At 67.4% G+C, this 55542-nt stretch carries 55 protein-coding genes and 1 tRNA gene; 34 read left to right on the top strand and 22 right to left on the bottom strand.

Annotated features, from left to right (window positions below):
- Both ACRWNM_RS21270 and ACRWNM_RS21275 read left to right on the top strand, forming a co-directional pair.
- Nucleotides 1-392 (top strand): hypothetical protein (locus ACRWNM_RS21270; RefSeq protein ID WP_431969806.1); only part of this gene is annotated, 392 nt, incomplete at its 5' end.
- The gene (locus tag ACRWNM_RS21275; RefSeq protein WP_431969807.1) at nt 389-796 is read left to right on the top strand and encodes a pilin; all 408 of its coding nucleotides are present in this window, start codon (nt 389-391) and stop codon (nt 794-796) included. The genes ACRWNM_RS21270 and ACRWNM_RS21275, both read left to right, overlap by 4 nt.
- Here the strand turns inward: ACRWNM_RS21275 and ACRWNM_RS21280 are convergent.
- Entirely contained in the window at nt 783-1157 is a 375-nt protein-coding gene (locus tag ACRWNM_RS21280; RefSeq protein ID WP_431969808.1) for a hypothetical protein, read from the bottom strand. The genes ACRWNM_RS21275 and ACRWNM_RS21280 overlap by 14 nt on opposite strands.
- A gap of 10 nt (nt 1158-1167) precedes the next feature.
- Between ACRWNM_RS21280 and ACRWNM_RS21285 the strand changes: the two genes are divergently transcribed.
- From ACRWNM_RS21285 to ACRWNM_RS21300, 4 genes are all read left to right on the top strand, one after another.
- Nucleotides 1168-2691 (top strand): hypothetical protein, encoded by a 1524-nt coding sequence (locus tag ACRWNM_RS21285; protein ID WP_431969809.1) that lies wholly within the window; start codon nt 1168-1170, stop codon nt 2689-2691.
- Entirely contained in the window at nt 2688-5609 is a 2922-nt protein-coding gene (locus tag ACRWNM_RS21290; RefSeq protein WP_431969810.1) for a PrgI family mobile element protein, read from the top strand. Before ACRWNM_RS21285 ends, ACRWNM_RS21290 begins: the two co-directional genes overlap by 4 nt.
- Before the next feature lie 598 nt (nt 5610-6207).
- Entirely contained in the window at nt 6208-6429 is a 222-nt protein-coding gene (locus ACRWNM_RS21295; RefSeq protein ID WP_431950284.1) for a helix-turn-helix domain-containing protein, read from the top strand.
- A complete protein-coding gene (locus tag ACRWNM_RS21300; protein WP_431969811.1) occupies nt 6429-7766 on the top strand; it encodes a site-specific integrase in 1338 nt (445 codons plus the stop codon). Before ACRWNM_RS21295 ends, ACRWNM_RS21300 begins: the two co-directional genes overlap by 1 nt.
- A gap of 43 nt (nt 7767-7809) precedes the next feature.
- Here the strand turns inward: ACRWNM_RS21300 and ACRWNM_RS21305 are convergent.
- Nucleotides 7810-7883 (bottom strand) — tRNA-Pro (locus ACRWNM_RS21305).
- A 65-nt stretch (nt 7884-7948) separates the two neighbouring features.
- Entirely contained in the window at nt 7949-8107 is a 159-nt protein-coding gene (locus ACRWNM_RS21310; RefSeq protein ID WP_431969812.1) for a hypothetical protein, read from the bottom strand.
- A 597-nt stretch (nt 8108-8704) separates the two neighbouring features.
- Here ACRWNM_RS21310 and ACRWNM_RS21315 point away from each other — a divergent pair.
- A complete protein-coding gene (locus ACRWNM_RS21315) occupies nt 8705-10540 on the top strand; it encodes an acyl-CoA dehydrogenase (protein WP_431969813.1) in 1836 nt (611 codons plus the stop codon).
- 120 nt (nt 10541-10660) lie between these two features.
- Here the strand turns inward: ACRWNM_RS21315 and ACRWNM_RS21320 are convergent, their stop codons facing one another.
- The 3 genes from ACRWNM_RS21320 to ACRWNM_RS21330 form a co-directional block, all read right to left on the bottom strand.
- Entirely contained in the window at nt 10661-10864 is a 204-nt protein-coding gene (locus ACRWNM_RS21320) for a cold-shock protein (RefSeq protein WP_068067736.1), read from the bottom strand.
- Nucleotides 10865-11106: 242 nt separating this feature from the next.
- Nucleotides 11107-12633: an FAD-dependent monooxygenase gene (locus tag ACRWNM_RS21325; protein ID WP_431969814.1), complete on the bottom strand. Its 1527-nt coding sequence runs from the start codon at nt 12631-12633 to the stop codon at nt 11107-11109.
- A 237-nt stretch (nt 12634-12870) separates the two neighbouring features.
- Nucleotides 12871-16086: a BTAD domain-containing putative transcriptional regulator gene (locus ACRWNM_RS21330; RefSeq protein ID WP_431969815.1), complete on the bottom strand. Its 3216-nt coding sequence runs from the start codon at nt 16084-16086 to the stop codon at nt 12871-12873.
- Nucleotides 16087-16197: 111 nt separating this feature from the next.
- Between ACRWNM_RS21330 and ACRWNM_RS21335 the strand changes: the two genes are divergently transcribed.
- The 4 genes from ACRWNM_RS21335 to ACRWNM_RS21350 all read left to right on the top strand — a co-directional run bounded on the left by ACRWNM_RS21335 (nt 16198) and on the right by ACRWNM_RS21350 (nt 18989).
- Nucleotides 16198-16833 carry a hypothetical protein gene (locus tag ACRWNM_RS21335; protein WP_431969816.1) on the top strand — a complete coding sequence of 212 codons (636 nt, stop codon included), beginning with the start codon at nt 16198-16200 and terminating at the stop codon, nt 16831-16833.
- 211 nt (nt 16834-17044) lie between these two features.
- Entirely contained in the window at nt 17045-17341 is a 297-nt protein-coding gene (locus ACRWNM_RS21340) for a hypothetical protein (RefSeq protein WP_431969817.1), read from the top strand.
- Nucleotides 17331-17726, top strand: coding sequence for a hypothetical protein (locus tag ACRWNM_RS21345; protein ID WP_431969818.1), 396 nt, complete (start codon nt 17331-17333; stop codon nt 17724-17726). The genes ACRWNM_RS21340 and ACRWNM_RS21345 overlap by 11 nt, the downstream gene beginning before the upstream one ends.
- Nucleotides 17727-18074: 348 nt before the next feature.
- The gene (locus ACRWNM_RS21350; protein WP_431970010.1) at nt 18075-18989 is read left to right on the top strand and encodes a D-alanyl-D-alanine carboxypeptidase family protein; all 915 of its coding nucleotides are present in this window, start codon (nt 18075-18077) and stop codon (nt 18987-18989) included.
- A 59-nt stretch (nt 18990-19048) separates the two neighbouring features.
- Here ACRWNM_RS21350 and ACRWNM_RS21355 read toward each other — a convergent pair whose 3' ends face one another.
- Nucleotides 19049-19630: a hypothetical protein gene (locus ACRWNM_RS21355; protein ID WP_431969819.1), complete on the bottom strand. Its 582-nt coding sequence runs from the start codon at nt 19628-19630 to the stop codon at nt 19049-19051.
- Between the two features lie 206 nt (nt 19631-19836).
- Here ACRWNM_RS21355 and ACRWNM_RS21360 point away from each other — a divergent pair, with 206 nt between their 5' ends.
- Nucleotides 19837-20214: a hypothetical protein gene (locus ACRWNM_RS21360; protein WP_431969820.1), complete on the top strand. Its 378-nt coding sequence runs from the start codon at nt 19837-19839 to the stop codon at nt 20212-20214.
- 207 nt (nt 20215-20421) lie between these two features.
- Here ACRWNM_RS21360 and ACRWNM_RS21365 read toward each other — a convergent pair whose 3' ends face one another.
- A complete protein-coding gene (locus ACRWNM_RS21365) occupies nt 20422-21213 on the bottom strand; it encodes a hypothetical protein (RefSeq protein ID WP_431969821.1) in 792 nt (263 codons plus the stop codon).
- 335 nt (nt 21214-21548) lie between these two features.
- On the opposite strand from ACRWNM_RS21365, the gene ACRWNM_RS21370 reads away from it, so the two are divergent.
- Nucleotides 21549-22436: a hypothetical protein gene (locus ACRWNM_RS21370; protein ID WP_431969822.1), complete on the top strand. Its 888-nt coding sequence runs from the start codon at nt 21549-21551 to the stop codon at nt 22434-22436.
- An 82-nt stretch (nt 22437-22518) separates the two neighbouring features.
- Nucleotides 22519-23148, top strand: a complete 630-nt coding sequence (locus tag ACRWNM_RS21375; RefSeq protein WP_431969823.1) for a TetR/AcrR family transcriptional regulator — start codon at nt 22519-22521, stop codon at nt 23146-23148.
- A 154-nt stretch (nt 23149-23302) separates the two neighbouring features.
- Here ACRWNM_RS21375 and ACRWNM_RS21380 read toward each other — a convergent pair whose 3' ends face one another.
- Complete coding sequence (locus tag ACRWNM_RS21380; RefSeq protein ID WP_431969824.1) at nt 23303-23956, bottom strand: CoA transferase subunit B; 654 nt, start codon at nt 23954-23956, stop codon at nt 23303-23305.
- Entirely contained in the window at nt 23953-24699 is a 747-nt protein-coding gene (locus tag ACRWNM_RS21385; RefSeq protein ID WP_431970011.1) for a CoA transferase subunit A, read from the bottom strand. The genes ACRWNM_RS21380 and ACRWNM_RS21385 overlap by 4 nt, the downstream gene beginning before the upstream one ends.
- A 79-nt stretch (nt 24700-24778) precedes the next feature.
- On the opposite strand from ACRWNM_RS21385, the gene ACRWNM_RS21390 reads away from it, so the two are divergent.
- On the top strand, nt 24779-25558 hold the full coding sequence (locus ACRWNM_RS21390; protein ID WP_431969825.1) for an IclR family transcriptional regulator domain-containing protein: 780 nt from the start codon (nt 24779-24781) through the stop codon (nt 25556-25558).
- A 27-nt stretch (nt 25559-25585) separates the two neighbouring features.
- Here ACRWNM_RS21390 and ACRWNM_RS21395 read toward each other — a convergent pair whose 3' ends face one another.
- Nucleotides 25586-26362 (bottom strand): helix-turn-helix domain-containing protein, encoded by a 777-nt coding sequence (locus tag ACRWNM_RS21395; protein ID WP_431969826.1) that lies wholly within the window; start codon nt 26360-26362, stop codon nt 25586-25588.
- A 396-nt stretch (nt 26363-26758) separates the two neighbouring features.
- Here ACRWNM_RS21395 and ACRWNM_RS21400 point away from each other — a divergent pair, with 396 nt between their 5' ends.
- The 6 genes from ACRWNM_RS21400 to ACRWNM_RS21425 all read left to right on the top strand — a co-directional run bounded on the left by ACRWNM_RS21400 (nt 26759) and on the right by ACRWNM_RS21425 (nt 32666).
- Nucleotides 26759-27649, top strand: coding sequence for an NAD(P)-dependent oxidoreductase (locus ACRWNM_RS21400; protein ID WP_431969827.1), 891 nt, complete (start codon nt 26759-26761; stop codon nt 27647-27649).
- A complete protein-coding gene (locus ACRWNM_RS21405; protein WP_431969828.1) occupies nt 27646-28053 on the top strand; it encodes a nuclear transport factor 2 family protein in 408 nt (135 codons plus the stop codon). The genes ACRWNM_RS21400 and ACRWNM_RS21405 overlap by 4 nt, the downstream gene beginning before the upstream one ends.
- Nucleotides 28050-29120, top strand: coding sequence for a maleylacetate reductase (locus tag ACRWNM_RS21410; protein ID WP_431969829.1), 1071 nt, complete (start codon nt 28050-28052; stop codon nt 29118-29120). Before ACRWNM_RS21405 ends, ACRWNM_RS21410 begins: the two co-directional genes overlap by 4 nt.
- Entirely contained in the window at nt 29117-30001 is an 885-nt protein-coding gene (locus tag ACRWNM_RS21415) for a dioxygenase (protein ID WP_431969830.1), read from the top strand. Before ACRWNM_RS21410 ends, ACRWNM_RS21415 begins: the two co-directional genes overlap by 4 nt.
- Nucleotides 30002-30293: 292 nt before the next feature.
- Nucleotides 30294-31526 carry an MFS transporter gene (locus tag ACRWNM_RS21420; protein ID WP_431969831.1) on the top strand — a complete coding sequence of 411 codons (1233 nt, stop codon included), beginning with the start codon at nt 30294-30296 and terminating at the stop codon, nt 31524-31526.
- Between the two features lie 87 nt (nt 31527-31613).
- Complete coding sequence (locus tag ACRWNM_RS21425) at nt 31614-32666, top strand: zinc-dependent alcohol dehydrogenase (protein ID WP_431970012.1); 1053 nt, start codon at nt 31614-31616, stop codon at nt 32664-32666.
- Nucleotides 32667-32804: 138 nt separating this feature from the next.
- Here ACRWNM_RS21425 and ACRWNM_RS21430 read toward each other — a convergent pair whose 3' ends face one another.
- Together ACRWNM_RS21430 and ACRWNM_RS21435 are read right to left on the bottom strand one after the other, a co-directional pair.
- On the bottom strand, nt 32805-33428 hold the full coding sequence (locus ACRWNM_RS21430) for a hypothetical protein (RefSeq protein ID WP_431969832.1): 624 nt from the start codon (nt 33426-33428) through the stop codon (nt 32805-32807).
- Nucleotides 33425-33988, bottom strand: a complete 564-nt coding sequence (locus ACRWNM_RS21435; RefSeq protein WP_431969833.1) for a hypothetical protein — start codon at nt 33986-33988, stop codon at nt 33425-33427. The genes ACRWNM_RS21430 and ACRWNM_RS21435 overlap by 4 nt, the downstream gene beginning before the upstream one ends.
- A gap of 382 nt (nt 33989-34370) precedes the next feature.
- Between ACRWNM_RS21435 and ACRWNM_RS21440 the strand changes: the two genes are divergently transcribed.
- Together ACRWNM_RS21440 and ACRWNM_RS21445 are read left to right on the top strand one after the other, a co-directional pair.
- Nucleotides 34371-35015, top strand: a complete 645-nt coding sequence (locus tag ACRWNM_RS21440) for a TetR/AcrR family transcriptional regulator (RefSeq protein WP_431969834.1) — start codon at nt 34371-34373, stop codon at nt 35013-35015.
- Between the two features lie 755 nt (nt 35016-35770).
- The gene (locus ACRWNM_RS21445; RefSeq protein WP_431969835.1) at nt 35771-36532 is read left to right on the top strand and encodes a hypothetical protein; all 762 of its coding nucleotides are present in this window, start codon (nt 35771-35773) and stop codon (nt 36530-36532) included.
- A gap of 134 nt (nt 36533-36666) precedes the next feature.
- On the opposite strand, the gene ACRWNM_RS21450 is transcribed toward ACRWNM_RS21445, so the two are convergent.
- The 7 genes from ACRWNM_RS21450 to ACRWNM_RS21480 form a co-directional block, all read right to left on the bottom strand.
- Entirely contained in the window at nt 36667-37131 is a 465-nt protein-coding gene (locus ACRWNM_RS21450) for a nitroreductase/quinone reductase family protein (protein WP_431969836.1), read from the bottom strand.
- A gap of 29 nt (nt 37132-37160) precedes the next feature.
- Entirely contained in the window at nt 37161-37574 is a 414-nt protein-coding gene (locus ACRWNM_RS21455; protein ID WP_431969837.1) for a PPOX class F420-dependent oxidoreductase, read from the bottom strand.
- 166 nt (nt 37575-37740) lie between these two features.
- A complete protein-coding gene (locus ACRWNM_RS21460) occupies nt 37741-39306 on the bottom strand; it encodes an alpha/beta hydrolase (protein ID WP_431969838.1) in 1566 nt (521 codons plus the stop codon).
- A 133-nt stretch (nt 39307-39439) separates the two neighbouring features.
- Nucleotides 39440-40000: a hypothetical protein gene (locus ACRWNM_RS21465; RefSeq protein ID WP_431969839.1), complete on the bottom strand. Its 561-nt coding sequence runs from the start codon at nt 39998-40000 to the stop codon at nt 39440-39442.
- Between the two features lie 43 nt (nt 40001-40043).
- A complete protein-coding gene (locus ACRWNM_RS21470; protein ID WP_431969840.1) occupies nt 40044-41627 on the bottom strand; it encodes a succinic semialdehyde dehydrogenase in 1584 nt (527 codons plus the stop codon).
- A 47-nt stretch (nt 41628-41674) separates the two neighbouring features.
- Nucleotides 41675-42592 carry an acetoacetate decarboxylase family protein gene (locus tag ACRWNM_RS21475; RefSeq protein WP_431969841.1) on the bottom strand — a complete coding sequence of 306 codons (918 nt, stop codon included), beginning with the start codon at nt 42590-42592 and terminating at the stop codon, nt 41675-41677.
- Nucleotides 42593-42877: 285 nt separating this feature from the next.
- The gene (locus ACRWNM_RS21480) at nt 42878-44164 is read right to left on the bottom strand and encodes an NADH:flavin oxidoreductase/NADH oxidase family protein (RefSeq protein ID WP_431969842.1); all 1287 of its coding nucleotides are present in this window, start codon (nt 44162-44164) and stop codon (nt 42878-42880) included.
- Nucleotides 44165-44269: 105 nt separating this feature from the next.
- Here ACRWNM_RS21480 and ACRWNM_RS21485 point away from each other — a divergent pair, with 105 nt between their 5' ends.
- The 4 genes from ACRWNM_RS21485 (at nt 44270) to ACRWNM_RS21500 (ending at nt 47026) form a co-directional block, all read left to right on the top strand.
- Entirely contained in the window at nt 44270-44860 is a 591-nt protein-coding gene (locus ACRWNM_RS21485) for a TetR/AcrR family transcriptional regulator (protein ID WP_431969843.1), read from the top strand.
- Complete coding sequence (locus ACRWNM_RS21490; protein WP_431969844.1) at nt 44857-45366, top strand: winged helix-turn-helix transcriptional regulator; 510 nt, start codon at nt 44857-44859, stop codon at nt 45364-45366. The genes ACRWNM_RS21485 and ACRWNM_RS21490 overlap by 4 nt, the downstream gene beginning before the upstream one ends.
- A gap of 80 nt (nt 45367-45446) precedes the next feature.
- A complete protein-coding gene (locus ACRWNM_RS21495) occupies nt 45447-45953 on the top strand; it encodes an SRPBCC family protein (RefSeq protein WP_431969845.1) in 507 nt (168 codons plus the stop codon).
- On the top strand, nt 45953-47026 hold the full coding sequence (locus ACRWNM_RS21500) for an LLM class flavin-dependent oxidoreductase (RefSeq protein WP_431970013.1): 1074 nt from the start codon (nt 45953-45955) through the stop codon (nt 47024-47026). The genes ACRWNM_RS21495 and ACRWNM_RS21500 overlap by 1 nt, the downstream gene beginning before the upstream one ends.
- Nucleotides 47027-47059: 33 nt before the next feature.
- Here the strand turns inward: ACRWNM_RS21500 and ACRWNM_RS21505 are convergent, their stop codons facing one another.
- Together ACRWNM_RS21505 and ACRWNM_RS21510 are read right to left on the bottom strand one after the other, a co-directional pair.
- Nucleotides 47060-48034 (bottom strand): RNA polymerase sigma factor, encoded by a 975-nt coding sequence (locus tag ACRWNM_RS21505; RefSeq protein ID WP_431969846.1) that lies wholly within the window; start codon nt 48032-48034, stop codon nt 47060-47062.
- A 48-nt stretch (nt 48035-48082) separates the two neighbouring features.
- Nucleotides 48083-49039, bottom strand: coding sequence for a GlxA family transcriptional regulator (locus ACRWNM_RS21510; RefSeq protein ID WP_431969847.1), 957 nt, complete (start codon nt 49037-49039; stop codon nt 48083-48085).
- 60 nt (nt 49040-49099) lie between these two features.
- Here ACRWNM_RS21510 and ACRWNM_RS21515 point away from each other — a divergent pair, with 60 nt between their 5' ends.
- The 7 genes from ACRWNM_RS21515 to ACRWNM_RS21545 all read left to right on the top strand — a co-directional run bounded on the left by ACRWNM_RS21515 (nt 49100) and on the right by ACRWNM_RS21545 (nt 55387).
- Entirely contained in the window at nt 49100-49414 is a 315-nt protein-coding gene (locus ACRWNM_RS21515; protein WP_431969848.1) for a putative quinol monooxygenase, read from the top strand.
- A 58-nt stretch (nt 49415-49472) separates the two neighbouring features.
- Nucleotides 49473-50564, top strand: a complete 1092-nt coding sequence (locus ACRWNM_RS21520) for a lipocalin-like domain-containing protein (RefSeq protein WP_431969849.1) — start codon at nt 49473-49475, stop codon at nt 50562-50564.
- 190 nt (nt 50565-50754) lie between these two features.
- Complete coding sequence (locus ACRWNM_RS21525) at nt 50755-51792, top strand: zinc-binding dehydrogenase (RefSeq protein ID WP_431969850.1); 1038 nt, start codon at nt 50755-50757, stop codon at nt 51790-51792.
- A 114-nt stretch (nt 51793-51906) separates the two neighbouring features.
- Nucleotides 51907-52692, top strand: coding sequence for a crotonase/enoyl-CoA hydratase family protein (locus ACRWNM_RS21530; protein ID WP_431970014.1), 786 nt, complete (start codon nt 51907-51909; stop codon nt 52690-52692).
- 490 nt (nt 52693-53182) lie between these two features.
- Entirely contained in the window at nt 53183-53785 is a 603-nt protein-coding gene (locus ACRWNM_RS21535; RefSeq protein ID WP_431969851.1) for a putative immunity protein, read from the top strand.
- Between the two features lie 172 nt (nt 53786-53957).
- Nucleotides 53958-54182, top strand: a complete 225-nt coding sequence (locus ACRWNM_RS21540) for a hypothetical protein (protein WP_431969852.1) — start codon at nt 53958-53960, stop codon at nt 54180-54182.
- Nucleotides 54183-54259: 77 nt separating this feature from the next.
- Nucleotides 54260-55387, top strand: a complete 1128-nt coding sequence (locus tag ACRWNM_RS21545) for a metallophosphoesterase (protein WP_431969853.1) — start codon at nt 54260-54262, stop codon at nt 55385-55387.
- Nucleotides 55388-55542 lie beyond the last annotated feature (155 nt).

The raw sequence follows: 55542 nt of genomic DNA on the forward strand, positions 1-55542 counted from the left end.
GGGGGAAGGGGGTGCGGGCGGTCGGGCCCGGCCCCGCCCACCCCGAGACAGTCCTGGCCCAGGCCGTGGCCGCTGGAGTGATCTCCGAAGAGGCGGCCGAACTCATCGCGGCCTCGCGATGGGAAGGGCGATCGCTGACCGCGCTGGCGGCCGAGCGCGGGGTGTCGCTGTGGAAGCTACGCAAGGCGCGCCCCCGCGCCGAGCGCGCGCTGCTGGCATGGCTGAGCGAGCGCGCCCGAGACCTCGACCCCGAGCGAACCAGCACGGTCGAAGCCGAGGCGGTCACCGCGCTCGCGCCGCCCGCCCGGTCACCGCGGCGAGGTCGCTGGCCGAACCCGCACTCTGCGGCGGCGCAGTCGAGCACCGAGGACGGGCAGGAGGCTGCGGCATGAACGCGCACCACAGGAATCTCAGCGAGGCGCCACAGGCCCCGGCCCGGCGGCCGGTGTTGCGGCGACGGTGGCCGACGATTCTCGCGGCGCTGGGCATCACCGTGGCGCTGCTGGTGCTCGTGGCCGGATCGGCGTCGGCCGCACCGCCGCACGCGGAAGTGCTGGCGATCGCCTCGTCGCTGGGTGAGGTGATCGACAACGCGCGCAACTGGATCGTGGGGATCCTCGCCGGGCTGGCGACCTTGTTCCTGACCATCGCCGGTGCCCGCTATTTGCTCGGCGGCGGCGATCCCAGCGAGATCGAGAAGGCCAAGACCGCGTTCCGCGCCGCCTGCCTCGGCTACGCGCTGGCGATGCTGGCACCGGTCATTGTCACCGTTCTCCGGTCCATCATCGGAGCCTGACCGTGAACACCTCGGCACAGGCCCCACCCGCACCCGTCCCCGTCCAGCACTCACGAACCGCGCGCACCGCTGCCGCCGCAGCAGCGGCGGTGCTCGCCGCGGTCCTGATCGCCGTCACCGGCGCTGCCGGTGCCTCCGCCCAGCCCCCGACACCGACCGTGCCGGTGACCCCGGCACCGGCCACACCCGCCCCGACGACCGCACCACCGACCACGACGACTCCGCCGAGCCGGTGGGTGACCCCGCCCTCCACCACCACCGCGACCCCGGCCTCGCCCACCCCGACCACGCCCGGCACGACGAACCCGACGCCGGGGTCGGGGTCGGGGTCGGGGTCGGCCGAGTGTGGGGTCACCAACATCAACGGCTGCGTGGAGAACGCGATCGACGGGTTCTTCCAGCGGATCGTCGAGTCCGCGCTCAACCCCTTGCTCGAGCTGCTGTCTGAAACCCTGCTCACCACTCCCGAACCAGGGCAGATACCGGAGATCGGGGTGCTGTGGAACCAGTCGTGGCAGCTCGTCACCGCCCTCTACGTCCTGGTGGTGATGGCGGCCGGGGTGCTGTTGATGACGCGCGAGACCCTGCAGACGCAATGGTCGATCCGCGAACTCGCGCCCCGCCTGGTGGTCGGGTTCGTCACCGGGGGACTGAGCATGATGATCGCCACGGCGGCAATCGGTTTCGCCAACGCCCTCGCAGGTGCGGTCGCCGGTGACGGTGTCGATTCGGGGTCGGCGGCCGATGCCCTGGCCGAGCTCGCGGTGACCCCCCACCAGAGCCGGGGCTTTTTCCTGCTGCTGCACCTGGCGTTGGTGGTGATGCTGCTCGTGCTGCTCATCAGCTACGTCATCCGTGTCTCGATCACGATCGTGCTGATCGTGGCGGCACCGCTGGCGTTGATGTGTCACGCACTGCCCGGCATCGACGGCGTTGCCCGCTGGTGGTGGCGTTCGTTCGCCGCCTGCCTGGCGATCCAGGTCGCGCAGTCACTGATCTTGGTGACCGTGCTTCGGGTGTTGCTCGCCCCGGGCGGATGGCACCTCTTCGGCCCGGACGCCAACGAGATCGCCGACCTCACCGTCGCTTTGGCGTTGATGTTCGTGTTGATCAAGACCCCGATGTGGCTGCTGTCGGTCCTCGAGATCGGCCAAGGCCGCAGCTTCGCCGGGTCGATCGCGCGGGGCTTCATCGCCTACAAAACCCTCGGCCTGCTCAAAGGGGCCACGTCGAGCAGTGCACGGACCGCCGCCACGGCGACACCGGCTCGGCGAGGTCCACAGCCCACCCGGTTACCACGAGCACCTCGCACCGCCTCCAACGCCGGGCCGCCGAACCCGTATGCGCGGGTACGGGCCACCCGCACCGGGCAACTCATGCTGCCCCTGCAAGGCGTGCACCGAGTCCCGCGACAACCCAACCCGGCCCCCGCCGCCTCCACCAGCACCACCCCCACCAGCACAACGCGAACACCACGCGGACGCCAGCTCGCGTTCAACTTCACCCCACCGAACCCCTACCAGGGAATCCGCCCGGGGAAAGGCGGCCAGTACCCGTTGCCGATCCCGGTGCGCCGGGTCCGGCCCACACCCCCGGCACCGGCCCCGCCACCACAACGCCCCAGCCCCCGGCGGCGGCCCGAACAACTCGCCTTCGATTTCACCGAACCCACCCCGGCCGATCCCTACGCGCGTCTTCGGCCGACCCGTAGCGGCCAGTACCCGCTGCCGTTCCCGGTCACCCGGGTCAAACCTGTTCCGCCGCCGCCGAACCCACCGCAGCCACCCACGCCCGCCCCGGCGCGCCCGGCGGGGCGGCAGCTGCATCTGCCCATGCCCGATCTGCCCGTGCGCCGCCGCGCGCCACGCGCACCGAGAGGAGGCACCCTGCGATGAGCACCATCGTGCGCATCCCCGCCGACGTCGACCGCTCCGACCGCATCCTGGGGCCGTTCACCGCCCGCCAGCTCGCCGTCCTCGCCACGACGGCCCTGCTGCTGTACTCGGCCTGGGCCGCGACCAGAACGGTCATCGCTCCGGCGGTGTTCGTCACCGTCGCGGCCCCGGTGTTCGTCGTGGTCGCCGTCGCGGTGCTCACCCGCCGCGACGGGCTGTCGGCCGACCTGCTGCTCGTGGCCGCGATCCGCCACCGCTTCCGCCCACGCCACCTCGCCCGATCACGCGCAAGCACCCGCGCCGAGACACCACGCTGGATCTCCATCCGCGCCAATCGAACCCGACACCTCCCACCCGTCCCCACCGAGCTGTCCGCGAATCAGATACGCCTGCCCGAGTCGGTGTCGAACAGCGGCAGCGGCGGGGTCGGGGTGATCGACCTCGGCGCCGACGGCCTCGCCGTCATCGCGGTCGCCGGAACCCTCAACCTCTCGCTGCGCACCCCGGCCGAACAGGACAACCTCGTCGGGCAACTCGCAGGCTGGCTACACACCCTGCGCCAACCGGTACAAATCCTGGTGCGCTCGGCTCGCCTGGACCTGACCGAGCACATCACCGGCCTGCACACCGCCGCCGAGCAGATGTCACCCGACCTCGCCGCTGCCGCGCTCGACCACGCCGACCACCTCGCCGAGCTGACCGCACGCGAGGACCCGACCCACCGCCAAGTGCTGCTGATCTGGCGGGAAGTCACCGAGAGCCTGGCCGCCACCGGGCTGCGTGCCAAGTTGCCCGGCAGGAGCCGGGCACGGCGGGCGTTGTCCGCTGGTGCGCGCCGTGCGGCCGAGTCCCGGCTCCTGCGCCGCATGAACGAGGCCGCCGATGTCCTGTCCCCCTTGGGTATCTCAGTCACCGCCCTCGATAGCGAGGCGGCTAACGCCGTGCTGATCAGCTGCACCAACCCGGAGGGCCTCGTCTCGGCCGCTGCCAACATCGCCGCAGCCGACGAGATCATCACCACCGATCCCGCAGCTCGGACACCGGACCCGTTCACCGGCGAGGGCCTCGACCGGTTCGCGCCGGAATCACTCACGATCGGCACCCGGCATCTCGAGATCAGTTCGGACTGGACCGCGACCCTCGCGGTCACCGGCTACCCGCGAGAAGTGACCGCTGGCTGGCTCGCGCCGTTGCTCTCGCATCCCGGCCGGGTCGAGGTCGCGGTGCACATCGAGCCTGTCGACCCGGCGACCGCCGCCACCCGGCTGCGCCGCCAACAGGCACGCCTGGAGTCCTCCCGCATGCACGACCTCAGCCGAGGCCGCCTGACCGATCCGCAGGTCGATGTCGCGGTCGAAGACGCCGCCGACCTCTCGGCCCGCGTCGCCCGCGCCGAGGCCAGGTTGTTCCGGGTCGGGGTGTACCTCACCGTGCACGCCGACTCGGAAACCGAACTGGCCGACGAGGTAGCCGCCGTCCGCGCCCTGGCGGCGAGCCTGCTCGTGGACACCTGCACACTGTCCTACCGAGCCTCTCAAGCCTGGGCCACCACCCTGCCGCTCGGGCTCGATCTGATCCGGGTGCAGCGGACCTTCGACACGAGCGCCCTCGCCGCGGCATTCCCTTTCGACTCCCCGCAGCTGCCTGCTGCCGACCCTGCCCAGGCGGCCCGCCCGCAGGGCGTTCTCTACGGACGTGACGCCGCCTCGGGGTTGCTGTTCGTGGACCGGTTCGGTCCCGAGGCTCACAACCACAACCTCGTTGTGCTGGGCCGTAGTGGAGCGGGCAAGTCGTATCTGGTCAAGACCGAGATCCTGCGGTCGCTGTATCGCGGCATCGAGCAGGTCGTCATCGACCCCGAGGACGAATACCGCCGCCTCGCCGAGGCGGTCGGCGGCATCCACATCCGGCTCGGCACTGCCGGTGGGCGGCTCAACCCGTTCGACCTGGAAATCCACACCCGCCCCGACGGTCACCGCACCGCCCCCACCGACGCCCTCACACGACGGAAACTGTTCTGCCACACCCTCATCCAAGTCCTGCTCGGCGACCAGAACCCCACGCAGCGGGCAGCATTGGACACGGCCTTGGCCGCGACCTACGCCGCTGTCGGGATCACCGAGGACCCCGCCACCTGGACCCGGCCCGCGCCGACGCTGAGCGGACTGCGTGACCAACTCGCACGCCTCGCCACACCGGCTGCCGGGGAGTTGGCCGCCGCGCTGCACCCGTTCGTCGGCGGCGGGGCCTATGCCGGGTTGTTCGACGGGCCCACCACCACCGACCCCGAGGGCGGACTGATCGTGTTCTCCCTGCGCGAGCTACCCGAGGAGTTAAAGACGATCGGGACCCTGCTCGTGCTGGACGCGACCTGGCGTCGAGTGTCGAGCCCGGCCGATCGACGGCCCCGGATGATCACCGTGGACGAGGCGTGGCTGCTCATGCGCCAACCCGCCGCAGCCGAATTCCTGTTCAAGGCCGCGAAGAGCTTCCGCAAACACTGGGCCGGACTCACCGTCGCCACCCAGGACAGCGCCGATGTCCTGTCCACCGAACTCGGGCGCGCGATCGTCTCCAACGCCGCCACCCAGATCCTGCTGCGCCAAGCCCCCCAAGCCATCGACGAAGTCGCCGCCGCGTTCCGGCTCTCCGAAGGCGAACAACAATTCCTGCTCTCCGCGGCACGCGGCAGCGGCCTGCTCGCGGTCGGGGGCACCGACCGAGCGGTGTTCGGGTCGCTGGCCTCACCCACCGAGAACGCGCTGATCACCACCGACCCCGGCGAACTCGCGACCATCGACACCGTCGACACCGACATCGAACTCGACCGGGTCCGGCCACTGGCCCCACTCACCGAACCCGACCCAGGCGACGACACCGCCACGGCAACCGCAGGTCTGGACGGGCGGGTGGCATGAGCGGGGATTTCTCCATCCCGCCGCCGGTCGTCGTCTCCGTGCGTCGCGCGGCGATGGCAACTGCCGCACGCGAACGGGGGCGGCCGGTGGTGTGGGTGGTTGATCGCGCCCCCAGGATCGGCCGCTGGCGCGATGTCGGGGGCAGCGGTGGCCCGGGGGTCAAATGGCGGCCGGGATGGCGTCAGAAGCGTTGGGCGAGAAGACAGTTGACGACTCGGCAGGTAGGGAGCGTTGATAGACCCCCGGTGCCCGGCGATCCGGCCACCGAGACACAGATATCAGCGATACCTGGTGACCGCTCCACCCGTATTGGACGTCGTGGACGTGGTGCCGGGAATGGAAGGAAAAGGGGTGTTCGTGGACAGGCAATCCCCAGCGAGACAGGTAGTCACGTCGCTACACCGCCTGGGTGAGCCGCGTGATCGGGCAAAGCGTGGAAATGATCGGAGAGGTGAGTCAGCAATGACAATTGCGAAGGTAAGCGATCAGTTCGGTATGTCGCCGGTTCGGAGGGGGAAGTATTTGGGGGCCGCAATGTGCTCTCGCAATGGATTGTCCACCACGAACCCCGGATTCGGCAGCGCAGGAGGTCGCGGTGATGGGCAGTAATGAGCAGGTTATCCAGCCGTCATGCTGGTATACGACCGAAGAGGTGGCGGCGGTCCTGAAGGTGGATGCGTCGAGCTTGCGGCGCTGGCGTACCGCCAGCCCGACCCAGGGTCCGCCGTTTGTCACGATCTCCGACCGCACCACCCGGTACAGCGGCGCTGATCTTTTGGACTACCTGAACAGTCGGCGTGTGGATCCGAGAGCCGCGTGATGGGTGATCGGATAGGCGTGATGCCGATCGGTGTGCCGATGCGCGGCGATATCGAGGTCCGGGGAAAGGCCGGGCGTTGCCGGGCTCGGATGCGGTGGACCGACCCGGTTACCAAGCGACGTGACTCGAAATCGGAATCCTTCGCTACCGAGGACGAGGCACGGGCATGGATCGAGCGAATCGAACAGGCTGCCGCGCGTGGTGTCGATCCGAGGACCGCGACATCCACTCTGGCCGAGTACGGAGACGCCAACTGGGACACGGCGCTGCGCGGAGTCGAGCCGAAGACGCTGGACCCGTACCGGGCGGGCTGGCGGCTGCGGGTGAAGAAGACACTCGGGCATCTGCCGATCACGATGGTGACAACCGGCGTTGTGGACAGGGCCGTGACGAAGTGGATCGAGTCCGGGTGCGGTGAGTCGACGATCAAGAACACCCTTGCGGTATTGAGCCGTGTGCTCGATCAGGCGGTGCGCGACGAGGTGATCGATCGAAACCGAGTGAAGGTCGTCGGCTGGCAGAACCAGCTCGTCAAGCACGAGGACGACATCGATGATCCGCGAGCGTTGGCGTTGCTGAACTGGGAAGCGTTGCAGCAGTTGGCTGCCGCGCTCGTGGAGGCGTCGGTCGGCCGTTTCCAGGGGTGGGGTGATGTGGTGCTGTTCGCGGCCTGCACCGCTGTGCGAATCGGTGAGGTGTCCGGCTGCCGCATCCGTGACATCGATACCGAGAAATGGATCTGGACGCTGCGCCGTCAGACGACTCCGGGGCCGGGTGGAATGCTCGACAAGCGCACGAAGGGCAAACGCGCTCGCTCGATTCCGCTGATCGCGGAGATCCGTCCGATGATCCTCCGCCGGATCGAGGCGGCTAAGGAGCGGGTCGCCACCGATCCGGCGCTCCGCGATGCGAACGAAGACGAGCGACGGGAAGCCCTGCTGGACGCGCGGCTGTTCGTCGGTCCGCGCGGCGGCCGGATCGCTACCGCAGTTCTCCGCAACGCCACCCACTGGGACGAGGTGGTGACCCGGCTCGGTCACCAGCATCTGCGTCGTCACGATCTGCGGCACACCGGCCTCACCTGGTTCGCTGACGCGGGCGTACCGCTGCACCGGCTTCAGCGCATCGCAGGACATACCGACCCGCGAATCACTCAGCGATACCTCCATCCCGACATTCAGGCGTTACAGAACGACGGCGAGCTGTTGTCGCGGTTCCTCGTGATGCCGAACAGCGGACCACAGATCCCGGAGCTACTGGACCGACAAGGGCAGGACTTCACGGACGATGGGCCCGACGGTCCCAAAATGGTCCCAAGGCTTCGGATGGTCGAGTGACAGAAAACCCCTTCCGACGCTGATCGGAAGGGGTTTTTCGGTGTCGGGCTGACAGGATTTGAACCTGCGACCACTTGACCCCCAGTCAAGTGCGCTACCAAACTGCGCCACAGCCCGTGGTGCGCCCGTTGGGGCGCTTGAAGAGATTACAACAGTGTGTGTCGGGAGAGCTAATCGGCTGGTCAGATGGGGTGGCGGGCGCGTTGGTCAGGGTCGGGTGGTGGGCGGTGTTGTGATGAGGATTCGGGGATCGCTTGTCCGAACCAGGGCAGCCGGGTGTGCCAGAGGTCGTGCCGCCACAGGTGCTCGTAACCCAGCTCGATCACCACCTTGTCCGCCATCGGGTGTCGAGATCGCCCACGCAGCAACCCAATACCTCACCGATGCGGGTCGCGGTGCACGGAGCGAACTCCACCACCTCACTCCAGCCCTGCCATTCGCCCGCCGACGCAGCGACCAGGGCCGCGGCGGATCTGGATGCCGAAGAAACCGTTCCACACCGGTATCGGCGCTCCCGAACTCATGCTCGCCATCATGGTGGGCGCCACACCCGACCGCGTGTCAGCTCGGCAGGGGCCGGTCGCACGAGTACCGATAAGGCGATGTCGACTGTCCCCGCCGACCCGGGCGCAATCCACGGTCCACTCGACGCGGGGATCTGCTCGAAGTCCTCGTCGACCGGATCGCGTTCTTCTCCCCTTTCGCCGAACATGCACCCAGACCACCCGCCTAGCTGTAATTTATCATTAACTTCCTCTCCCGAATATCAAGAGGTACTCCTTTAGTTCGCACATCAGACGCAACAGATACTCCTTAATGATCAGTAACTTACGACTCCCTCGCGAGCTTCCCGCCTGCCAGAATTTCGGCTGGGCGTGATCACATGCGCCCGACACGTCTCGGCAACCGGACCGAGAATCGTCGGAAGGACAGGGCCGATGGGGCACTACAAGAGCAATGTCAGGGACCTGGAGTTCAACCTGTTCGAGGTACTCGGCCTCGAGGAGATCTTGCGGACCGGCGCGTTCGGCGACCTGGACGGCGAGACTGTGCGGTCGATGCTGACCGAAGCCGCGCGGCTGGCGGAGGGGCCGGTCGCCGATTCCTTCGCCGAGACCGACCGCAATCCGCCGGTCTTCGATCCGGCGACGCATTCGGTGCGATTGCCCGACGCGTTCAAGCGATCGGTGCGCGCATGGTACGACGGCGAGTGGTGGCGCGTTGGCAAAGCCGAGGTGGTCGGCGGCGTTCCCGCACCGCGGATGCTGGATTGGGCTATCAGCGAATTCGTCCTCGGGGCGCAGCCTGCCGCGTTCATGTACACGGGCGGACCTGGCATGGCCGACATCATCAACGGCATCGGCACCGAAGAACAACGCCATTGGGCCGCGCTGGCGGTACAACGGCAATGGGGCGCGACCATGGTGCTGACAGAACCCGACGCCGGTTCCGACGTGGGCGCGGGCCGCACCAAGGCGGTCGAGCAGGAGGACGGCTCCTGGCACATCGAGGGGGTCAAGCGCTTCATCACCTCCGCCGACTCCGACGACCTGTTCGAGAACATCCTCCACCAGGTGCTGGCACGCCCCGAGGGCGCCGATCCCGGTACCAAGGGGCTGAGCCTGTTCATCGTGCCGAAGTACCTCTTCGATTCCCAGACAGGCGAACCCGGTGAACGCAACGGTGCGTTCGTCACCAACGTCGAGCACAAGATGGGCCTGAAAGCTTCTGCCACTTGCGAATTGACCTTCGGCGGTCACGGCATCCCGGCGAAGGGCTGGCTGGTCGGCGAGGTACACAACGGCATCGCGCAGATGTTCGACGTCATCGAACAAGCCCGGATGATGGTCGGCACCAAGGCCATCGCGACCCTGTCGACCGGGTACCTCAATGCGCTGGAGTACGCCAAACAGCGCGTGCAGGGCAGCGACCTCACCGAGATCGCGGCCAAATCCGCCCCGCGGGTGACTATCACCCACCATCCCGATGTGCGTCGCTCACTGATGATGCAGAAGGCCTACGCCGAGGGCCTGCGCTCGATCTACCTGTACACCGCTGCCCACCAGGATCCCGTTGTCGCCCACCATGTCTCCGGCGTAGATGCCGAACTCGCCGCGCGGGTCAACGATCTGCTGCTGCCGATCGTCAAGGGTGTCGGTTCCGAGCGGGCCTACCAGTACCTGACCGAGTCGCTGCAGACCTTCGGTGGTTCGGGCTTCCTGCAGGACTACCCGGTCGAGCAGTACATCCGCGACGCGAAGATCGACTCGCTCTACGAGGGCACCACCGCCATCCAGGCGCAGGACTTCTTCTTCCGCAAGATCGCCCGCGACCGCGGCGTGGCACTGGCCCATGTTGCGGGCAAGGTCAGGGAAACAGCCGAATCCACCGCCGACAACGACCGGCTGAAGGCCGAGAAGATCCTGCTCGCCACCGCCCTGGAGGACGTGCAGGATATGGCGGGCCGGCTCACCCAGCACCTGCTCGACGCGCAGGAGAACCCCACCGAGCTGTACAAGATCGGCCTGGAGTCGGTGCGTTTCCTCCTCGCTGTCGGCGACCTGCTGGTCGGATGGCGTCTGCTCGTCGCCGCCGAAATCGCAATCACGGTGCTGGATTCCGGCGATGGCGGCGCCGACCGCGCCTTCTACGAAGGCAAGATCGCGGTCGCGTCGTCCTTCGCCAAGACAGTGCTGCCGCGACTGAGCGCCGATTGGGCCGTCATTTCCGAGATCGACACCTCGATCATGGAGCTCGACGAAGCCGCCTTCTGAGGCGTCGTACGCCCGGGATGAGCGTGACGGCCGAGCCCGAACAAACGTGGAAGCCGCTCTTGCCGCTGGAAAGGCAGAAGCCCCGCATCCGAGGGATGCGGGGCTCATCTACTGCGTCGCTCAGATCGTGCGGACGTCCTGCGCCTGCGGGCCCTTCTGGCCCTGACCGATCTCGAACTCCACGCGCTGTCCTTCTTCCAGGGACTTGAATCCCGAGCCGGACACGGCGGAGAAATGAACGAAGACGTCGGGGCCGCCACCGTCTTGCGCGATGAAGCCGAAGCCCTTTTCGCTGTTAAACCACTTCACACTGCCTTGAGCCATTTGCTTACTTCATCTTTTCTGTAGGTGAGCCAGCGAATCACACCGATAAGCCTGATCTCACTCGTCTACCCTCCCATGGATCGGCGGTTTCCCCGCCATCGATACCGCAGCCTGTGAGCAAGCCGACAAACGACGATTCAGGCCGATCTCCGTTCGCCTGGCATCGGAGCGCGCTGACCGGCGACACCATCCTCGTGGCGCTAACGCCTCCGGTCGAGCCGCATGCGATGGGACGCGCGGGACTACGCGACGGCCGCTGAGCCGAACCAGTGCGACAGCGCTTCGCGCAGCGTGGGTGCGGCGGTATCGGCCGGTTCGCCGATCGTCACGGCCCAAGCGATGTGGCCGTCCGGGCGGATCAGCAGGGCGTCGGCCGGTTGATCATCGGTCTTGGCCGTGTGAATGTCGATGCGGTGCGCCCATTCCCGGCCGATCTCGCGGAGCTCCGGGCTGTCGGCCAGGTCGAGGAAGACAGGCCGCCCGGCGTGCATGAGTTCGGCGACGCTCGTCGTGCCCCGATCGGTGTGCAGGGTGAGATCGGCCGCGAAGACGCCGGTCAGTATGTGCTCGCCGGGCATCGGGTAGCGGATGTCGGTGCCGCCGACCAGCGCTCCGATGCGGCGCAGAGCCGGTTCGTCGCTGAGCAATTCCTGGAAGACCTCGCGCAGCGAGTCCGCGGCCTCGTCGTGTCCGCGCCGCAGCGCCACCTGCGCCCGGGTCTGCAGCCGTGCCCGCGCACCGGCGAAGTGGCGTTCGTCGTGATAGGTGTCCAGCAGTCCGGCCGGAGCCCAGCCCTGGACGTCGGCGGCCAGCTTCCAAGCCAGGTTGACCGAATCGAGCATGCCGACATTGAGCGCGGTGCCGGTGGCGGGCAGCAGGTGCGCCGCATCGCCTGCGAGCAGGACCCGCCCGTCTCGGTACCGTTCGGCCTGCCGATCCTTGAAGGTGAAGCGCGACAGGCGCTTCGGATCCGACATGGGGAGATCCACGCCGAGCACGCGGCGCACACTGTCCGCGAGCTCGGTCAGGGTCAGCGGCTCGTCATCGTCGTAGTCGGCGGTCTCGTCCTCGACGGTTTGCAGGAACAGACCCCCGGGGTTGGGCGCGAACGCGAACATACCGCGGTCGGTTCGGTTGAACCCGAAGGGAAGCCGGCCCAGCCCGGGGACATCGATGTCGCCGTTGTCGTGCACGGTGACCGAATCGCCCACGGAGACCTGAGCGACCCGGTTGACCTCCGGATAGGTGGTGCCGGGGAACCCGATACCCGCCAGGTCGCGGATACGGCTGCGGCCGCCGTCGCAGCCCACCAGGTAGCGGGCGGTCAGCCGGTACGGTCCGTCCGGCCCGCGCACCTCCGCGGTCACCGTGGCCACGTCCTGGCTCACCCCGACCACCTCGTGTCCGCGGCGGATCTCGGCGCCGAGTTCGCGGGCGCGTTCACCGAGTAGTCGTTCGATCTCCCGCTGCGGAAGCGGCACCGCCCGCATCGGCGGATCCGCCAGCTGCGTGAAGTCCAGATGCGTTCCGCCGAAAGGGAATCGGGCGGTCACGTGTGGGTCGCTGCTGGCCGCCTCGAAGCGATCCAGAATGCCGCGGTAGTGCAGCACGTCCAGAATCCGACCGGCGATACCGCTGGCCTTCGGGACGTCTCGGGGCTCCCGATGCTTCTCCAGCACCAGCGGCCGCACACCGGCCAGGCTCAATTCGGCGGCCAGCGTCAGCCCGGCCGGGCCGGCGCCCACGATGATCACGTCGATGTCGGTCACGCGTTACTCCCAAATGTCCGCAGGTTCTGGCTCAGGTCGGCAATTCTGCGGCACACCCCGGGTCTTGCCGCAAGGCCCCCGGTGGGCTATATGTTGAGAAGGGAAGGGATTCAGCAGCACCCTCCGTTTTCCCGCAAAATCCCCAAACGGCACGCGAACTCCGAGCTTCCGTTGTGCCGGTGGCCGGTCAAAGTCGGCGCCGCGCCCTTGGTGATGATCGAGGTGCCGGTGAACGGCTCAGTCGAACGGCCACCGCGTCAGGCGGTCCGCCGCACGCAACTCGTAAGGCCGCGCACCGAGTACGCGCGCCCGGTGCCGCGCGGCGACCACCTCGTCGCGCGCGCCAGCGAGTCCGAGAATTCCGCGTGCGGTGCCGCGGTAGAGCCCGGACGGCCCGAGGCACACCAGCCCCGGCCATTGCACGATCAATGTCTCGCCCCACCCCTGGGTGAACGGTTCGAGTTCGGCGGTGAGCTCGACCACCCGGTCGCGCTGCCGCGGCGCGCGCTGACCGACCGCGAGCAGCGCCTCGACCAGCAGTGGCACACGCACGACCAGGCGCGGGCCGTGCAACCTCCCCGGCAGGGCGATGATGGACTCGATCGACGACAACGCGCGCTCGTGGTCACCGATCTCCGCCGCGGCCATCGCGACCACGAGCGCGAAGTCCTCGTCGAAGTCCTGAGCCATACGGTCCACTTCGGCGAGTAGCTCGCCGAGACGCCCGCGATGCCACAGCTCGATCGAATTGCTCGTCAGCGCCGAGACCTCGGCGAGCAGTCGGGCGTGGTCGTCGACCGCGCCGAGATCGTCGGCGAAGCGTGTCATCAGCGCCTGCGACTGCTGGTAGTCGCCACGCAGCACGGCGAGCATCACCTGCCACCACAGCTGGGTGGCCGCGAGGTCGATGTCGCCGGCGGCGGCGAACCGGGCGAACTCGGCCGAAAGCCGGCGGACCAGCCGCATATCGCCGGCCTCGAGGGCGCAGACGCGGCGCAGATGGACCGCCGTCGCGCGCGCCGGGCGGTCGTGACCCGCGAGTTCCTCGAGTTCCTCGGCGATCTTGCGCCGGTCGGCGACTGTTGTCGGGCCCCAGGTGCACAGAAACTCGGCGAGCAGCACCTGGGGCCACGATCGGCTGCCGGGTGCGCTGCGCGCCCGCGCTTCGGTCAGAGCATCGAAATGCCCTGGTAGACCGTGGATTGCGCGGTCCGCAGCCTCGATCGCTTCCGCTTCGGCGACCAGCTCGGCATCGAGATCGAGGCGATGCGCCAGTGCCTGCGCCCGCAGCGCCGACGAACCCGCATGCACCACACCGTATCCGGAGAAGTAACCGGCTACGCCACGCGGCGCGGCCAGCAGTGCGGTCCGTGCCAGACCAGACCAGTCGCCGCGGTCACCGCATCGCCGACCGGCCCGGTCGAAACTCTCGGCGGCCGCGTCGTAGTGGCCGAGACGGTGATGTGCCTGTCCCGCAAGCCAATCGAACGCGATCAGCAACTCCACGTCACCGGGATCCGCGTGCCGGAGTCCGCGCGCGGCGAGTTCGGCGCATTCGGTGGGCGCGTCCCGCCGTAGTGCGTCCCGCGCCGCGACTGAACAGGCATGCGCGGCAGAGGAATCCAGCGCACCGAGTGCGGCGGCGCTGCGATGCCGTGCCTGTGCCGCGAGTGCGCCCGGTTGCAGGTCGGCCAGCGCGTCCGCGATCCGCCTGTGCAACAGTGCCGTTCGCACCTCACCGATCGTGGCGAGTACGGCATCGCGCACGAGTTCGTGTTCGAAGGCGACGGTGCCGTCTTCGAGCGAGACGACCCGTGCGGCGACGAGTTCACCGATCCGATCGTCGAACCGTGGCCCACCGTCTGCGGCGGCGACCAGTCCGATCGACGCGCACGCGCCGATCACGGCCAGCACCTCGGCGAGCGCACGCGCCGAGGCCGAAACAGCGGCCAGCTTCGCCGTCGTGATCTCGGGGGCGGACCCCCTGACGTCCAAGGGGCGCCCCGCTCGAACGAGATCGCACAGTTGCGCCGCGACGAACGGGCTGCCGGCGCTCAATTCGATGATCTGGGCGCGCACTTCGGGACCGACCGAACCGAGATCGGCGCGCATCAACTCGTCCACCGCCGCATCGGACAGCGGCGGCAGGTCCACCACGATATGGGTGCCTGAGGACTGGAGCAAGCGCACCGCGGCGTCCACCTCGGCAGAAAGCGGCTCTGGGCGAACCGTGAGAAAGAGCAGGACGGGGTGGGCACGCAGCACCCGCATGGCCGCCGCGATCATCCGAACCGAATCGGGATCGGCCCACTGCACGTCATCGATGACCGCGACCAAGTGTCCGGTCTCTCGTGCCACGTCGGCGAACAGCGCGGCGAGCGCACGCGGTGTCGGGACGTCGGGCACGGCGCGCCTGGCCAGCGCGGCCTGATCCAGCCACGGCATCACCGTCGCCAACGCCGAAGCGCTCGCCCCGCTGATCCCCGCGGTGAAGAAGGGCGCGTCGCCGTGGCGTCGTACGGCGTCCTCGACGACGGCCGTCTTGCCGATGCCGGATGCGCCGCGCACGGTCACGACGGCCAGTCCCTGCCGCGACCGGTTCCGAGCACGGTCGACGACAGCGGCGACGTCGTCACGTCCGACGAGGGCCGACCGTCCCACCGCCGGTGCCGCCGTCGGCGTCCCGGGATTGCGGATCTCGTTCTCGACCCGGACGGTGTCGGGCGCGGGATCGAGGCCGAGATCTTCCCGCAGCGATCGCCGCAATCGAACGAGAACGTCGAGCGCCTCCGAGATCCGTCCGCAGTCGCGCAGCGCCAGCGCCAACAGCCGTGCCGTGCCTTCCCGCTGCGGATGCCGCTCGCATTCGTCGGTGAGCAGTGTGACCGCGTGCCGGGCGCGGCCGAGCACGATCAATCCCTCGGCACACATTTCGACGAGTTCCGATCGCAGCTCGGCCAGACGCGCGCGTTCGGGAGCGAGTTCGGCGACGTCGTCGACATCGGAGAGCGCGTCGCCGCGCCACAGACGTAAGGCGCGTTCCAGCAGATCGACGGTCCGTCCGACGTCACCGTCGGTGTGTGCCGCGCGGGCGTCCCTGGACAGCACGTCGAGCAGGTCGAGGTCCGTGCCGGATCCGCCGCACCGCAGCACGTAGCCGTTCGGGCTGGTCTCGATCCGGAATTCGGAGAGTGGCCGCAGCGTGCGGCGCAGCCGTGACACATAGCCCTGTAGCGTCACCAGGGCGCTCTCCGGCGGGCTTCCTCGCCAGAGCAATTCGCAGAGATAGGGCGCGCTGCGGGCGGTGCGCTCCGCCGCGAGAATGACCAGGAGCTCGGCGTGTTTACGCGCCGGGATGGTGACGCGAGCGCCGTCCTGGCCGCGCACTTCCAGCGGCCCGAGTACCGAGATGGCCGGTCGGTCGTCGTCTGACCTGCCGCGCACCAGCGTCACACCAGCGCCCTCGTCGACCCTTGGCTCATGACACACACGCAAGCACTCCTACCAACCCCGACCACCGGCGACAATCGGACCATCGGCCCCTCTCGCGAGACTGTACTGCGGATGAGCGGTGCCGCACTGGCCATCGCAGGACCCCTGTGCATCGCGGGCGGCACACTGCATCCGATCGTCGCGCGCAAGAGCCATTCGGTCGAGGCGCTCACCAGCCCCGGCGCGCCGATCGCGCAGATCCTGCTCGGCATAGGAACCGTACTGCTGATCCTCGGCCTGCCCGGGATGTACGCGTGGATGCGGCCGAGACTCGGCACGGCCGGATTCATCGGCACGGTCTGCTATCTGGTCGCCAACGTCGTCACCGCAACCGGTCATCTCACCGTCGAGTTGTTCGTCGCCTACCCGTTCGCGGCCGACTCCGCCACCGCGCACCTGATCGCCGACAACGACAACATGATCGACACGACCGCGTTCGCGTTGTTCAACATCATCGGCGCTCTCCTCCTGCTCGCCGGGATGGGGCTGCTGGGTGCGAGCATGCTGCGCAACAACACGGTGCCCCGCTGGATCGCGGTGCTCACCCTGCTCGCCGGAGTCGGCTTCTTCCTTCCGATTCCCGCCACCCAAGGGCTGACCGGATTCATCTACGAGGCGCCACGCGGCATCGTCGTCGCGGCCATTGGTGTCCTGATGTTGCGTTGGCCGGACGGATTGCGGCGGTGGGTGGAGAACACGGGTAAGTAGGTGAGGCGATTACCCCGGTGTCGGCGGCGGAGTAGTGCAGTTCCTCGTCGGCCTTTGCGGTCCCCGCGTCGCTCCGTTGCCCCGGTCCGGAGCGACCTGCGGGGGTACCGATCGAGTCCAGCCGTCCTCACCGCTGCGCGCGGAACGTCACCCGCTCGGTTGAGCAGTAGTCGCGTTGTCGGTGATCGGCGCTACGGTCGACTCCGTGTCCGTGAATATTGATGTCTCCTTGACGATTCGGGAGCTGAGGGACGAGCGCGAACGTGCGGGCGTCACCGCACTGCTGACCGACGTGCTCGAGAGCGAAGGCTTGAGCCGCGAAGTGTTCATCACTCTGGGAGAGGTCGGGGAGAGTCTGTTCGTCCGGGCGGACTCCGACTATCCAGTCATCTTCAGCAGGTTCTATCTCTGGTCGGAGGACTTCGAGCAGAAGCTGACTCGCCGGGTGACCGCCCTCGTGCCGCACGCCCGGGTGGATTTCGATTGGGGGTACCCGGATGAAGACTGACGAGGAACTCGGCGCTCCCTGGCCCGACACCCTGCCGGCGGAGGCGCCGGTCGTGCATCGAAGCCTGAACGTCACAGTCGGCGCCAGAGAGTTGACGACACTCACCTACGATCACCTGAACTACTGGCTGGGTAACCTGCTCTACACCCGTGGCGGTCCCTTCATGACGGTGGCAAGAGCCAACGGGGCGGCGTTCATTCAGACCTACCGCAACAGCGACACCGACTACCTGATCGAGGTGCACTCCGGAGTCGCCGACGCCGAATACCTCGCCGCTACGACGGTGCACGACGCGCGCGAGGTCGGGCAGCTGATCTGGGACTGGCTGGAGAACGACTGGCAGCGACTCGACGCGGTCGCGTGGGAACGGCACTACCTGTCGTGAGCTGCGGCACCATGGCGGATCACCAGAAGTAGAGGGTCGGGACCCATGCATCGAGGCGGTCCGCACGGCGGTGTGCTGACCGGCGGTTCACAGCCGATATTCGGCGAAACTTTTTCGCCGCAATACCATCGGATGCGAACTCGCGATGATGCCCACATCGACCGGTTCGAGAGGGAAATTTCGGCCCTTCGGAGCCGCCCCGGAAATCCACTCATGCCGCTCACACGCAAAAACGTTGGGCTCGGAGCATCCCGGAAGCAACCGATTGCACGCTGTCGCCGGAGCCGCGCGAAAATCCGGGCGGTTAAATACCGCTGGTCGACGAGGTTCAACGGCACAATGTGGGCCATGCGCAAATTTGCCCGATTATTGCAGGCTGTCATCGCCGGGGCGCTGGTCGTGGCAGTCAGCCATGGCGTCACGGCCGCCCCCGCCTCGAGCGTCCCCCATATTCAGTTGCCCTGGCTGGTTTCTGAGCCGGGCGGGGTGCAGGCGACGGGAGCGCAGCTGGCAGAAGGATTCACTGGCACGGCGCTCTGGTCGCGACAGGCGAACACCCCGATCCCGATAGCCAGCATCACCAAGGTGATGACGGCACTGGTCGTGGTCGACGCCGGCGACCTCGACCGGACTATTGCCGTGCCGCAAGAAGCCATCGCCTACTGCATCAGGCACGACGGAAGCACCGCAGGCCTGGTCCCCGGCGAGGTGCTCACCGCGCGACAGCTTCTCTACGCGTTGATGCTGCCGTCGGGCTGCGACGCCGCCTATACCCTTGCCGAGACCTACGGGCCCGGCCAAGACGGCTTCATCGCCAGAATGAACGACACCGCGCGTGGAATGGGCCTGGCGGGAACATATTTCACCGACCCCAGCGGACTGCCCGTCCCCACCGACCACTCCACCTACTCCACACCGGCGGACCTGGTGACCCTCGGACTGCGCGCGATGCGCCTGCCGGCGTTCCGCGAGATCGTCAGCTCGCAGAGCTATCACCTGCCCGCAGGCCCGGGCAACCGCGATCACCTCTGGCAGACCACGAACCTGCTGCTGGGCGACTATCCCGGCACCATCGGCATCAAAACCGGATGGACCGACGCCGCGGGAACCTGCCTGCTGTTCGAGACGGTCCGGGCGGGAATACCGCTGATCGGTGTGGTCCTGCACAGCTCACCCGGCAACGCCGTCACCGCAAAGGACGACGCCGAGCGCATGCTGAACTGGATCTACGACCCGATCCTGAGCGTGCTGCCGATCGGTTAGCGCCAGGTCTTCGCTTTGTCAGGTCGCCAGGCCGTCACCAACGTCATGACCCGCAACAGCTAGCTCACGTACTTGCCCAGGACGTTCTGCAATTCGATGAGGGTAGGACCCGTGTAGAGCTTCGGATTCTCACGATCCACGACCTCGAGAATCCCACATCCGGATGTATGGTCCCCACGAATCAATTCGCGGCCGACCTCGCGTCCTGTCTTGGCCTCGTATACGACAGCGTTGTACAGACCCCGATACTGTGGCACCTCGACCCCACCGGCGAATGCGCAGTCCCCCACGTACTCCCCGTTGTCATGTCCGCGCCCGAGGCACGCGATGAGCTGATAGCGCTTGGGATCGAACTCGTTCATCCACTCGGGTGGCTGCAGCGGTGTGTTCAGGATGGGACTTACCCCTCCCCTGGCATTTTCGTCGAACACCGCAATGGGATGCGGCCCAGGCCCACCGTAAGCGTCCAGTGCCGGAAAGAAGCCCCGCTTCGATAAACACGCATCCGCCAGATCCCCAATTCTCCGCACCGTGTCCGTGACGGCCGTCGGCGCCGGGGGGCTCGCTTCCTTCTGGCTACCGTCGATCACCGCACACGCTGACACCGCCGCCAACACCGACAGCGAAACAACCGCCGCCACGACCGAACCCCGCCCTCGACAAACCACGCGCCCCAACATAGCGCGGAGCCTACCGATTCATCTCGGCTCGGTTCGGCGCCGCCGACCAGACCACAGATCCCCCACTCGGTCCTTTCCCGGGTTCCTGGTGGGATCGGAGGGACTCCAGGTAAACCTGGTGGCAGTCGATGACTACGCCATCAGGGGAGGCACCGTTGGAATTCGATATGTCGAAGCTGACGCTGAGGGAACACGACTTCGTGGACGCCGCACTGGCCAGCTGGACCGGAGTGTCAGGCAGGGCACCGATCCCGGTGCGGGCATTAGGGTTTCCCGACCGTGACCGGTTCGACGATGAGACCGAAAGGCTTCGTCGCGCGGTACGCGAGCGCGCGACGCTGACCGAGGTAGAGACCGCGAGGGTGCTGTTCCTCATCGAACTGGCTTTCGGCAGTGACCTTTTCGGTGCCGGTGTGGAGTTCCACTTGGTCAGCGCGATCCGCGACGCCGAAGCAGTCGCGATCCCGCGTTCGCTGCAACGGAAGCTTTTCACCCGCGCGGGAGCCGAGGCGTTGTTCGAGCCCAAGCTCTACGCACCCGAATAAGCCCAAAGCAGCAGCGCCTCGCCGGTGGCAACCGAGCCGCATGACAGCGCCAGTGACTGCCCCGCGCGTGGTTTGAACCGCGGGCAACACGGCGGTGGTCGGGCGTCTACACCACCGCGATGGCGAACACGGCGGCGAAGGCGAGCGGTTCGTCTGCGCCGCCGAACCTTTCGCGCATCACTTCAGCCCGGTTTGCCGTCGCAGTCGTCACGATGTGGCCGCGACCGGGGCCGCCGCGATCATCCAATTGCTGAACTCGCAGGCCAGATGCCACTGGTGTTGGCGAATGAGTCTGGCGGGCGAGGTGCCCGGGAACTGCACGGTCAGCAGGGCATCGAGTGTGCCGTCGCGGTCGCGGAACTGGTGGCGGACCCCGCCGATGACCAGACCGTCGTCGAGGAGGGCTTGGCCCGCGATCTGGATCGGATAGCCGGGATCGATCGGGATGGTCAGGGTTTCGGTCCTGCCGTAGTCGACGACGAACCGCGACACCGCCGGTGATCCGCCGGTGGTTTCGACGACTTCCTGATGGCCGTCGGGCAGCCCGCGCAGCAGGTAGTGGTCCGGGCAGGCGTCGACCATGTCGGTTTCGGCGTTGGTCGCGGTCAGGTTGTCGAACCACGCGGCGAACCGCTCAGCGGAGTAGCCCGGAACTTCGAGGCGGGTGATGGAATGCTTGGTCCTCCCTCTGCTCATAGCGACACCGACCCGGACCATCCGCTCGGAAACCGCCAACTCGCGCCTGAGCATCGCGTAGACACCGGCATGACCCAACCGAATCTTCAGTGCCGTCAGCGCGGATCGCTGCACATCGAGAGGGGCGGCGAGCAGTTCGTCGATCGTATGGTCCGGCATGATCTCGGCCGTGCCGCGCGGCCCTAGGCGCGCGGCGAACTTCGCGAGCACCGCTGCGGCCCGAAGTGCTTCCCACGCCCGCACCTGTTCGCGCGAGACCCTGTCCGCACCCACGATCGCACGGATCTCGATGGACTCGACCACGGTGGTTCCTGCCTCTCCTGCGCCGGTGATCCGACATCGATGAACAGCTTCTCGAACAGTGGTTCCCCTTCGCCGAGGCGGCGATCGCGCCGCGACGCTCACCGCAAGGCGGAGAAGGTCACCATCAGAGTTAAAGCTAGTCTCAATTGCGTTAAGAATGCAGCACGCGCCGTACTAACGCAAGTTCTAATAGCCTTTGCTGCCGCGTAGCCGTTGACAGGGCCACGCACATCGCCCATGCTTCATTAACGCAAGTTCGACTGGCGTTAATTCTGTCACTGGTCCGTCCGTCGATTACGTGCACGGATAAGCAAGTACGCGAAGGGAATTGGTCAATGCTGACCAGAAGAAACTTCATCGTCCGCGCGGCCGGAGCAACGGCCGCCGCCACAGCGGCCGCGGCCTACGTCGGCGCGGGGCCTGCGGTCGCCTCCCCCGGTTCGCCGGTGACCGGAACTGGGTTGCGGACGTTCATCGACGGTGCGCTCGTCGACCAGTCCAGGGTCGCCGAGTGGGAACGCCAGCGCATTGCCGTCGCGGCGGCGCGGCTGTCGAAGGACTACGTCGGCGTGCTGCGTGGCGAGTTGGAGTCGCTCATCGGGCGCTACACGGTCTCGGTCGGCGACATCCCCGCCGCACGGTCGGCGCTGTCGCGAGCCCGTGCCCTGCTCGGCCCGGATGCGCTGCGGGAGCTGCTCGCCGGCGAGCTCGCCGCCTCCGATGCCGCCACGCGGGCCGCGCTCGCCGCCTCGGGTGGGCGATGGGCTGTGTCGGTCACCGAGATCGTCAGCGACCGCGGCAGCGCCGAGGGGTTCGTCGACTGGTTCACCAAGGCCAAAGACACCGACGACCGCGCCACCTGGACCGATGCGTGCCCGGACCACTACATCATCGTCACCGGCCCCGACGGTCGGCAGGAAGTCATCGAGGTGACCGGCGGCGCGATGCTGGCCAGCCGCTTCTTCGTCGACTACACCGACCGGGCGCGGGTGGCGGTGCCCGCCGACCCGGCCTACCCGCTGGTTGTCGCCGGAACCGCCTCGCTCGCCAGCGGAGAACTCATCGGCAGCGTCTGCCACCAGTTCCGCGACGAACCCGGCGGCGGGTTCCGCAGCCAGCTCAAAGTCGCCTTCCCCGCCGCGGTTCCGAGTCTGTACATCGCCGAACACCGGTGGCATCTGGCCTGCGAGTTCGGCAACTGGATCACCACGTACCTGCGCTGATCCGACCGATCGGCACACAACCTCCTACTCGCACGCCCGCACCGTTCGGCGCGCAACGCGCGCCGTCGAGTAGAACAGGGCCATGAACCAGCGCGGACGTGATCCCGAGAACGAGCAACCGGTAGCGCCCCCGGCTCCGCGCAAGCGGACCGGGGGACGCTCCGCCCGGGTGCGGGAAGCTGTGCTCGCCGCGACCCTCGACCAGGTCGCCGAACACGGCATCGAGGGCTTGACCATCGGCGACGTCGCCGCCCGGGCCGGTGTCGCCGAGACAACGATCTACCGGCGCTGGGGCACCCGCACGGCCCTGATCGCCGAGGCGGTCACCGAGCTGGCGGCCGTGGGCAACCCCGCCCCCGACACCGGCACGCTGCGCGGTGATCTCCAACAGCTCGCCGAGCAGATCTCGCATCTGATCTCCCGCCCCGGCATCGCGCGGCTGCTGGGCACCACCATCGCCCTGTCCACCGACCCGGACGTCGCCGCGGCACGCCACAGCTTCTGGAACGAGCGATTCGAACGGACCGCCCACGTCATTCGCCGAGCCGTCGACCGCGGCGAACTACCCGACGACGCCGACCCCCGCGAGTTTCTCGAAACCCTCTCCGCCCCTTTGTATTTCCGGCTATTGGTCGGCGACAGCCCCCTCGACGGCGCATTCATCGCCCGCTGCATCGACCACACCCTCACCCTTTACGGCAAGCCGGAATGACGAGCGACAACATGCCCCACCGCCGCGATGGACGAAGCGACTCCCCACCCCCTGCGTGATGCCCACACCCCCCTTCGGTGTGGGCATCACGTGTTGCGGTCACCGCAGCCCGGCACGGCAACGCGCGGTGCGAGCCCGAACCGACCGACCGATGTCAACAGACCGGTTCGACGTCTGCCGCGACCCGGAAGTCCGCTCCCGTGGCCTCTCGCACCTCGGATTCACTGACTCCCGGCGCGGTCTCGACCAGCACGAGCCCGTCGGGTCCGACATCCATCACCGCCATGTCGGTGATGATTCGGTGCACGCAGCGCATTCCGGTCAGCGGCAGAGTGCATCGGTCGACAATCTTCGGTTCGCCGCCGCGGGAGACGTGTTCCATCATCACGATGACCCGTTGTGCGCCGTGGACCAGGTCCATCGCGCCTCCCATGCCCTTGACCAGCTTGCCCGGAATCATCCAGTTCGCCAGGTCTCCCCGCGCGCTGACCTGCATGGCGCCGAGAACGGCGACATCGACGCAGCCGCCACGGATCATCCCGAAGGACTGCGCGGAGTCGAAATACGATGCACCCGGCACCACCGTGATCGTCTCCTTCCCGGCGTTGATCAGCTCGGGATCGAGTTCGGCTTCGGTCGGGTAGGGCCCGACGCCGAGAACTCCGTTCTCCGAATGCAAGACGACCGTGACATCGTCGGGTAGGTAGTTCGGAACCAAGGTCGGCATGCCGATGCCGAGGTTCACATACTGGCCGTCGCGCAACTCGGCAGCCACGCGCGCCGCCAGCTCCTGCCGTGTCCGTTTCATGCCCTTACCGTCCTGTTCTCGATGCCGACCTCGACCTTTCCGACGTGGACCACGCGCTGCACGTGGATGCCCTGCGTGTGCACATCGTCCGGGTCCAGCTCCCCCGGCTCCACCAGCGTCTCCACCTGAGCGATGGTGATGCGGCCTGCCGCGGCCGCAGGCGGATTGAAGTTTCGGGCGCTGCGGCGATACACGAGATTGCCGTGACGGTCGCCTTTCCAGGCGTGAACGAGTGCGAAGTCGGTGACGATCGCATGTTCCAGCACATAGGGAACCCCGCCGAAGTCCCGGGTTTCCTTCGGAGAACTCGCGAGGGCGATCCCACCGCCACCGTCATAACGCAGCGGAAGGCCACCGTCCGCGACTTGCGTGCCCACACCAGCGGGCGTGTAGAACGCCGGAATGCCTACGCCGCCGGCCCGCATCCGCTCGGCCAGCGTCCCCTGCGGCGTCAGCTCCACCTCGAGCTCGCCGGACAGGAACTGGCGTGCGAACTCGGCGTTCGCGCCGACATAGGAGCTCGTAGTGCGGCGGATCCGGCGAGCCTCCAGCAGCACGCCCAAACCGACACCGGCTGTCCCGCAGTTGTTGCTGACGACCTCCAGATTCGTGGCGCCTTGCGCGAGCACGGCATCGATCAGCGCCTGGGGGACGCCGACCAGCCCGAATCCGCCGACCGCCAGCGACGCACCGTCGTGAATATCAGCGACGGCTTCGGCCGCCGTCGCAAAGACTTTGTCCATCACGGCAGCGATGATAGACCGCGCGTTCGTTCTACGCACTATAGTTCGCATAGCGAACACATAGGAGGATTCGGCAGCCATGACAGAACCGTCGCCGGAATACGTGCAGTCCCTCGGACGCGGCTTGGCCGTCATCCGATCGTTCAACGCCAGGCATCCCCGGCGCACGCTGAGCGAGGTCGCCAAAGACACGGGCCTCACACGTGCGACGGCGCGGCGCTTCCTGCTGACCTTGATCGAGCTCGGCTACCTGCGCACCGACGGGTCGCAGTTCTGGCTCACCCCCAAGGTGCTCGAGCTCGGCTACAGCTTTCTGTCCAGCCTCTCCCTGCCCGATGTCGCAGGCCCGCACCTGGAAACCCTGGCAGAGCGGGTGCGCGAGTCGACCTCGGTGTCGATTCTGGACGGGACCGACATCGTCTACGTCGCACGGGTACCCGTCAGCCGCATCATGACCGTGTCGATCGACATCGGCACCCGCTTTCCGGCATTCGCCACCTCGATGGGTCGTGTCCTGCTGGCCGGGCTCGAACCCGAGGCGCTCGACCGGCACCTGGCCGAGGCCGAGCTCATACCGCTCACCGAGGCGACGATCACGACGCAACGGCAGCTTCGCGAAGAACTGGCGCGGGTACGCGCCGACGGTTACTGCGTCGTCGACCAAGAACTCGAGCAGGGGCTGCGGTCGATGGCCGCACCCATCCGCGACCAGACCGGCACCGTCGTTGCGGCGGTGAACATTTCCACCCAAGCGGCCCGCTACTCCCTCGGCGAGGTCCACGCCACGCTGATACCGGCCCTACTCGAGACAAGTGCCGCGATCGAGCTGGATCTGACCCGGATTCGGTCCAACACCTGACGCCCACCGAGCCTCTCGCGGCCAGACTCACTCGCTCCGGCGGGTTTCCGAACTCATGTCCTGGCGGTCCTGCTCGATACGAGCCGGCCCGGCTCCGAGCAGGTCCAGCACGTCGACGGCATTCGCCACGCGGGGCGATGATTCGGTCTCACCGAGTTGCGAAGCGACCCATGCGCGCGTGTGGACCAGATCGTGGCGACCGGACACGAACCACACTCCCCGCGCGGGCTCGTCGCCCTCGTTGACATACAGGTGCGGTCTGGTGGAGTCGAAGCACAGCGAGTCACCGGCGGCGATCGAGTAGCGGTCGAAGTCCAGCAGCAGCGTCAACTCACCGGAGAACAGGTAGGCGTACTCGGTTCCCTGGTGGCGCATCAGCATTCGGTCGACCGAGCTGGCGGCCCCCGGCTCGTAGGTCACCAGCAGGGCATCGACAGCGCCATGCGGATCGACGGCCAGCTTCTCCCACCGAACTCCGTTCGCCATCTCCAGAACAGGGTTGTCCGCGGCGCGCTGAACAACGCTGGACGGCTGGCTGGGGCCTGAGCGCTCGGATGATCCCGAGCCCGCGACGGGGGTCGGGGAGCCTTCGGCACGGCCGTGTCCGATGCCCAGCAGCTCGTCGAGTGAGACATCGAGGTGGGTGACCAGCGCGTACAACGTGCTCACCGACGGCTGGGACTTGCCGGTCTCGATCTGGGAGAGCTGGCTGGCCGAGATTCCCGCTGCCGCCGCCAGCCCCCGCAGACTCAGGCCACGCTCGAGGCGCGCCTGCCGCAATACCGACCCGATCCTGTCCTGCATCAGCGCACCCCTGTCCACATACACACCCGAGTATCAACTCTCAGTGAACAGTACCGGCCGCACGCGGTGAACAGCGAGGGCCGACGGTCAGCACGGCCCGGCATTCCCGCAACCATCAGCGGTTGACCTGGTCACGACACAAAGTGGCAGGAACAAATAGCGTTCCGCTATTCAATCATGTGTTCCGTGACAGTTGACACTCACGCGGAGCTGTTCCATTATACTGAACACATTGGTGGCCCCTACGGCCCGTTCCCGTCATCGACGACCTAGGAGACTCGTGTCCTCCCCGATTCCACGACTTCGCTCGACCTGTCCGCCTCCGCCTTCGGCGACTGCTCGTCGAGTTCGCCGGTTCGCCGATTCGCACTCGTCGGAGGCCGGTGAGGGGCAGCCGTGCTGATCGGATTCGCGGGACTGGGACGGATGGGCCGGCCGATGGCCGCGCACCTGGCACGGGCGGGCCACACCGTTCTCGCCTACGATCCCGCGGTCGAGCGAGCCCCAGAGGGAGTAACCGTTCTCTATTCGGTCGACGAACTCGCCGTGGTGCCTCTGTCGATCAGCATGCTGCCCGATGGCGAATCCACGCGCGCACTGGTCGTCGACGGCTTGCGCGAGGTGGCCGCCGGCCACCTGCACATCGTGATGGGCACTGTCGGCCCCGAAGTCGTGCGCGAACTGGCAGGCCGACCGCAGCTGGAACTGATCGACGCGCCGGTGTCGGGCAGTGTGTCGATGGCCGAAACCGCTGCCATCACAACGATGGTCGGCGCTACCCCCGAACAGTACGAGCGGGTTCGCCCAGTGCTGGCCGCGATGACCGCGGCCCAGTTCCACGCAGGCCCGGTCGGTTCGGGGTCGGCGGCCAAGCTCGCGGTCAACGCGGTGCTCGCCGGACTGAGTCAGGCTGTCGCAGAAGGACTTCTACTTGCCGAAGCGGGCGATCTCGATCTGGCGACCTTCTACGACATCCTGCGCAACAGCGCAGCGGGCGCCCCCTACGTCGGCTACAAACAGCAGGCGTATCTGGCGCCGGACGCCGCACCCGTCGCGGCGCCGGTGTCGCTCATCCGTAAGGACCTCGGCCTCGCCCTCGACCTCGCCCATCGACACGGGCTCACCCTGCCGGGATCCGAAGCCGCGCTCGCCGTGCTCGACGACGCCATCGCCGACGGGCTGGGCCAGGCGGACATGGCCCGAATTCTCACCGCGCTGCGCCGCCGCAGTCGTGCGCCACTTCGCGGAACCCTCTCCACCCCTCAGCAGACAGGAGCAAGCCGATGAGCGGCGAAACCACCACCGCCACAGCGGAGATCGAGTCGACCATTCGGTCGCTCGAGGACGAACGCTACGCCGCGGTGCTGGCAGGAGACATCGAACGGTTCGCCGCACTGGCCCACCCGTCCCTCGTCTACACCCACTCCAACGCCGATGTCGACACCCTCGACAGCTACCTCGACAAGCTCCGCTCGGGCCACTACGTCTATCACCGCATCGATCACCCGGTGACACGAATCGTCGTCGCGGACGACACCGCTGTCGTCCTCGGTGAGATGCACGCCGATATCACCGCGGGCGGAGTGCGCAAGCAGCTGGCCAACCGCGCACTGGCGGTGTGGGTGCGCGAAGGCGCCGGCTGGCTGCTCCTCGCCTACCAGCCGACGGTCATCCCGGGAGACATCCGATGACGACCTTCACCTACGACGGACTACCCGGTCGCGTCGTCTTCGGCGCAGGCGCCGCGCGCACCGAACTGCTCGGCGAGGTCGACCTTCTCGGAGCCGAACGTATTCTCCTCATCTCCTCCGGCCCGGAAGGCGAAACCGCGACGCGGCTGTGCGCCCCCTTCGCCGACCGGCTCATCGAGACCTTTTCTGGTGTGCGCCCACATGTTCCGGTGGACGTCGCCGAGCTCGCTCGTGAAGCAGCGGCCGAGGCCGACCTGGTGCTGTCCGTCGGAGGCGGCTCTACGACAGGAACAGCCAAGGCCGTCGCGCTGACCACCGCTCTGCCGATCATCGCCGTACCGACAACCTATGCGGGGTCGGAGGTCACGCCCGTGTGGGGAATGACCGACAAGGGCCGCAAGACCACGGGGACCGATCGACGGGTCCTGCCGAAGACAGTGGTCTACGACCCCGAGCTGACGTTGTCACTGCCCGTAGAGCTCTCCGCCGCCAGCGGCCTCAACGCGGTGGCGCACTGCGTCGAAGCGTTCTGGGCGCCCGGGCGCAATCCGGTGTCGAGCGCTGTCGCGGAAGACGGCATCCGCCACCTCGCCAACGGCTTGGCGACGATTGCCACCACGCCGACAGACCCCGCTACCCGCACCGAGCTACTACTCGGCGCCTACCTCGCTGGATCGGCATTCGCCGTGGCCGGCTCGGGGCTGCACCACAAGATCTGCCACGTCCTCGGCGGCGCGTTCGATCTGCCCCACGCGCAAACACACGCGATCGTCCTGCCGCATGTGCTGGCCTACAACGCCCCGAACGCACCCGAGGCCGCCGACCGGATCAGCCGTGCACTCGGCCGATCCGGCTTCGTCGACGGGCTGCGCGAAGTGGGCGAGAAGCTCGGCGTCCCGGCCGGGTTGCGCGACCTCGGCATGACCGAAGCCGATATCGAGGCCGTGATCGAAGACATCCTGGCGATTGCCCCGGCCGACAACCCCACCCCTGTCACACCAGCCGGTCTCCGCGCGATTCTGCACGCGGCATGGGCCGGATCCGACCTAGCAAGGCACACGCCATGACCACCGACCACATCGTCGCCGCCGACCGGGAACAAGCCGTCACCGAAGAAGTTCTCGCCAGCTTCGACGCCACGCCCGATCCCCGGCTGCGTGAGGTGATGCATAGCCTCGTACGGCACCTGCACGCCTTCGCCCGAGACGTCCGGCTCAGCGAACGCGAGTGGGAGACGGCGATCGAGTTCCTCACCCGCGCCGGGCATATCACCGACGAGCACCGCCAGGAGTTCATTCTGTTGTCCGACGTGCTCGGCCTGTCCATGCTGACCGTCGCCATCAACGAACCATCCGCACCCGGCGCCACCGAATCGACGGTGTTCGGTCCCTTCTTCGTCGACACGGCCCCCGAAGTACCGCTCGGTGGCGACATCGCTCGCGGCGCGTCCGGGATCCGCTGCTATGTGTCAGGCCAGGTTCGGTCGGTCACCGGAGAACCGATCGACGGAGCGCGCATCGAGGTATGGGAAGCCGACCAGGACGGCTTCTACGACGTCCAGTACCCCGACGGCCGCTCGGCAGGCCGCGGATGGCTGCGGTCGGGTGAGAACGGCGAGTACCGATTCTGGTCGGTGCTGCCCGCGCCGTACCCGATCCCGCACGACGGTCCGGTCGGAGACCTGCTGGCGGCGACCGCCCGCGGCCCGATGCGGCCTGCTCACCTCCATTTCATGGTCACCGCCTCCGGGTTCCGGACCCTGATCACGCACATCTTCGTCGCGGGCGACCCGTACCTCGGCTGTGACGCGGTCTTCGGGGTGAAGCAAGACCTTGTGGTCGAAGCAATCCACCACCTCGACGGCCCCGCCCCAGACGGGTCACATCCCGAAACAGGCTGGGCGAGCATCGCTTTCGACCTGATTCTCGCCACCCACGACGGTCGTTAGCACTTCGGTGCCGAACCGCACCGTTGCCGCGGGAAAGCGCAGCCGCCCGTAATCGGCTGTCCACCACGGCAATCGACAATTCCGCCGGGCAATTCCACAGCCCGGACACTCAGCCGACCGGAGCCTCCGAGGCCCGAATCGATCGGTGCCGCAGTCACTCACCGTCCAGTTCTCCACTGACGTGCCGCGACTCGATACCGGACCTGCCCCTGCGGGGAACCCCGTTCCCCGCGATCGAAGTTTCACTGCTGCAAGGGCATTCGCCGCAGCGGCTCACAATGGAGGTGCGACGATGCGACGTACTCGTTGGATCGTGCTCAGCGGGTGTTTCCTCGCCTACCTGTTCGATGCCCTGGAGATAGTTCTGCTGTCCATGGCGCTACCGACGATACGCAAGGACATGGGCCTTTCGGCCACCCAAGGTGGACTACTGGCCACCGCCACGCTGATCGGCATCGGCGTCAGCAGTGTCCTGGGCGGATACGTGGCCGACAACTTCGGGCGCAAGAAGGCGCTCATCGCCTCGCTGGTCACCTTCGGCGTCTTCACCGCGGCGATCGCCGTCGTGCCGAACTATGAAATGTTCCTGCTGCTGCGGTTCCTCGCCGGCATCGGGCTCGGCGCGGTGTGGAGTGTGGTCTCGGCGTATGTGGTCGAGACCTGGCCGGAGAAGAGCCGGGGTCGTGCGGCGGCGTTCGTGATCAGTGCCTTCCCTGCCGGTGGCGCGATGGCAGCCACCATTTCCGGCCAGTTCCTGCCCGACTGGCGCCTGATGTTCCTGGTGGCAGGCGCCGCCGTCGCGCTCCCGGTCCTCGTGGTCCTCATCTTTTTCACCGAATCCGCCCGCTGGGCAGCCCACAAGGCCGACAACACAGGCGATGTCGTCTCGGTCCGCGACGTCCTCGGCTCGTCGCTGCGCCGCAGGACACTGCTGGGTACCCTCATGGCGGCCCTGGCGCTGTTCGGCTACTGGGGTGCCACGACCTGGTTGCCCACCTACCTCACCACCGAGCGTGATCTGCCATCGAGCTCGGTAGCGGTGTTCATGACGATCCTGAACCTGGGAATGTTCGCCGGATACAACGGATTCGGCTTCCTCGCCGACCACATCGGCCGTCACCGGACGATCATCCTGACCTTGCTCGGGGTCTCGCTGACATTGCCGGTCTACGCGGTCACCACCCATCAGAGCACGCTGCTGTGGCTGGGTCCGCTGTTCGGCGTGTTCACCGCATTCTTCGGCCTGTTCGGCTCCTACCTGGGCGAACTGTTCCCGACGAGGGCTCGGGCCACAGGCGCCGGATTCTGTTTCAACGTCGGCCGCGGGGTGTCCGCGTTGGCGCCGTTCGCGCTCGCCGGCCTTGCCACCACCATCGGATTCAGCGGTGGGCTCCTCGTGTGCGCCGGGTTCTTCGCCCTCGCCGCACTGGTCGCGATGATGCTGCCCCGCACCGGAGCGACCACCGACAGCGTTGTCTCCGAACGCATCACCGATCCGCGAGACGGCGCGCCAACCACGGTGTGAGTCCCGTTCCCGGGCCGGTCGGCACGCCACGGCGCCGACCGGCCCGGTGCCGAACCAACCGAGAGGAAAACTCCTGTGCCACCGACGATGAAAGCCGCTGTGTACTACGGCGCCCGCGACATTCGGCTCGAAGAAGTAGACATCCCGACGCCTGGTGAAGGTGAGGCGCTCGTCCGAGTGTTGCGTTCGGGTATCTGCGGGACAGACGCTTCCGAATGGGTGGCCGGTCCGAGAATCTATCCCGTCGAACGCCGCCACCAACACAGCGGCCACCTCGGGCCCATCATTCCAGGCCACGAGTTCGTCGGTGAGATCGTCGAAGCCGACCCGGACTCCGAGCTCCCGCCGGGCAGCCTCGTCGCCAGTGGCGCCGGAGTCTGGTGCGGGACCTGCCGGAGATGCCGTGAAGGCCGAACGAACCAATGCGCGCGGTACAAGACGTTAGGACTCAACGTCGACGGCGGCATGGCCGAATACGTGGCGGTGCCCTCGAAAGCGTTGCGCCAGTTGCCCAGTGGTGTGCCCCTGGACCATGCCGGACTCGCGCAACCACTCGCGGTCGGCATCCACGCAGCCCGACGAGCCGGGGCACGCGACGGCGACCGTATCGTCGTCATCGGCGCCGGAGCCATCGGCTCGTTCGTCCTCGCAGGCCTCGCACACCTCGGCGACTTCGACATCACCGTCATCGACTTCCCCGGTAGCCGCCTCGAACGCGCGGCGCGGCTGGGAGCCGACCGCTGCCTCCCACCATCGCAGACCATCGCCGCCGAAGTCACCGACGCTCTCCGAGGCCGCAAACCCGATGTTGTCATCGAGGCGAGCGGCGCGCCGGGACAACTGGCGGCAGCGCTCGAGATGGTTGTCGATGGCGGCCGGGTGCAAGCCATCGGGATTCCCAAGGAGAAGCCCGCGCTCGACCTGCACTCGATGATCTTTCGCGAGATCACCCTCGACACCACACTCGCGCACGTCTGCGACAACGACCTGCCTGCCGCATTGCAAATCCTCGCCACCAGCCCGCTGCTGGGAAACGAATTCGCCGAGACACCAGTGGGACTCGACCACTTAGGCGCATCACTCGACCGACTCGCCGACGGCCAGGTGGAAGGCAAGATCCTCATCGACCCCGCCGCATGACCCCAGGCCGCAGGCTTCCGCGGGGCGCGTGAAGCGCTCCCGTTCGGCATCCCGCCGACCGCGCAGGGCCCGCAGCAGTTCGTCGAGATCCACAACACCGATCACTTCCTGGTGACCGATGTGGAGTCGCCCGTCCGGCTAGGCGCCCGTCGACAGCAACTGGTCGAAGAACTCCTTGTAGCCGCGCAGCGCCTGCCGGAGGTCTTCGGTGTCCGACGTGTCGCCGCGCCGCTCGTCGAGGTCGTGCTTGCGCTGCTGGCAGGTGGCGATCATCTGGTCCATGGTGCCGCTGACCAGGTCGTCGGCGCGGGCGACAGCGGTTTTCGGATCGTCGACGAAGGTGACCTGGACCTCCCGCCACTGCGTGCGCAGGCGATCGGAATCGGCTTCGGGGAGCAGCGGTACGGGCTGGCCGCCTGCGGCGGTCGCCTGCTCGGACGTCGCGGCGGTGCGCGACCCGGCGTACTCGACGCGTTCGGTGGCGGACTCCCCTGCCGCGGTGTCCGCACGCGCGGACTCCGGCGCGCGAGCGGGACGGTCCGCCTCGACCGTATCGCCGGTGCGCCGTGCTTCGGGGTCCGCGGTCCGCTCAGTGTCGTTCCGTGCCTCTGCGGATTCACCGACCCTCTCCGCGTCGGCCCCCTGGCGGCGGCCTGCCTCCGGCGCTCCCGCGCCGTACTTGTCATCCTGGGACTTCGAGCCGGTTTCCCCAGTTCTCGCCGTCCCGTCTCCGGGCAGTCGCCGCTCGGACTCGGTGCTCATGATTTCACGTCCTTGTTCTCCTGGCCGCCCACGCCGACCAGGTCTTGAAACAGTTCTCGGTAGTGCACGATGGCGGTGCGACGGTCCTCGGTGGACACCTCGGATTCCGCGGGTCGCGTCACGATCTCGTGCGCGGCGCGATAGTGACCCAGCGGAGCGGCGTGCTCTACGGACAGATCGGCGATCTGCTGCTCGTAGTTCTCCGTGGGGTAGCCACGCTCGGACATGATCGTGGTGACGAGGCGGTCGGCCTCGGTCAACGCCCCTGAGGGGTCGTCGATGAAACGCTCCTGCACCTCTACCCAGCGGGTGGTGTAGACCCGCTTCTCGTCGTCCGACAGTTCACGTAACCGCAGTTTCGCGTGCCTGCGCTCGCGTTCACTGAGTTCGCGCTCGGCGGCCTTGCGGTCTTCGCTTTCCTCGATCGTCCGGTCGTACTCGGGCCCGAACGTGCGACGTAGTCGCTGCCTGCGCAACATAGGCCACACCAGGAACGCGACAACAGCCGCGACGACGACAATGGCGATGACGACAATGATTACCCATACTGCAGTCGACATCCGAACCTCCTTGTCGAGCTCGTTCGCAGGGGTAATGCCTCCTGGCGGTGGTTCCAAACTCTCGAGCGTCAAGAGGCTCTCTGCCGCCCGGCGCCGTCAGCGGCGCGACGACGAGAACACACGGGCAAAGCCGTTGCGGCACAGCGCTGCTCGTCATTCGGGGGCGTTCGCGCAGCGGCGCGGCGATTGAGCACAGTTTTCACGGCGATTCGAGTTCGTGCCGTGATGCGCCGGTCCGCGCCGAAACAACCCGTCGAATCGGTGGGAACGCCGAGGCCGTATCCGGGCCGCACTTCGAGACACGCCCCGGCTGGCCGAATCGAGCCTCGGGCGGGTTTCGTTGCGCGGGGCCGGGTGAGTGGGCGCCAGTAAGCTGGCCGCCATGGATTCAGCACTCGAGCCGACGCCGAGCCCGTCCACGCGGGGACGTAGGACGCGCGGTATCAGCGGTGACGACCGCGAGCGCGCGATCCTGGCCGGGGCGGAGCGCCTGCTCGCCGAGCGGCCCCTGTCGGAAATCTCGGTGGACGATCTGGCCAGGAGCGCCGGGATCTCGCGGCCGACCTTCTACTTCTATTTCGCCTCCAAGGAGCAGGTGGTGCTGTCCCTGCTCGACAAGCTCGTCCAGGAAGCCAGGGAACGCCGCGGCGAGGCGCTGCTGTCTCTGGATCGCGGGGAGGAGCAGGGGTGGCGCGCGGCGATCGGCGCGTTCGTCGCCACTTTCGCCGCACACCGCTCCGCCGCCGCGGCGAGCGCGGCCGCGCTGTCCAGCAGCGCCGCGGTCCAGGAATTGTGGTCTCAGGTGATGGAGCAGTTCATCGAGGACGGGGTGGTGGCGATCGAGGCCGAACGCCGTCGCGGCGCCGCGCCCGAGGGGATTCCGGCACGGGATCTGGCGACCTCGCTGAGCTGGATGGTCGAACGAAATCTGTTCGCCACCTTCGGCAGTCAGGGTCCCGCCGTGGCGGAGGACCGGCTCCTCGACACCCTTGTCTCGATTTACATGCAAGCGGTGTACCAGCGCTGAAGCGCCGGTCACCGCGCTGACAGCGGCGGTTGTCGAGACACCCTCCTGCGGCTGCGGCGACAGGGCGAACACCGAGCACCCCGCGTTCGCGCGCTCCGTACCGGCGGCCGCCGGTCGCCTTTGCCGATGAAGTACGGCTGCCATGCCGAAAGCTGTCAGCGCCACTGCCGTGAGGCCGAACGGAGCGTAGGTCGCGGCGAAGGCGAGCTTGCGGCCGGACTCGACGTACAGATCGGGCGGGTCGGCGGCGAGCATCTCGATCGGGAGTCGCGTGAAGCGTTCGACGAGTGCGAACTCGACCACGCAGGCCACCCCCGCCAGCAGCGCACCGCATACGACGAGTACGCGCGAACTCGGAGCTCTCACGGCAGATTTGTCCTTTCGAAGCCGTCTCCACGAAGTGATCGGAGCCACTGTCGTCACGGCAAGTGACGACGACCACGGCGAGTCCCGACTTTAGATGCCGCCTTGACCTCAGTCAACGCTGTGTTGATAATCTCATCACAACGTTGAATCGAGACGGCCTTCCTCATCCGGGCACGCAGCGCTCATGCCGACTGCGGGCACACTGCGTGCCCTCGCTTTCCGGACGAACCCGTCCCCGCTGCCCCTCTCCCCGCCGAGAAAGACATCACCGTGACCCCGACCCACACCACCCCTCCCCCGTCGGCGCCCGATTCGCTGACGTGAACCGAAACCGCCGCACGAATCGCGTGAACACAATCCCGGCCGTTCGTCCCACCAAGGAGTCGACGATGACCAAGCCCCTCCGCACCACGTCGATGCTCGCGCCCGTGATGCTGCGCGGCGACCTGCCCCGCGACGTCGCAACCTCGTATTGGTCGACCCGCCACGCCGAGAAGGTCAGGAAACTTCCGCACCTGATCGAATACAACCAGCGACACTTCTCCACCGACGATCACGGTTACTGGCCTGCGAGCACGGGAGTCGGCACCGCCATCCCGCCGCAGTGGCGCCTCGACGGGTGCGCGGAGATCCGGTTCCGCAGCGCGATCGCCGTCCCGGCAACGGCAGCCCACGCCCGCGAGGTGTATCTCGACGAGCAGAACGTCTTCGCTCGTGTGCTCACCCAGCCCACGGCTCCCGGCGGCGGCCGTTGGTGGACAACGGGTTTCGACGACACCTGTCACCACCACGTGGCGCTGCTGCTGCGCCGTCGACGCGGAGTGCGTACGTCCGCCTTCCGCGAGTTCGTGCACGGCCGCATGGCGCCGTCCCTGCTCGACGCAGGGGCGCGCGACCTGCGCTCCTACGTCTTTCTGCCGTGGACCCGCCTGAGCGACGTCTCCCCTGGCGTCGGGCATCACAATCCTGTCGAACACCGCTACCACGGCGCGGTGCTCTTCGGCACCGACTCCCGCGCCGCCGTCAACGAGCTGCTGCGCAACTCAGCCGTGGCTGTCCTCGTCGCCGATCAGCACGCGGTCCTCACCGCTGTGCACGCCTACAGCCTCGAACGCTCGGTCCCGGTCATCCGCGCGAACTCGAATTCGTAGACCAGGATTGCCTTTTCGCGTGTCGGATCCCGACGAGGTCGAAATTCGAGCCGAGCACTCGGATCTCGTCGTCGACTCGGTCGCACCGCGCAGCACGTCGGTCACGAGGTTGCCGGCCACAGCCGGTGGATGGATCAGCTGGATCGGGGCGTGAGGCGAATGACCGGGATCTCGCGGTCGGTCTTTTCCTGGTATCCGGCGAATCGAGGTGCGGTAGTGGTGATCTGGCGCCATGCGTGCTCGTGTTCGGCGCCATGGAGTTGTTCGGCGGTCACTTCGAGGGTGCGGCCCCCGACGTCGATGCGGACCTTGTCGGGGTTCGCGGCGATGTTGTAGTACCAGGCGGGGTTGGCGGCGGCGCCTGCCGCCGAGGCCACGATGAGGTAGGCGCCGTTGTCGCCGGGGAACCAGGCCACCGGCGTGGAGCGCTCGGCGCCGGTTTTGCGGCCGAGTGTCGTGAGGACCAGGGCGTCCATGCCCATGAATTTGCCACCGCCCTTGCGGCGCAGGCGTTTTGCCATCAACTTGTTCATCCACACAGCGATCCGGCCGGAGGGCTGGCGGGCGCCGCGGGTGCCCGAAGGGGTGCCGAAGCTCATCGGGTTCTCACTTTCGTCGAGGTCAGCGGTCAGGCGGTCGCGGTGTGGACGGTGCGCTGCACCCGCACGTCCTCGTAGGTGAACGGGCGGCCTGCGAGGTTGAAGCTCCACGAAACGGTGGGCGTGATCCGCATGTAAGGGCCGGGACCGAACTGGCCTTGGCGCTGCACGAGTTCAGCGGTTCCGTAGACGCGCAGGTAGCGCGGGATCCACGGATCCGTCGACACCAGGTCGTCGATGACGACGGCGACCTTCGGGTTGCCGCGTTCGACATTGCGGTACTTGCGGCTCCGCACCGGGTCGTGGCCGCCGATGTAGATGTGCGTGCCGTCGAACTCGTAGCCCACCGGGACCACGTCGGGCTGCCCGTCGGGGTCGACGGTGGCAACCCTGGCGAGCCGCTGGGTCCGCAGGTAGTCGATCTCTTCTTCGGTAAACGACATCGCCGGGCTCCTTCCGATCGTCGGTCGTTGCCGTGCTGACCTGCGCAAAGATGCTCGAGACTGATGACAGTTCGTGACCTCAACTGTACGTGCACGACCTCACCCCGGTGCAGGCCGAACTGCCGTGTGTCCTGCTCGACGGCCCCGAACCGATGGCAGGCGCCGGTCAGTCGAAGGGCGACTTGTCCGCGACGCAGCTGGTGCCCGCCGGTGGCAGCCCGCCGGTGAACAGGTACTCCCGTTTGGTCCGCTCGGCGCAAGTGCTCGGCACGTACATGCTGCTGTGGCCCGCGCCTTCGATCACCACCACTTGGGCGTGGGCCAGTTGGGCGGCGCCTGCGTAAGCGCCGGGCAATGGGGTCGCGGGGTCGAATCTACTGTTGAGCACCAGGATCGGCGCGGCGGTCCGCCGGTTCCACGGTCCGGTGTATCGGTCGGCGTCGTGGCCGCGCCAGAAGGCACAGCCCGCGGTGCCGAATACCGCGACCCGCCCGAAATACGGCACCCGCAGATCTTCCGATACCGCCACGCGACTGTAGACGCCGGTGTCGGTCGGGACGACGCTGTCGGTGCACTGAATCGCGTGGTACGCCTCGGTGCGGTTACCCAAGTAGGACGCGCCGCGCGCGACCGGTAGCAGTCCCGCGACGGTGGTGCCCGCGTCGAACAACTTCTGGAGCAGCACCGCGAGGTCCGGGAAGGTGGACGGCTGCGAAAGACTGGCTGCGGCATTGACGATCGCCGAATACGTCCACGCCTGACCCTCCACCTTGATGGGTGCCAGTCGAGCACGCTCCGCGAGCACCGCCCACTTGATCCTCGGATCACCGGACGAGAACGCGCAGCGCGGCCCCGCCGCGGAACACTGCTGCAGGAATGCTTCGAAGGTAGCGGCGATGCCGTCTGCTACGCCCTGCCGGGTGTCCAGCGGAACGGTGGCGCCCTGCCCGTCGTGGCCGTTGACGTTGCCCTCGAAGTCCATCGATCCGTCGAACACCATCGCCCGCACCCGGTCGGGGAACATGTTCGCATAGATCGCGCCGAGCTGTGTGCCGTAGGAAATGCCGTGATAGGTGAGCTGCGGATCGCCGACGGCGCGGCGCAACAGTTCCAGATCCCGCGCGGTGTTGGCGGTCGAGGCGTGCTGCAGGATCGGTCCGGCCTGCTGCTCGCAGCGGTCGGCGAACTCCTTCGACCAATCGTAGAAAGGGCCCTCTTCGGCTGCGGTGGTAGGCATCTCGGCCATGGAGCCGAGGAATGCCGTTTGCTCGTCCACCGTCGGAAAACAGCGCGCCGCCGCGCTGCGTGCCACCGCTCGGGTGTCCCAGGAGACCACATCGAACCGCGACCGCAGCTCATCGGAGAACAGCCACGGCCACCGCGCCCGTTCCCGTAGGCGATCCACCCCGGACGGGCCGGGGCCGCCGAAGTTGACGAACAGGGTGCCGATGCGGTGACTCGGATCGGTAGCGGGCAGTTTGATCACCGCCAGCTCGATCGGGTCACGGTGCGGCTGATTGTAATCCAGCGGCACCTTCGCGGACGCGCACTGGAAGCCGTCCTTGCAGTCGGACCATTGCAGCGCCGGGGTGTCCGCCGTCTGGGCAAGGCGATCGTCGTAGGAGTCGATACCGTCCTCCGCCGACGCCGACACCGGGGCACCGAGCACACCGGCCCCGACCGCGAGCGCCAAGGCGGCACGCCGGATCCGGTGAGATCTTTTGGGTCCCAAGCGCAGATCCAATCGAAGGCCTCCTGTGCACAGATCTACGAACCGGGCGATCTTGCCATACGCCCGGCGGCGACTGCCACAAACGGAGATCTGGGACACACCTCGCGACATCCCGTCCGATCGGGTCCGCGCATCAGACCGGGGTGAGTCCGATTTCGGCGCAACCGTCGCGGAGGGTGTCGAAGCCGAAAGCTTCGACGGGTCCGACGACTCCGGCAGTGCGGGGTGGCGTGGTGGCGAGATGTTGTGCGGCCCAGGCCATGAGCTCCCCGGTCAAGCTGTACGCGCTCGGGCCTTCGACGTGGACTTCGGCCGGTGGGGCGGCATCGGAGGAGGCGACCGCGACGACGTGCGAGCAGGTGCGTGCGCGTTCGGCGGCGTCGGGACCGCCGGGGGGACCGATCATGGGGCGAGTGACGACGTCGAGCACCGTGCGGCCGAGAGGGATTCGCGTCGCGGCCGCGGTGATCGCCGACATCGCCGCGATGGGGCGGGCCAGGGCGGGGAACCAGCCGTTGTAGACGGTGACGGAGTCGAGGGTGGGAAAATCGGCGGGAAGGAACAGCACTTCGGTGCCGGAGACGAGAGTGGCGTTCCTGCGGCGGCCGCGGACCTCGAAGCCGTGGATCTTGGATCCGGTGCGTTCCTGGACGAGCCGGTGACGGTGCCAGCGCAGCACGATGCGTGCGGTCATCGGGTCTGTTCTCCTTCGGAAACAACAGGATGTGGCGGGCGCCTCAGCGAGCGCCGACTCTCTTCAGGACTTTCAGCGCGACGGTCAGGAATCCGGCCCAGGCTCGATGCGAGACGCCTTTCGGCGCGTTGAATCCCAGGATGCGTTGGTGGGCAACGGTTTGCGGCTCGGTGTATTTGAGGATGCCGTCGGCGCCGTGGCGACGACCGAGTCCCGAGTCACCCATGCCGCCCATCGGCGAGTCGATGCTTCCCCACGCGGCGGCGAAGGCGTCGTTGACGTTGACCGTGCCTGCGTGCAGGCGGGCAGCGACGGCCCGCCCCTTGGCGCCGTCGCGGGTCCAGACGCTGGCATTCAGACCGTACGGCGTGGCGTTGGCCCGGGCGATCGCATCGTCGACGTCGCGGTACGGGTAGATCGAGACGACCGGGCCGAAGGTCTCGTGCGCGTACAGCGTCATGTCGGGGGTGACGTCGGCGAGGATGGTCGGTTCGTAGAACAGCGGCCCGAGATCGGGTCGCGCCTTGCCGCCGGCGAGGACGGTCGCGCCCTTGGCGACGGCGTCCTCGACATGCGTTGTGACGGTGTCCAATTGGGTCTGGTTGGTGAGGCTGCCGACGTCGCGGCTGTAGTCGTACGCGGCACCGATCTGGAGTTTCTTGGTACGGGCGACGAACGCGGCGACGAATTCGTCGTGGATGGCCTCGGCGACGTACATGCGCTCGATGGAGACACAGAGCTGGCCGGTCGAGGGGAAGCACGCGGCGATCGCGCCGTCGGCGGCGCGATCGATGTCGGCGTCGTCGAGGACGAGCATGGCGTTCTTGCCGCCGAGTTCGAGCGATGACCCGATGAGGCGTTCGCCTGCGTCGCGTGCGATCTGGCGTCCGCTGGCGGTGGAGCCGGTGAACATCATGTAGTCGGCGTTGTCCATCAGCGCGCCGCCGATGGAACTGCCCCGGCCCACCACCATCTGCCACACACCGGCAGGCAACCCGGCTTGCTGCATCAGATCGAGTGCCCACAGCGCGGTGAGCGCGGTCTGGGTGTCCGGCTTCTGGACGACGGCGTTGCCTGCCATGAGCGCCGGAATCGCGTCGCCGGCGGCCATACTCAACGGATAGTTCCACGGTGAGATGACGGCAACGACGCCCTTGGGGTGGCGCAGTTCCGTGGTGTGGGTCAGCAGCGGGATCGCGCCGCGGCGGCGCGTGGGCGCGAGAAGCTTGCCTGCGCTGCGCGCGTAGTACCGAGCGGTGATCGCGATGTCGGTGACTTCGAGGAACGCGTCGCGTCGGGTCTTGCCGCTTTCGGCCTGCATCAGGTCCAGTACCTCGTTCTGATGCTCGAGTACGAGGTCGTGGAAACGCAGCATGATCTTCATTCGCTCACGCATGGACGTGGCGGCCCAGGCCCTCTGGGCGGCACGGGCCCGCGTGAACGCCGTCTCGACGTCCGCGGGCGTCGAGACCGGCAGGTCGGCCAGCGGGCCGCCGGTGTACGGGGCGGTGGTGGTGACTCGTACGGCGTCTGCTGCGGCGGTGACTCGTGTGGTCAGTCGCTCGATGCGGGCCGGGTTCACTGACGACGGCAGGCCGGAGCCGCGGACGGGCTCGATCACGGTCATCGCACTCTCCTTCGGTTGCTTGGTGTTTCCTGACCCCCCGTGTGTTCCTAGTTCCGGCTCGGGACCGAGGTGGGGACCGGCATGTGCAGGGCGAGTTGACCTTCGGTCATGACGTCGAGCCGAACGGTTTTCATCGGCTGGAGCGATCGCAGGTCGTCGGCCAAGCGGCCACGTCCGATCTGGAGGTCGAGTTTGCTCGGCAGGAGCGCACTTCCGGCCGACAGCACGTTCGTCTGGCTCAGGGTCGAGTGCCACGCACCGTTGATCGACGTGTACGAGGTGAGTGTCGAGACACGCTCGCCGGTCGGATACGCGGTCTGAGCGGGTGTGGCGACCGAGAGCGAGAGGTCTGTCTCGCCTGCGTCGTTGGCCACGCGTGCGACGGTTCGACCGGCATCGATCTCGACATCGAGCTCGGTGACCCACTTGGGGAAGCCGTAGCCGTCGTGGCCGCGCACCTGGGCGATATCGGAGCTGACCGGCAGGGACAGCACGTACGAATTGATGTGGTCGTTCTTCAGAGCGGAGACCAGGTCGACGAATCCGAGTCCGCCGTGCCGCGCCGGCCTGACGGCGATGCCGACGGCGGCTTCGGTGTAGAAGTCGATGTCGCACACGTCGTAGCGAAAGAACATGACCGAGACCAGTCCCAGGCCGGGCGCGATCTCCAGCGGCGCCAACTCTCTCGGCAGGCGAGCACGGATCGCGCGGGAGCGGGCGAGCATCGTGAGCCGGGCCGTCGAGATGCGGTAGTAGAAGTTCGGAGTGAGCGTGGGGCCGATCGGCGAGTCGACCTTCGCCTTGGGCAACCGCCGGAAGAAGTCGACGCTGCCGACGCGGGGATCGCGCACGACTTCGTCGAGATCGGTGTTCATCCGATACCGGTCGTACAGGCCACCTTTCGGAACTGTGACCGTGCGGCCACCCAGGTCGACCTCGACGGTGTCCTGATGGGTCGATGACATCGGTGTCTCTCCCTCGCTCTCATGTTTGCAGTGCAAACATGAGGTTAGCCGCGGATGTAAGCGCTGTCAACAATGCGAGGGTTGTGATCCAGGCCATGGGTTCAGCGACGCCTCCGGAGGGAGGACCGGAGGCGGTTCAGGCCGAAAGAATTGCTTGAAATGAGGAGCGCGCCCGGATGGTGTCTTGGGGCAATTCCTCCCGATTGGGCAACCCGGTCATCCGGCAACCGGCGAACGGCGACGTGCCGTTGGGCTTGGCCGCGGCCCGGATCGCCGACGCGTGGCTCAGAGCGCCGCCGCGCTCGGCTTCCGGGCCTCGTGCCGTTCCTTCGACGTGAGCCATCGCGAGTAACGACGTAGTGCGCGACCTTGCACCCGCTGATCCGCGATCAGCGCGAACACCGGGCCGACACCGAGCGCGGGGTTCTTCCCAGCGGCCATCCGGCGCATCTGGTAGCGGACACGCGCCATTTCGGCGAGGGACGCAAGCGGCTTGTCCGACCAGGTCACCGGTTTCAAGGTCCCGGCAGCCGCCAAACCCTCGCGCCAGCGGTTGGGCAGATCGGGAGTCGCCGCGAGCGCCGTTCCCATGCCGATCACGGCGACGTTGTTCGCCAGCACTCGCTCAGCGGTATCCGGGCGGGAGATCCCGCCTGTCAGCATCAGGGGTATCGCACTGGTTTCGGCCAGCTCTGTGGCCAGTTCCAGGAAGTACGCCTCCCGGGCTGCGGTGCGCCCATCGGCCGGGCGACCGGACATGGCAGGACTTTCGTAACTGCCGCCGGACACCTCGACGAGGTCCACGCCCAGCGACGCGAGCATCGCGATCACCTTGTGCGCGTCGTCGGCCTCGAAGCCACCGCGCTGGAAGTCCGCGGAATTCAGTTTCACCGCGACGGCGAAACTCGGCGACACCACGTCGCGGACGGCACGCACGATCTCGAGCAGCAGCCGCGCGCGGTTTTCCAGCGAGCCTCCCCACTCGTCGGTGCGAGTGTTGACCAGCGGAGACAGAAACTGCGACAGCAGATAGCCATGCGCGGCGTGGACCTCGACCCCGTCGAACCCGGCCAGCTCGGCCCGCTCCGCGGTGGTGACGAACCGAGCGATGGTGGCGTCGATCTGCTCAGGGGTCATCGCCACAGGTCGGCCGAACCGCTTGGAATGGCGGCCCACATCGACCGCGATATCCGAAGGCCCCCAGACGACTCCGGGCATCCGCGCCTGGACCTGCCGACCGGGGTGGCTGATCTGCATCCACATCGCCGCGCCCACGGTCTTACCGGCCTGCGCCCACGCCACGAACGGCTCCAGCGGCGAGTCGGCGTCCAGGACGATGCCGCCCGGTCCGGTCAGCGCTTCGGCGTGCACCATCACGTTTCCCGTGATCAACAGGCCCGCGCCTCCTGCGCCCCACCGTCGATACAGCGCGATCAGGCGATCGTCGGGCAGCTGCGCTCGCCCGGCCATCCCCTCTTCCATGGCCGCCTTGGCGATCCTGTTGCGCAATACCTGGCCGGACCGCAGCCGGAGAGGCGAGAACAACCCGTCCGACTCTGAACCGCTCGCCATGGGGAACTCCCTCCGATCACGAATGTTTGCAGTGCTCACATAATGAGCGCGGTGCTTACACTAGAGAAAGGTGTAAGCGATGTCAACACTTGTTAGGTTGGACCCATGGCAACGTCGACCACGTCGTATCACCACGGCGATCTACCCAACGCGCTGATCCGCGCGACCGTGGAGCTGCTCGAGGAAGGCGGCGCGGGCGAGCTGTCGCTTCGCGCCGCAGCACGGCGCGCCGGCGTGTCCACCGCGGCGCCATACCGTCATTTCGCCGACCGCACCGCCCTGCTGTCCGCCGTCGCCGCGGTGGGCTATCGCGACATGGCGGCGCATCTGGCCGCGGCGAATGCCGCGCCGACCACCGCCGAGGACCTCGCCGCGATCGCGATCGCCTACGTCCAGTTCGCGCTGTCGCGTCCGGGACTGTTCCGCGTGATGTTCGCCGAGCCTTGCGATCCGACGAGTCCCGAACGGGTAGCCGCGGCGGCGGCGATCAACGAGTACGTCAAATATATTGTGCAGCAGGCCTTTCCAGCTGCCGAGCCGGAGGGGATGGCAACGGCCGTCTGGGCGCTGGTCCACGGCTTGGCCTTCTTGCACCTCGACGGCAAGTACGACTCCTCCTCCCCGGAGGTCGTCGCCGACCGAGTCCGCACGGCGGTCTACGCGGTCCTCGGTGCGTCAGGCCAGGTGGTGGGATGAAGCGACTCTCCTTCGCGCACTGGCCGTGTTCGATCGCGCGCACCGCGGACATCGTCGGCGACTCGTGGACGCTCCTGGTCTTGCGCGAGGCGTTCTATGGCATCCACCGGTTCGATCAGATTCAGCGCGCGCTCGGAATTCCGCGCAACACTCTCACCGAACGGCTGGGCAAACTCCTCGAGGAGGGACTGCTGATCAAGCGCGCCTACACGGACGAGCCGAAACGCTACGAGTACGTCCTCACCGAGAAGGGGCGCGACTTCTTCGGCGTGATCGCGGCGATCACCCGCTGGGGCGATCGCTGGCTGGCAGGCGAGGAAGGCGCCCCGATCACGCTGCACCACGAATCGTGCGGGCACGACACCCACGCCGAAGTCGTCTGCGCCGAGTGCGGGCACTCACTGCGCGCCGAGGAGACCACCATGCACACCGGTCCCGGATATCCCGAGCAACTCGCACGACATCCCGAGGTACGACGGCGGTTCGAACCGGACCACGAGGCTTGACTTCGGCCATCTAATTACGCAACTGTTGAGGTGAGAGGCCCGGGTTGCGGGTCCCGTCGAGGACGAGGAGGCCGGACGGCATGGAGTGGACGGGCGCGCGATACGCCGACAAGCCCAGCGTCGAGGTGGATATCTGGATCGACGCGCCGCCCGAACGCGTCTGGGATCTGGTCTCCGATATCGACCTCATGCCGCACCTGAGTGCCGAGTTGCAGTCGGTGCACTGGCTCGACGGCGCGACCGGGCCCGTCGTGGGCGCGCGATTCCGGGGACGTAACAGCCACGCCGCATTCGGGGAATGGGAGACCACCTCCCATGTCGTCGAATACGAACCGCCACACGTGTTCGCCTGGGCCATCGACGATCCGGCGAACCCGTCGGCGATCTGGCGATTTCGGTTGCGACCCGAGAACGGCGGCACCGCGTTGTCGCAATGGGCGCAACTGGGACCGGCCCCGTCCGGACTGTCCCGAGCGATCGAACGAATGCCGGACAGAGAGCAGAAGATCGTCTTCGTGCGCCTGCGCGAATTCGAATCCGGTATGCGCGCCAACCTCGCCGAGATCAAGCAGCGAGCCGAGGCATGATGCGCACCGCGACCACCATCGAAGCGTCCGGCGGCGACTGGCGAGAACAAGCCGATTTCGTCGTCGAGGGCGAGAAACTCGGCCTCGACATCTGCTGGGTCGCCGAGGCGTGGGGTTCCGACGCCCCGTCCGCGCTGGGCTATTACGCGGCCCGAACCAGCCGAATCCTCTTGGGATCCGGCATCATTCAAGTCGGCACCCGCACCCCGGTAGCCATCGCGCAAGCCGCCATCACTCTGTCGAACCTGTCCGGCGGCCGGTTCCTGCTCGGTCTGGGCGCCTCCGGACCGCAGGTGATGGAAGGTCTGCACGGCGTGCCGTATGCGCGGCCGCTGGCCCGCATCCGGGAAACCGTCGATATCGTCCGCTCCGCCCTGCACGGGGAGAAGATCTCCTACGTGGGCAACGAATTCCAGATCCCTTTGCCCGGCGGCGACGCGGTGCCGATGCGATTGTCCACCCGCGCACTGCACACGATCCCCCTCTACCTGGCCACGCTCTCCCCCGCCATGCTGCGCCTGACCGGTGAGATCGCCGACGGCTGGCTCGGCACCAGCTTTGTCCCCGAAGGTGCGGCCGACGCCTACTTCGCCCACTTGGACCAGGGCCTGGCCCGATCCGGCCGCACCCGAACAGATCTCGACATCTGCCAAGGCGCTGAGGTCGCGTTCGCGGCCGACGAACAGGCGCTGGCGGCCATGGTCGCCGGCCGTAAGAAGGAACTGGCTTTCAGCCTCGGCGGCATGGGCTCGAAGTCGACCAACTTCTACAACCGCGCCTACAGCCGCCAGGGCTGGGCCGAGGTCGCCGCCGAGGTGCGCGAACGCTGGCAAGCCGGCGATCGCGACGGTGCCGCGGCCCTGATCAGCGATGAGATGGTTTTGGCGACCACCTTGATCGGCACCGAGCCGGTGGTGCGCGATCGACTGCGGGTCTGGCGCGACGCCGGAGTGACCACCGTGCGGCTCTACCCCGCCGGTGACACCCTCGACGCCCGCCTGGACACCCTCGGCAGAGCCATCGACATCGTGCGCGACATCGAGCCGGTCGGCACCCGGCCGGCCCAAGGGTGACCAGGTAGCCGCGCGCATCCCCGAGTCGGCCGCTCAGTCGGCGGGCAGGGCGGCGGCGCGGGCGTACAGGTAGCGCTGGGTGGGAAGGCTGGTGGTCTGCCGGGCCGCGCGCAGGTAGAACTCGCGCGCGGTCGCTTTCTCGCCGAGAAGCTCCAGCAGGTGGGCGCGCACGGCGGGCACCCGATGGTCGGCGCGGAGTCGCTCGTCGGCCGCGAGGTCGTCCAGCAGCCGCAGACCCGCTCGCGGGCCGACCGCCATGGCGACGGCCACGGCGTGGTTCAGCGCGATGATCGGATTGTCGACCAGCCGCAGCAGCCTCTCGTAGAGCAGCATGATCTGCGGCCAGTCGGTCTCCGCATAGGCCGGGGCCTCGTCGTGCACCGCAGCGATCGCGGCCTGCAACCGATACGGACCCGGCGTACCCCTGGTCAGCGCCTCGGTGATCAGCGCGATGCCCTCCTCGATCATCGCGTGATCCCAGCGAGATCGGTCCTGCTCGGCCATCGGGACGAGTTCGCCGCAGGGCCCGGTGCGGGCGGGCCGACGCGCATCGGTCAACAGCATGAGGGCCAGCAAGCCGGCGACCTCGCCGTCGTCGGGCAGCAGCCGGTGCACGAGCCGCGTCAGGCGGATGGCCTCGGCGGACAGCTCGACCCGGTGCAGATCCGGGCCGGAAGTCGGCGCGTATCCCTCGGTGAAGACGAGATACAAGACGTGCAACACCGCGGCCAATCGCGCGTCGCGCTCAGCGGCCGCGGGCGGGGCGAAAGCAGCGCCGCTCGCCTTGATCGCCTGCTTGGCCCGGCCGATGCGCTTGGTCATGGTCGCCTCGGAAACCAAGAACGCTCGGGCGATTTCGGCCGTGCCGAGGCCGCCGACGGCGCGCAGCGTCAACGCCACCTGCGCGGTCGGCGACAGCGCCGGGTGGCAGCACAGGATCAGCAGGACGAGCGTGTCGTCGGAATCGGCCGGGCGGCGATCGTCCGAGACGTCGAAGCCACGGACCATTCTCGGACACCCACCGCGAAGAAAGTTTCGCGTGACACGAGCAGACTCTCAGTCGTTCTCGCGACTTTCGGTGGTGTTGAGTGCGTTGCGCAGCGCGGCGCTGCTCTGGTAGCCGACCATCGGGGCGATCTTCGCGAGGGTCAGCTTGGTGGTGCGTTGGAGGTGCCGAGCCCGTTCGGCGCGCATCTGCTGAACGAGGGCGTTGGGCGTGATGCCCAGTTGCTGACGGACGCGGCGTTCCAAGGTGCGACGGGTGGTTCCGATGGCCGCGGCGCCGTCGGCGATGGACATGGGTTCGGCCAGGTGTAGCCGGGCCCAGGTCTCGAAGTCGGTGACGAGCCGGTCGACGGACGAGAGATAACCGAGGGCGGATTCGATACTGCGGGCAGGGCGCTGGTCGATGAGCAGGGTGGCGGCGGTGAAATCGGCGAGTTGCGGGCTGGACCTGCCGACGAGGGTGATCGCGAGATCGATGTGCGCGAACGCGGCGCCCGCCGTGGTGATGTGCCCGTCCTGCACCACCATTCGCGTCATGTCGAGGTCGACTCGCGGGTAGCGACGCTGGAATTCGGTGGCCAGCCACCAGCTGGTCGTGGCGCTGCGTCCGGTGAGGATGCCCGCCTCCGCGAGCAGCAGGGTGCCGGTGCAGGCGGCAGCGAGTTGACGGCCTTCGTCGGCCCAGTCCCGCAGCCGAGTGCGCAGCCGGGAGACGTCGGGGCGCATCAACGCGTCGATCACGCCGGGTGGGCTGTTGGCGCCGAGGGCGGGGATGACGAGTACATCGAGGTCGTCCATCCGGGCGTCGTCGAAGGTGAAATCGATCGGGACCAGCAGCCCGCCCTGGGTGGGAATCGGCTCCGTTCCTGCCGCGATAGTGCACACGGAGATCGCCGGGATGTTCCGGTCGACTCTTTCTCGGGCGGCTTCGGCGGTCCGCAGTACGTCCAGGACTGTGGTCAGCCCGGAGTCCCAGCCCCCGGCGATCGCGGCCACACCGATCTTCATGTCGCAAAGTTTAGCCACTTTGTCGCAATCCTTACCGTTGCCGCCAATAGCGTCACCGCCATGACAACGAGCACAGCAATGATGGTCACCTTCACCACCGCCGCGGACAAGGCGGATGCCTTCGCGGGCCTCCTCGAGCGCGCCCTTCCGCTCATCGAAGCCGAGGCCGGAACGACCGTGTGGCTGGCCGGGCGATCGGCGACGGAGCCGTCGACGTTCTTCCTCGTCGATGTGTTCGCCTCGCCCGAGGAGCAGAAGACCCACATGGCAGGCGCGGCCGCGGCACTGATCGTGGGCGAGGGCAGCGACCTGCTCGCCCAGCCGCCGGTGGTGTCGCCGCTGTCGGTGGTCGCGGTCAAGAACGGCGCGGCGTGATCGACGCCGTCGCAGCTGCGGCCGCTGTCTCGGCGGCCGCTCGGCGTAAGGAGTGGAAATGAAATCCGTAGTGGGCAGGACCGAGAATCACTACCGGCGGGCGAACGTCGTCCCGGGCGTGGTCGCGCCCCGGGAGGACGGGCTGCGCACCCGCGCAGCCGACGGGACCTTCGAATGGTGGTATTTCGACGGTCATCTGGAGGATGGCTCGGTCCTGACGATCGAGTTCCACACCAAGCCCCCATACATGTCACCGAAGGCGCCGCTGACGCCGTTCGTGTTGCTGACGCTCACGCGCGCGGACGGCAGCCGGCTCGAGAAGACCTATGTCGGCCAGCCGTCGGAGTTCTCGGCCGCCACGAACACCTGTGATGTGCGGATCGGCGCCAACATCTTTCGCGGGGATCAGCGCGGCTATGTGATCCACGTCGAAATCGACGAAGTCAGCGTGGATCTCACGCTCACGCCGCAGGTGCCGCCGTGGCGGCCCGAATCGGGGTTCTTGTACTTCGGCGAACACGAGGAGCACTACATCGCGTGGTTGCCGGTCGTCGCACGCGGCTCGGTCGAGGCGGCCCTGACGATCGACGGCAGCGCGGCGCGGTTGTCCGGTCTCGGTTACCACGACCACAACTGGGGCAACATCGCGCCACGGAAGGTGCTCGACCACTGGTATTGGGGCCGCGCCCTGCTCGGCGAGTACACCATCGTGACGTTGATGTTCGTCGTCGACGCCGAATACGGTGGCGCGACGGTTCCGGTGCTGTTGATCGTCAAATCAGGGGAGATCGTGGCGGCGCGGGTGGGCGACGACGGCGTCGACGTGATCGCCGACGATCGCTCGATCCATCCCGACAGCGGTGTGCCCGTCGACAAACGTGTGCGGTATTCCATCGAGCAAGACGGCGCCACCTACGCCGTGACCTTCCGGTACCGCAAAGACATCTTCCGGCTCGACTTCGGCGCACACGGCGCCTATCACCGTTTCCTCGGCGACGTCGAACTGACCGAGACCAGCGACGGCCAGACCAGCACTCGCAGCGGGCAAACCGTATGGGAGCTGCTGTATTTCGGTGAGCGCGGACACGAGCCGACCGCTGTCATGCCCGCCGGTGACGAGCGCCCGCTCCTCTTCGGCCATCAGGCCTGAGACGTTCTTCGAACGGGTGCGCCTGTCGGACATCCGCCTCGACGAAGCCGATGCGGCACGGTCACAGCTGCCCACCCTCGTCGGCGCGGTGACGTACCGCTGAGACGACAGCCTGCGCCCGCCTTGGCCGAGGCGGGCCCAGGCTCCGAGTCTCACCGAACACCCAGACCCCGATTACAGGAGGATGTTCATGCGAGCAGCCTATTTGTACGGACCCGGTGACGTCCGCGTCATCGATGTCCCCGACCCGGTGATCCGCGGCAGCACGGACGCCGTCGTCCGCGTGGTACGTGCCTGCGTATGCGGGACGGATCTGCACCCCTACCACTCCATGAAGCCGACGCCCCATGGCAGTTCGATGGGCCACGAGTTCGTCGGCGTGGTCGAGGACACCGGCCGCGACGTACGCACCGTGAAAAAGGGTGACCTGGTGATCGCGCCGTTCGTATGGTCGGACGGCACCTGCGATTTCTGCCGCGAAGGCTTGCAGACCTCGTGCAGGCACGGCGGCTATTGGAATGCGGGCGGCGTCGGCGGCGGACAGGCCGAGGCGGTGCGGGTCCCCTTCGCCGACGGCACGCTCGTTCCCGTTCCCGCCGAGGAGAACTCACCACTCATCCCGTCGCTGCTGACGCTGTCCGACGTCTACGGCACCGGCTACCATGCCGTCCGCGCGGCCCGCGTCACCGCCGAGACGACGGTCACCGTCATCGGCGACGGCGCTGTCGGGCTCATGGCCGTTCTGTCCGCCACCCAATTCGGCGCCCGGCGCATCATTCTGATGGGCCGCCACAAGGACCGCACCGACCTGGGCCACGAATTCGGCGCCACCGACGTCGTGGCCGAGCGCGGCGAGGAAGGCATCGCCGCCGTCCGTGAGCTCACTGGCGGGGATGGCACCCACGTCGTCGTCGAAGCAGTCGGTCACATGCCCGCCTATCAGCAGGCCGTCGGCATCGTCCGCCCCGGCGGTGTGATCAGTCGGGTCGGTGTCCCCCAATACAAGGACGCCGCAGTGGGTTTCGGCACCCTGTTCGGTCCGAACATCACTCTCACCGGAGGGCCCGCACCAGTCCGGGCCTACATCGACGCCCTGCTGCCTGGCGTCCTCGACGGCAGCGTCGAGCCCGGCAAGGTCTTCGACCGCGAAACCGGCCTCGACGAAATCGCCGAGGCCTACCGCGCCATGGTCACCCGCACAGCACTCAAAGTCCTCGTCCGTCCCTGACCGGAAAACCGGTCGGTGCACCACAGCACAACGCATTTCGACCGCTGCTCGGTCGTCGTCGATGTCATGAATGGAGAATCATATGAAGGCACAGGCTCAGGCATGATCGAAAATCTGCGGCCCAGTGAGGTACTCACCGTCGAACGGTCGGGTCATGTCTTGTTGATGGGATTGAACCGCCCAGCCAAGCGCAACGCATTCGATATGGAATTACTGCGTGCTCTCGGCAATGCCTATTACGTACTGGAAACGGACGACGAGCTGCGTTGCGGTGTGCTGTACGGTCACGGCGCGAACTTCACCGGCGGGCTCGATCTGGCCGATGTGATACCGCAGATCACGGAAAGCAGCGTCGATTGGGCCGAGGACGAGCTGAATCCGGTGTCCACCACCGGACCGGCGCGCACCACACCGGTGGTGGCGGCCGTGCACGGATGGTCCATGACCATCGGGATCGAACTGATGCTGGCCGCGGACATCCGTATTGCCTCCGCCGACACCCAGTTCGCGCAGATGGAGGTGCAGCGCGGGATCTTTCCCCTCGGTGGCGCCACTTTCCGGCTGCCGCGCGAGGCCGGGTGGGGCAATGCGATGCGCTGGCTGCTCACCGGCGATCCGTTCGACGCGAACGAGGCTCTGCGCCTTGGACTCGTGCAAGAGGTCGTCGAGCCCGGCCGTCACCTCGATCGGGCAGTGGAGCTGGCGGAACGGATCAGTGAGCAAGCGCCGCTCGGCATCCGAGCGACGATGGCTTCGGCCCGGCGCGCGATAAGCGACGGCGAGGTCGTCGCGGGCGAAGCCATCCGTGACGAGTTGCGGCGCCTGGTCACCAGTGACGATGCCCAGGAAGGCATGTTGTCGTTCCTGGAGCGGCGGCCGGCGCGGTTCACCGGCCGATAGGAGGATCGGCGGTTGCAGCGCACTCGACAGCGGGCGCTGCAACCGCCGAATCCGGCGTCGATTTCATGGGAGCTCGCCGCAGCCGAGGCCGTGAGTGTCACCGAGGCCGTATTCGGAGTTAGGAAAGCAATGTGCTGTGCCATCTGACAGTCGATTTCGGCCTCGGGGCGCCTCTACACTTCGTCGCTTCCCGGGAGGCGGCGGTGACCTTCGCGCGCGAGTCGACTGCAAGAGGGTGGGCGCGGGCAGCGACCGTCGATGATCGAGTCCAAGAAAGCTATCCGACTATGCCTTGTCAAGAACTGTTCTCGCCACCGACGAGCCGGATATCAATGCGTGACAGGTTGTTTCCAGCATTCTGGCACTGACGCGCATCGGCTGATCCACGACGGCGAGACCGTGGCCGATGTTCCTGCAAAACCATCGACCCGAGCGACTTTGAAGGTTTGCTCGCACTGTCCTGCCGATATCACCGCAAAGCCCCAAACGAATGTTCAACGATACTGTCGACAGCATGAATGCGGCTGACGAGAATCTGACGATCGAACTCAGCATGGCCGAACTACGCGAAGTCACGGGTTATGCCGTGGCCTGCGCGGAGCCTGTTCTGGCGATCTTCGAGCGCGACTGCCCGGATGATCCACGCCCCCGGGCCGTGCTCGACGAGGCACGCCGATTCGCCGCTGGGGGCAAGCGAACGAAGGCGCTCCGCGTGACCGCACTGGACGCGCACCGGGCCGCACGGGCAGCCGGGGAGACGCACCATGAAGCCGCCGTCGACGCGGCGCGAGCCGCCGGTCATGCGGGAGGAGCCGCGTACCTGCACCCGCTGGCGAAGGCGACTCAAGGCGGACACATCCTCATGTCGGCCGCCCACGCGGCTCGAGCACTCGAACTCGACGCCGGTGACGACCGCAGCGTGGGAGACGAATACATCGAGAAGGCAACAAGTTTGGCCAGCCGCATCGTGGTGAGCGTCCTGAGGCGTTACCCACCCGCCCCGAGTGGTCGCGGCCGCGTGGGAGAGCTGTGGCGAAAACTGGACGCATCGTTGCGCGAAAACCTCGGCCATCCAAAAGATCGGGTCTGTTAACTCGCTCGTTGCCGGGCGCTAGTGCGAGCCGAACAGCCTGAGCCGTCGGGTTTGTGGCGGTGAAAGCGTTGGTGTTGATGAGGATTGATCACGACGTGGCGGCGAGCGGGTTCCGGCACGAGATGCTTCCCGACGATCCGCGGGTGCGGCTGATCGGCGTCGAAGCGGCCGGGTGAGTTATCGCGCGGCCACCGACGCCGTCGCACTGCGCGGAATGCAGGCGCTCAGTCACACCGAAGGCATTCTCGCCGCGCTCGAATCGGCCCACGCCGTCGGGCATCTGCTGGAGATGGCCGACCGAGGAGAGGTTCTCGCGGACTCGCTCGTCGTGCTGTGCCTGTCGGGTCGCGGTGACAAGGATCTCGCCGTCGCCGCCGAGCGCCTCGGCGTGGGATAACCGCTGCTATCGTCGGAGGTGTTCATGGCGCCGGGTGAGGGACCGCGCGCTACACCCGCGCGCGAGGACGAGCCCTCTTGAGATATGTATCCCGCCTGGTCATGTTCCTGGCGATTCCCGCTGTACTGATCTTGCTGCCGTGGTGGACGTTGGTGGCAGCGCCCACCCAGGGAACCGGCTCGCTGTTCTGGCTGGGCTCGGCGTTGTTCGCGCTGGCGTTCTGCTGTCTGCCCGCATCGATGTATCTCGGTCACGGACCCGCGCAGTCGGATGCCGCTTCGATCGTCGGCGACACGCTGCTCGGCGTGATGTGGGTGGTGTTCAGCTGGTCGGTGCTCGGTAACGTGGCCCGCTTGGGGCTCGCCGTGGCCGGTGTCGGCGATCCGGCTCGCTCCCGGATCGCCGCCGCGGGCGTACTCGCCGCGGCGACCGTGCTCGTGGTGTGGGGCGTGGTCGAAGCGCGGCGGGTGCCGCGAGTTCGCACCGTGGAGGTCGCCATCCCCGGACTCGGTGCGGCGCTGGACGGCCTGCGTTTGGTAGTCGTCACCGACACCCATTTCGCCGCGCTCGACCGATTGCGCTGGTCGGAGCGCGTGGTCGAGGTGGTCAACGCGCAACGTCCCGATATCGCCTGTCACGCGGGTGATCTCGCGGACGGCTCGGTGGCGAAGCGGCGCGCGCAGGTCGATCCGCTCGGCAAGGTCGAGGCCGAGCTCGGCCGGTTCTACATCACCGGCAACCACGAGTACTTCGGCGACGCGCAAGGCTGGATCGACCACATGGGTTCGCTCGGCTGGCAACCGCTGCACAACGAGCACGTGACAGTGCGCCGCGGCGACGATCAACTGGTGATCGCGGGTATCGATGACCCGACGGGTGTCGGCCTGCCCGGTCACGGCCCGGACCTTCCCGCCGCGCTCGCGGGCGCGGACCCGGGCGCGCCGGTCGTCCTGCTCGCCCACCAACCCAAGCAGATCACCGACGCCGCGGCCGCCGGTGTCGCACTCCAGATCTCCGGCCACACCCACGGCGGCCAGATCTGGCCCTTCCACTATCTCGTCCGGCTCGACCAGCCCGTCGTCGCGGGACTGAGCCGCCACGGCGACACCCAGCTCTACACCAGCCGGGGAACCGGCTTCTGGGGTCCGCAACTGCGGGTCTTCGCACCGAGCGAAATCACCGTGCTGGTCCTGCGTCCGCAGTAACGACACGTTGGGCTCGACGCGACGGTACGGGCCAGCGGGCCCACCTGTCACCGGCCGAAACGCATGAACTGGACTATCCGAGCGTGACGCACACGAGTTCGGACCTCGCGCGTAGTCCGCTACTCGCCTTCGCGGTAGTTCGAGCCCGCCGTCAT

It is taken from the genome of Nocardia sp. bgisy134 (assembly GCF_965341865.1).
Classification (GTDB): Bacteria; Actinomycetota; Actinomycetes; order Mycobacteriales; family Mycobacteriaceae; genus Nocardia.

Bases quoted from the DNA above. Each gene is read 5' to 3' on its own strand.
- ACRWNM_RS21430 (WP_431969832.1), bottom strand. From the start codon at position 33,428: ATGAGCACCGAGTCCGAGCGGCGACTGCCCGGAGACGGGACGGCGAGA.
- ACRWNM_RS21450 (WP_431969836.1), bottom strand. From the start codon at position 37,131: ATGAGCTTCGGCACCCCTTCGGGCACCCGCGGCGCCCGCCAGCCCTCC.
- ACRWNM_RS21350 (WP_431970010.1), top strand. From the start codon at position 18,075: ATGCGCAAATTTGCCCGATTATTGCAGGCTGTCATCGCCGGGGCGCTG.
- ACRWNM_RS21465 (WP_431969839.1), bottom strand. From the start codon at position 40,000: ATGACCGCACGCATCGTGCTGCGCTGGCACCGTCACCGGCTCGTCCAG.
- ACRWNM_RS21480 (WP_431969842.1), bottom strand. From the start codon at position 44,164: ATGGCGAGCGGTTCAGAGTCGGACGGGTTGTTCTCGCCTCTCCGGCTG.
- ACRWNM_RS21525 (WP_431969850.1), top strand. From the start codon at position 50,755: ATGCGAGCAGCCTATTTGTACGGACCCGGTGACGTCCGCGTCATCGAT.
- ACRWNM_RS21445 (WP_431969835.1), top strand. From the start codon at position 35,771: ATGACCAAGCCCCTCCGCACCACGTCGATGCTCGCGCCCGTGATGCTG.
- ACRWNM_RS21520 (WP_431969849.1), top strand. From the start codon at position 49,473: ATGAAATCCGTAGTGGGCAGGACCGAGAATCACTACCGGCGGGCGAAC.
- ACRWNM_RS21500 (WP_431970013.1), top strand. From the start codon at position 45,953: ATGCGCACCGCGACCACCATCGAAGCGTCCGGCGGCGACTGGCGAGAA.
- ACRWNM_RS21310 (WP_431969812.1), bottom strand. From the start codon at position 8,107: ATGGCGGACAAGGTGGTGATCGAGCTGGGTTACGAGCACCTGTGGCGG.
- ACRWNM_RS21420 (WP_431969831.1), top strand. From the start codon at position 30,294: ATGCGACGTACTCGTTGGATCGTGCTCAGCGGGTGTTTCCTCGCCTAC.
- ACRWNM_RS21505 (WP_431969846.1), bottom strand. From the start codon at position 48,034: ATGGTCCGTGGCTTCGACGTCTCGGACGATCGCCGCCCGGCCGATTCC.
- ACRWNM_RS21360 (WP_431969820.1), top strand. From the start codon at position 19,837: ATGTCGAAGCTGACGCTGAGGGAACACGACTTCGTGGACGCCGCACTG.
- ACRWNM_RS21275 (WP_431969807.1), top strand. From the start codon at position 389: ATGAACGCGCACCACAGGAATCTCAGCGAGGCGCCACAGGCCCCGGCC.
- ACRWNM_RS21375 (WP_431969823.1), top strand. From the start codon at position 22,519: ATGAACCAGCGCGGACGTGATCCCGAGAACGAGCAACCGGTAGCGCCC.
- ACRWNM_RS21295 (WP_431950284.1), top strand. From the start codon at position 6,208: ATGGGCAGTAATGAGCAGGTTATCCAGCCGTCATGCTGGTATACGACC.
- ACRWNM_RS21455 (WP_431969837.1), bottom strand. From the start codon at position 37,574: ATGTCGTTTACCGAAGAAGAGATCGACTACCTGCGGACCCAGCGGCTC.
- ACRWNM_RS21380 (WP_431969824.1), bottom strand. From the start codon at position 23,956: ATGAAACGGACACGGCAGGAGCTGGCGGCGCGCGTGGCTGCCGAGTTG.
- ACRWNM_RS21485 (WP_431969843.1), top strand. From the start codon at position 44,270: ATGGCAACGTCGACCACGTCGTATCACCACGGCGATCTACCCAACGCG.
- ACRWNM_RS21535 (WP_431969851.1), top strand. From the start codon at position 53,183: ATGTTCAACGATACTGTCGACAGCATGAATGCGGCTGACGAGAATCTG.
- ACRWNM_RS21315 (WP_431969813.1), top strand. From the start codon at position 8,705: ATGGGGCACTACAAGAGCAATGTCAGGGACCTGGAGTTCAACCTGTTC.
- ACRWNM_RS21345 (WP_431969818.1), top strand. From the start codon at position 17,331: ATGAAGACTGACGAGGAACTCGGCGCTCCCTGGCCCGACACCCTGCCG.
- ACRWNM_RS21515 (WP_431969848.1), top strand. From the start codon at position 49,100: ATGACAACGAGCACAGCAATGATGGTCACCTTCACCACCGCCGCGGAC.
- ACRWNM_RS21470 (WP_431969840.1), bottom strand. From the start codon at position 41,627: ATGACCGTGATCGAGCCCGTCCGCGGCTCCGGCCTGCCGTCGTCAGTG.
- ACRWNM_RS21435 (WP_431969833.1), bottom strand. From the start codon at position 33,988: ATGTCGACTGCAGTATGGGTAATCATTGTCGTCATCGCCATTGTCGTC.
- ACRWNM_RS21370 (WP_431969822.1), top strand. From the start codon at position 21,549: ATGCTGACCAGAAGAAACTTCATCGTCCGCGCGGCCGGAGCAACGGCC.
- ACRWNM_RS21510 (WP_431969847.1), bottom strand. From the start codon at position 49,039: ATGAAGATCGGTGTGGCCGCGATCGCCGGGGGCTGGGACTCCGGGCTG.
- ACRWNM_RS21280 (WP_431969808.1), bottom strand. From the start codon at position 1,157: ATGTTGGTGACCCCACACTCGGCCGACCCCGACCCCGACCCCGACCCC.
- ACRWNM_RS21320 (WP_068067736.1), bottom strand. From the start codon at position 10,864: ATGGCTCAAGGCAGTGTGAAGTGGTTTAACAGCGAAAAGGGCTTCGGC.
- ACRWNM_RS21300 (WP_431969811.1), top strand. From the start codon at position 6,429: ATGGGTGATCGGATAGGCGTGATGCCGATCGGTGTGCCGATGCGCGGC.
- ACRWNM_RS21290 (WP_431969810.1), top strand. From the start codon at position 2,688: ATGAGCACCATCGTGCGCATCCCCGCCGACGTCGACCGCTCCGACCGC.
- ACRWNM_RS21495 (WP_431969845.1), top strand. From the start codon at position 45,447: ATGGAGTGGACGGGCGCGCGATACGCCGACAAGCCCAGCGTCGAGGTG.
- ACRWNM_RS21415 (WP_431969830.1), top strand. From the start codon at position 29,117: ATGACCACCGACCACATCGTCGCCGCCGACCGGGAACAAGCCGTCACC.
- ACRWNM_RS21490 (WP_431969844.1), top strand. From the start codon at position 44,857: ATGAAGCGACTCTCCTTCGCGCACTGGCCGTGTTCGATCGCGCGCACC.
- ACRWNM_RS21405 (WP_431969828.1), top strand. From the start codon at position 27,646: ATGAGCGGCGAAACCACCACCGCCACAGCGGAGATCGAGTCGACCATT.
- ACRWNM_RS21410 (WP_431969829.1), top strand. From the start codon at position 28,050: ATGACGACCTTCACCTACGACGGACTACCCGGTCGCGTCGTCTTCGGC.
- ACRWNM_RS21390 (WP_431969825.1), top strand. From the start codon at position 24,779: ATGACAGAACCGTCGCCGGAATACGTGCAGTCCCTCGGACGCGGCTTG.
- ACRWNM_RS21335 (WP_431969816.1), top strand. From the start codon at position 16,198: ATGAGCGGTGCCGCACTGGCCATCGCAGGACCCCTGTGCATCGCGGGC.
- ACRWNM_RS21385 (WP_431970011.1), bottom strand. From the start codon at position 24,699: ATGGACAAAGTCTTTGCGACGGCGGCCGAAGCCGTCGCTGATATTCAC.
- ACRWNM_RS21475 (WP_431969841.1), bottom strand. From the start codon at position 42,592: ATGTCATCGACCCATCAGGACACCGTCGAGGTCGACCTGGGTGGCCGC.
- ACRWNM_RS21425 (WP_431970012.1), top strand. From the start codon at position 31,614: ATGAAAGCCGCTGTGTACTACGGCGCCCGCGACATTCGGCTCGAAGAA.
- ACRWNM_RS21440 (WP_431969834.1), top strand. From the start codon at position 34,371: ATGGATTCAGCACTCGAGCCGACGCCGAGCCCGTCCACGCGGGGACGT.
- ACRWNM_RS21395 (WP_431969826.1), bottom strand. From the start codon at position 26,362: ATGCAGGACAGGATCGGGTCGGTATTGCGGCAGGCGCGCCTCGAGCGT.